The 57,671-nt window shown below is 30.0% G+C and carries 48 protein-coding genes, 1 pseudogene and 1 riboswitch (2 of these 50 cut by a window edge); of the genes and pseudogenes, 36 read left to right on the top strand and 13 right to left on the bottom strand.

Annotated features, from left to right (window positions below; genetic code table 11):
- The 3 genes in view from D2A34_RS00725 to D2A34_RS00715 are tightly spaced (at most 26 nt apart) and all read right to left on the bottom strand, a layout consistent with a single transcriptional unit that may run on beyond the window.
- Positions 1–1,463, bottom strand: the 5' portion of a protein-coding gene (locus D2A34_RS00725; RefSeq protein WP_079440907.1) for an ABC transporter ATP-binding protein. It extends 472 nt beyond the left edge of the window; only the first 1,463 of its 1,935 coding nucleotides appear in the window; it begins with the start codon at positions 1,461–1,463; its stop codon lies off the left edge, out of view.
- The gene (locus D2A34_RS00720) at positions 1,460–3,235 is read right to left on the bottom strand and encodes an ABC transporter ATP-binding protein (protein WP_079440908.1); all 1,776 of its coding nucleotides are present in this window, start codon (positions 3,233–3,235) and stop codon (positions 1,460–1,462) included. The genes D2A34_RS00725 and D2A34_RS00720 overlap by 4 nt, the downstream gene beginning before the upstream one ends.
- Before the next feature lie 26 nt (positions 3,236–3,261).
- Positions 3,262–3,702, bottom strand: a complete 441-nt coding sequence (locus tag D2A34_RS00715; protein WP_079440909.1) for a MarR family winged helix-turn-helix transcriptional regulator — start codon at positions 3,700–3,702, stop codon at positions 3,262–3,264.
- Positions 3,703–4,096: 394 nt separating this feature from the next.
- On the opposite strand from D2A34_RS00715, the gene D2A34_RS00710 reads away from it, so the two are divergent.
- The 5 genes from D2A34_RS00710 to D2A34_RS00690 all read left to right on the top strand — a co-directional run bounded on the left by D2A34_RS00710 (position 4,097) and on the right by D2A34_RS00690 (position 12,875).
- Complete coding sequence (locus D2A34_RS00710; RefSeq protein ID WP_119365424.1) at positions 4,097–6,085, top strand: methyl-accepting chemotaxis protein; 1,989 nt, start codon at positions 4,097–4,099, stop codon at positions 6,083–6,085.
- 188 nt (positions 6,086–6,273) lie between these two features.
- Positions 6,274–7,263, top strand: a complete 990-nt coding sequence (locus tag D2A34_RS00705; protein ID WP_079440911.1) for an aromatic acid exporter family protein — start codon at positions 6,274–6,276, stop codon at positions 7,261–7,263.
- Positions 7,264–7,749: 486 nt separating this feature from the next.
- Entirely contained in the window at positions 7,750–10,002 is a 2,253-nt protein-coding gene (locus D2A34_RS00700) for a PAS domain S-box protein (protein WP_079440912.1), read from the top strand.
- A gap of 277 nt (positions 10,003–10,279) precedes the next feature.
- Positions 10,280–11,146: a radical SAM protein gene (locus D2A34_RS00695; protein WP_079440913.1), complete on the top strand. Its 867-nt coding sequence runs from the start codon at positions 10,280–10,282 to the stop codon at positions 11,144–11,146.
- Positions 11,147–11,226: 80 nt separating this feature from the next.
- A riboswitch (cyclic di-GMP riboswitch) is annotated at positions 11,227–11,313 on the top strand.
- Positions 11,314–11,576: 263 nt separating this feature from the next.
- Positions 11,577–12,875: a phenylacetate--CoA ligase family protein gene (locus tag D2A34_RS00690; protein WP_079440914.1), complete on the top strand. Its 1,299-nt coding sequence runs from the start codon at positions 11,577–11,579 to the stop codon at positions 12,873–12,875.
- A gap of 177 nt (positions 12,876–13,052) precedes the next feature.
- Here the strand turns inward: D2A34_RS00690 and D2A34_RS00685 are convergent, their stop codons facing one another.
- Complete coding sequence (locus D2A34_RS00685) at positions 13,053–14,063, bottom strand: ketoacyl-ACP synthase III (RefSeq protein WP_182629285.1); 1,011 nt, start codon at positions 14,061–14,063, stop codon at positions 13,053–13,055.
- A gap of 192 nt (positions 14,064–14,255) precedes the next feature.
- On the opposite strand from D2A34_RS00685, the gene D2A34_RS00680 reads away from it, so the two are divergent.
- Positions 14,256–15,788, top strand: coding sequence for a methyl-accepting chemotaxis protein (locus D2A34_RS00680; protein ID WP_079440916.1), 1,533 nt, complete (start codon positions 14,256–14,258; stop codon positions 15,786–15,788).
- Positions 15,789–16,003: 215 nt separating this feature from the next.
- On the opposite strand, the gene D2A34_RS00675 is transcribed toward D2A34_RS00680, so the two are convergent.
- From D2A34_RS00675 to D2A34_RS00660, 4 genes are all read right to left on the bottom strand, one after another.
- On the bottom strand, positions 16,004–16,978 hold the full coding sequence (locus D2A34_RS00675; RefSeq protein WP_079440917.1) for an acyl-CoA dehydratase activase: 975 nt from the start codon (positions 16,976–16,978) through the stop codon (positions 16,004–16,006).
- The gene (locus D2A34_RS00670) at positions 16,959–18,056 is read right to left on the bottom strand and encodes an acyl-CoA dehydratase activase-related protein (RefSeq protein ID WP_079440918.1); all 1,098 of its coding nucleotides are present in this window, start codon (positions 18,054–18,056) and stop codon (positions 16,959–16,961) included. The genes D2A34_RS00675 and D2A34_RS00670 overlap by 20 nt, the downstream gene beginning before the upstream one ends.
- A 1-nt stretch (position 18,057) precedes the next feature.
- The gene (locus D2A34_RS00665; protein ID WP_079440919.1) at positions 18,058–18,948 is read right to left on the bottom strand and encodes an acyl-CoA dehydratase activase-related protein; all 891 of its coding nucleotides are present in this window, start codon (positions 18,946–18,948) and stop codon (positions 18,058–18,060) included.
- A gap of 200 nt (positions 18,949–19,148) precedes the next feature.
- Positions 19,149–20,342 (bottom strand): glycosyl hydrolase family 8, encoded by a 1,194-nt coding sequence (locus D2A34_RS00660; protein ID WP_169896830.1) that lies wholly within the window; start codon positions 20,340–20,342, stop codon positions 19,149–19,151.
- A 263-nt stretch (positions 20,343–20,605) separates the two neighbouring features.
- Here D2A34_RS00660 and D2A34_RS00655 point away from each other — a divergent pair, with 263 nt between their 5' ends.
- The 3 genes from D2A34_RS00655 to D2A34_RS00645 all read left to right on the top strand — a co-directional run bounded on the left by D2A34_RS00655 (position 20,606) and on the right by D2A34_RS00645 (position 24,062).
- Positions 20,606–21,514 (top strand): DMT family transporter, encoded by a 909-nt coding sequence (locus tag D2A34_RS00655; RefSeq protein WP_079440921.1) that lies wholly within the window; start codon positions 20,606–20,608, stop codon positions 21,512–21,514.
- 123 nt (positions 21,515–21,637) lie between these two features.
- Positions 21,638–22,423 carry a Cof-type HAD-IIB family hydrolase gene (locus tag D2A34_RS00650; RefSeq protein ID WP_079440922.1) on the top strand — a complete coding sequence of 262 codons (786 nt, stop codon included), beginning with the start codon at positions 21,638–21,640 and terminating at the stop codon, positions 22,421–22,423.
- Between the two features lie 298 nt (positions 22,424–22,721).
- Complete coding sequence (locus D2A34_RS00645) at positions 22,722–24,062, top strand: FAD-dependent oxidoreductase (RefSeq protein WP_119365422.1); 1,341 nt, start codon at positions 22,722–22,724, stop codon at positions 24,060–24,062.
- 133 nt (positions 24,063–24,195) lie between these two features.
- Here the strand turns inward: D2A34_RS00645 and D2A34_RS00640 are convergent, their stop codons facing one another.
- Positions 24,196–25,671, bottom strand: coding sequence for an aminotransferase-like domain-containing protein (locus D2A34_RS00640; RefSeq protein WP_079440924.1), 1,476 nt, complete (start codon positions 25,669–25,671; stop codon positions 24,196–24,198).
- Between the two features lie 259 nt (positions 25,672–25,930).
- Between D2A34_RS00640 and D2A34_RS00635 the strand changes: the two genes are divergently transcribed.
- From D2A34_RS00635 to D2A34_RS00600, 8 genes are all read left to right on the top strand, one after another.
- A complete protein-coding gene (locus tag D2A34_RS00635) occupies positions 25,931–27,730 on the top strand; it encodes a heme NO-binding domain-containing protein (protein ID WP_079440925.1) in 1,800 nt (599 codons plus the stop codon).
- Positions 27,731–27,885: 155 nt separating this feature from the next.
- Positions 27,886–28,692 (top strand): TraX family protein, encoded by an 807-nt coding sequence (locus tag D2A34_RS00630; protein WP_079440926.1) that lies wholly within the window; start codon positions 27,886–27,888, stop codon positions 28,690–28,692.
- Positions 28,693–28,844: 152 nt separating this feature from the next.
- Positions 28,845–29,405 carry a PadR family transcriptional regulator gene (locus tag D2A34_RS00625; protein WP_119365421.1) on the top strand — a complete coding sequence of 187 codons (561 nt, stop codon included), beginning with the start codon at positions 28,845–28,847 and terminating at the stop codon, positions 29,403–29,405.
- A 276-nt stretch (positions 29,406–29,681) separates the two neighbouring features.
- The gene (locus D2A34_RS00620; RefSeq protein WP_079440928.1) at positions 29,682–30,854 is read left to right on the top strand and encodes an NAD(P)-dependent malic enzyme; all 1,173 of its coding nucleotides are present in this window, start codon (positions 29,682–29,684) and stop codon (positions 30,852–30,854) included.
- A 246-nt stretch (positions 30,855–31,100) separates the two neighbouring features.
- Positions 31,101–32,072 carry a 2-keto-3-deoxygluconate permease gene (locus D2A34_RS00615; protein WP_119365420.1) on the top strand — a complete coding sequence of 324 codons (972 nt, stop codon included), beginning with the start codon at positions 31,101–31,103 and terminating at the stop codon, positions 32,070–32,072.
- A 198-nt stretch (positions 32,073–32,270) separates the two neighbouring features.
- On the top strand, positions 32,271–33,845 hold the full coding sequence (locus D2A34_RS00610; protein WP_079440930.1) for an ATP-binding protein: 1,575 nt from the start codon (positions 32,271–32,273) through the stop codon (positions 33,843–33,845).
- 4 nt (positions 33,846–33,849) lie between these two features.
- Positions 33,850–34,542, top strand: coding sequence for a response regulator (locus D2A34_RS00605; protein ID WP_119365419.1), 693 nt, complete (start codon positions 33,850–33,852; stop codon positions 34,540–34,542).
- A 443-nt stretch (positions 34,543–34,985) separates the two neighbouring features.
- Positions 34,986–36,998 carry a 2-isopropylmalate synthase gene (locus D2A34_RS00600; RefSeq protein ID WP_079442407.1) on the top strand — a complete coding sequence of 671 codons (2,013 nt, stop codon included), beginning with the start codon at positions 34,986–34,988 and terminating at the stop codon, positions 36,996–36,998.
- Between the two features lie 201 nt (positions 36,999–37,199).
- Here the strand turns inward: D2A34_RS00600 and D2A34_RS00595 are convergent, their stop codons facing one another.
- Positions 37,200–37,979 carry a 3'-5' exonuclease gene (locus D2A34_RS00595; RefSeq protein WP_119365418.1) on the bottom strand — a complete coding sequence of 260 codons (780 nt, stop codon included), beginning with the start codon at positions 37,977–37,979 and terminating at the stop codon, positions 37,200–37,202.
- Positions 37,980–38,143: 164 nt separating this feature from the next.
- Between D2A34_RS00595 and D2A34_RS00590 the strand changes: the two genes are divergently transcribed.
- From D2A34_RS00590 to D2A34_RS00520, 16 genes and pseudogenes are all read left to right on the top strand, one after another.
- Positions 38,144–39,724, top strand: a complete 1,581-nt coding sequence (locus D2A34_RS00590) for a [Fe-Fe] hydrogenase large subunit C-terminal domain-containing protein (RefSeq protein ID WP_119365417.1) — start codon at positions 38,144–38,146, stop codon at positions 39,722–39,724.
- A gap of 139 nt (positions 39,725–39,863) precedes the next feature.
- A complete protein-coding gene (locus tag D2A34_RS00585) occupies positions 39,864–40,400 on the top strand; it encodes a flavodoxin domain-containing protein (RefSeq protein ID WP_119365416.1) in 537 nt (178 codons plus the stop codon).
- Between the two features lie 321 nt (positions 40,401–40,721).
- A complete protein-coding gene (locus D2A34_RS26530; protein WP_182629284.1) occupies positions 40,722–40,892 on the top strand; it encodes a hypothetical protein in 171 nt (56 codons plus the stop codon).
- 203 nt (positions 40,893–41,095) lie between these two features.
- The gene (locus D2A34_RS00580) at positions 41,096–42,007 is read left to right on the top strand and encodes a DMT family transporter (protein ID WP_119365947.1); all 912 of its coding nucleotides are present in this window, start codon (positions 41,096–41,098) and stop codon (positions 42,005–42,007) included.
- Between the two features lie 26 nt (positions 42,008–42,033).
- Positions 42,034–42,822 (top strand): YdcF family protein, encoded by a 789-nt coding sequence (locus D2A34_RS00575; RefSeq protein ID WP_119365415.1) that lies wholly within the window; start codon positions 42,034–42,036, stop codon positions 42,820–42,822.
- A 169-nt stretch (positions 42,823–42,991) separates the two neighbouring features.
- On the top strand, positions 42,992–43,543 hold the full coding sequence (locus D2A34_RS00570) for a DUF5317 family protein (protein ID WP_119365414.1): 552 nt from the start codon (positions 42,992–42,994) through the stop codon (positions 43,541–43,543).
- 1 nt (position 43,544) lies between these two features.
- Entirely contained in the window at positions 43,545–44,015 is a 471-nt protein-coding gene (locus tag D2A34_RS00565; protein WP_119365413.1) for a hypothetical protein, read from the top strand.
- A complete protein-coding gene (locus D2A34_RS00560; RefSeq protein ID WP_119365412.1) occupies positions 44,002–44,634 on the top strand; it encodes an accessory gene regulator ArgB-like protein in 633 nt (210 codons plus the stop codon). Before D2A34_RS00565 ends, D2A34_RS00560 begins: the two co-directional genes overlap by 14 nt.
- A 28-nt stretch (positions 44,635–44,662) precedes the next feature.
- Positions 44,663–44,788: a cyclic lactone autoinducer peptide gene (locus D2A34_RS00555; RefSeq protein WP_119365411.1), complete on the top strand. Its 126-nt coding sequence runs from the start codon at positions 44,663–44,665 to the stop codon at positions 44,786–44,788.
- A 61-nt stretch (positions 44,789–44,849) separates the two neighbouring features.
- Positions 44,850–46,556, top strand: coding sequence for a bifunctional diguanylate cyclase/phosphohydrolase (locus tag D2A34_RS00550; RefSeq protein WP_119365410.1), 1,707 nt, complete (start codon positions 44,850–44,852; stop codon positions 46,554–46,556).
- 107 nt (positions 46,557–46,663) lie between these two features.
- The gene (locus D2A34_RS00545) at positions 46,664–47,479 is read left to right on the top strand and encodes an alpha/beta fold hydrolase (RefSeq protein WP_079441729.1); all 816 of its coding nucleotides are present in this window, start codon (positions 46,664–46,666) and stop codon (positions 47,477–47,479) included.
- Between the two features lie 208 nt (positions 47,480–47,687).
- Positions 47,688–47,836 (top strand): annotated as a pseudogene (locus D2A34_RS27090) (helix-turn-helix transcriptional regulator); the annotation flags it as partial.
- A 77-nt stretch (positions 47,837–47,913) separates the two neighbouring features.
- On the top strand, positions 47,914–48,456 hold the full coding sequence (gene lepB / locus D2A34_RS00535) for a signal peptidase I (protein WP_119365409.1): 543 nt from the start codon (positions 47,914–47,916) through the stop codon (positions 48,454–48,456).
- Between the two features lie 417 nt (positions 48,457–48,873).
- Positions 48,874–49,305, top strand: a complete 432-nt coding sequence (locus D2A34_RS00530; RefSeq protein ID WP_119365408.1) for a hypothetical protein — start codon at positions 48,874–48,876, stop codon at positions 49,303–49,305.
- 101 nt (positions 49,306–49,406) lie between these two features.
- Positions 49,407–50,084: a helix-turn-helix domain-containing protein gene (locus D2A34_RS00525; protein WP_119365407.1), complete on the top strand. Its 678-nt coding sequence runs from the start codon at positions 49,407–49,409 to the stop codon at positions 50,082–50,084.
- Positions 50,085–50,104: 20 nt separating this feature from the next.
- Positions 50,105–50,983 carry an IS3 family transposase gene (locus D2A34_RS00520; RefSeq protein WP_119365406.1) on the top strand — a complete coding sequence of 293 codons (879 nt, stop codon included), beginning with the start codon at positions 50,105–50,107 and terminating at the stop codon, positions 50,981–50,983.
- Positions 50,984–51,079: 96 nt separating this feature from the next.
- On the opposite strand, the gene D2A34_RS00515 is transcribed toward D2A34_RS00520, so the two are convergent.
- The gene (locus D2A34_RS00515; protein WP_079441732.1) at positions 51,080–52,135 is read right to left on the bottom strand and encodes a galactose ABC transporter substrate-binding protein; all 1,056 of its coding nucleotides are present in this window, start codon (positions 52,133–52,135) and stop codon (positions 51,080–51,082) included.
- A gap of 466 nt (positions 52,136–52,601) precedes the next feature.
- Between D2A34_RS00515 and D2A34_RS00510 the strand changes: the two genes are divergently transcribed.
- A complete protein-coding gene (locus tag D2A34_RS00510) occupies positions 52,602–53,894 on the top strand; it encodes a hemolysin family protein (RefSeq protein WP_079441733.1) in 1,293 nt (430 codons plus the stop codon).
- A 166-nt stretch (positions 53,895–54,060) separates the two neighbouring features.
- Here D2A34_RS00510 and D2A34_RS00505 read toward each other — a convergent pair whose 3' ends face one another.
- Positions 54,061–54,702: a transmembrane-type terpene cyclase gene (locus D2A34_RS00505; RefSeq protein ID WP_079441734.1), complete on the bottom strand. Its 642-nt coding sequence runs from the start codon at positions 54,700–54,702 to the stop codon at positions 54,061–54,063.
- 278 nt (positions 54,703–54,980) lie between these two features.
- On the opposite strand from D2A34_RS00505, the gene D2A34_RS00500 reads away from it, so the two are divergent.
- The gene (locus tag D2A34_RS00500) at positions 54,981–56,477 is read left to right on the top strand and encodes an amino acid permease (protein ID WP_119365405.1); all 1,497 of its coding nucleotides are present in this window, start codon (positions 54,981–54,983) and stop codon (positions 56,475–56,477) included.
- Between the two features lie 88 nt (positions 56,478–56,565).
- On the opposite strand, the gene D2A34_RS00495 is transcribed toward D2A34_RS00500, so the two are convergent.
- Positions 56,566–57,471, bottom strand: coding sequence for an AraC family transcriptional regulator (locus D2A34_RS00495; protein WP_079441736.1), 906 nt, complete (start codon positions 57,469–57,471; stop codon positions 56,566–56,568).
- A 196-nt stretch (positions 57,472–57,667) separates the two neighbouring features.
- Here D2A34_RS00495 and fabF point away from each other — a divergent pair, with 196 nt between their 5' ends.
- On the top strand, positions 57,668–57,671 hold the beginning of the coding sequence (fabF, locus tag D2A34_RS00490; RefSeq protein WP_119365404.1) for a beta-ketoacyl-ACP synthase II. Its footprint extends 1,232 nt past the window's final position; 4 of the gene's 1,236 nt are visible here — the first part of the coding sequence; it begins with the start codon at positions 57,668–57,670; its stop codon lies off the right edge, out of view.

The raw sequence follows: 57,671 nt of genomic DNA, 5'->3' as shown, positions 1-57,671 counted from the left end.
ATAGTTCCATTAAATAACCAAGTATCTTGAAGTACCATACCAAACATATTGTGTAGTTCACCGCGTTTTATATCTCTTATATCAACTCCATCAATTGTAATTGTACCGCCACCTATTTCATAGAAGCGCATAAGTAGGTTGACAAGCGTAGTTTTTCCGGCACCAGTAGGTCCAACAATAGCAATTGTATGACCTTGTTTTACATCAATGTTCATGTTTTTAATAAGAGGTTCTTCAGCTTTATAGTTAAAGTCAACATTTTCGAATTTTACTTCTCCTTTAGGAGATTCTATAACCTTAGCATTTGCACTGTCTGGAATCTCTTCAACTTCATCTAATAGTTCAAATATACGCTCAGCAGAAGCTACTGTTGATTGAATTATATTAGCAATATTTGCAGTTTGAACTATAGGTTGAGTAAATTGGTTAGAATATTGAATAAATGCTTGAATATCACCAATTGTAATTTTGCCTTGTATTGCTAAGTAACCACCAACAACAGATACTATCACATAACCTATGTTACTTACAAATCTCATCATAGGCATTATGATTCCAGAAATAAACTGAGCCTTCCACCCTGAAGTATACAATCTATCGTTAATTTTTTTAAATTGCTCAATAGAGTCATGTTCATGGCCAAAAGATTTAACTATTTTATGGCCGGTATACATTTCTTCAACGTGACCATTAAGTTCACCGATTTCTTTTTGCTGAGCTGCAAAATATTTTTGAGATTGTTTTGCAATAAGTGCAGTCACTAAAATATAAAGAGGTAAAGTTAGTATAACAACCAAAGTCATCAATGGGCTAATTGTTAACATCATTATAATAATTCCAACAATAGTTACAACAGAGGTAATAAGTTGTGTAAGACTTTGTTGAAGTGTTGTTGCAATATTATCAACATCATTTGTTACACGGCTTAAAATCTCACCATGAGTTCTTGAATCAAAGAACTTAAGTGGCAGACGTGAAAGCTTATCTTCAACATCTTTACGAAGGTTGTATACAGTTTTTTGCGCGACACCGGCCATAATGTACTGTTGTAGGAATCCAAAAAGTGTACTTATTAAATATAATCCGAGTAATAATAAAAGTGTATGTGCTATATATGGAAAATCTATATTAGGTATTGGAATAGTAGCTGCTTTACCAGCTTTGAGTAGAGTCTGATTTTGTCCGATAGCTGTAAATTTTGCCATTAAACCTTCAAATAATCTAGTAATTGCCCAGCCTGAAACTTTAGGTCCTACTATGTTAAAAATAGTACTAAAGATTGCAAATATAAAAACTAAAATAAAGTTGACTTTTTGTGGCTTTAAATAACTTATCAGCCTTTTTAAGGTACCTTTGAAGTCTTTTGCTTTTACCACTGGGCCACTTGCAAATGAACTCATTGGTCCACCGCCTCCGTGGCCTCTTCCACCTGTGGGCCTTTTGGGATTTCTATTTTCACTCATGATAATTCCTCCTCTGAAAGCTGTGAAGATACAATTTCACGATATACTTCACAATTATTTAAAAGTTCTTTGTGAGTTCCCATACCTGCAATTTCTCCATCGTCTAAAACTATTATTCTATTTGCATCCATAACTGTTGCGACTCTTTGGGCAATAATAAGCATTGTAGCTTCTTTTGTTTCATCCTTAAGAGCAGCACGAAGTTTTGCATCAGTTTTAAAATCAAGAGCTGAGAAACTATCATCAAATACATATATTTCAGGTTTTCTAACTAGTGCACGTGCAATTGATAAACGTTGCTTCTGACCGCCAGAAATGTTGGCTCCGCCTTGAGCAATAACATGTTCATAGCCTTTTTCCATTTCATTAATAAAATCAGAAGCCTGTGAAACAGTTGCAGCATGTTGTATTTCTTCAATAGTGGCACCATCTTTACCGTATTTAATATTTTCAGCGATAGTACCAGAGAAGAGTACAGTTTTTTGTGGAACAAAACCTATTTTAGCTCTCAAACTATCTTGGCTCATTTCGCGTACATCTACACCATCAACAAGCACAGAACCATCAGTTACATCATAGAAACGTGGTATTAAGTTCACTAGGGTAGATTTACCAGAACCAGTACCTCCTATAATAGCGGTTACTTCACCAGGTTTAGCACTAAAGGTTATATTGCTAATTGCAGGTTGATCCGCACCAGGATATTTAAAACTAACATTTCTAAATTCAACATAACCACTTTCTTTGTCAGCAAGCACAGGAGCTTCCGTATCTACAATTTCTGACTCCATTTCTAAAACTTCATTTATTCTTATAGCAGAAGCTTGTGCTCTTGGTACCATTATAAATACCATAGAAAGCATTAAGAAACCAAATAGAATTTGCATTCCATATTGTATAAATGCAATTAATGAGCCAACCTGCATATTACCTGCATCTATTCTTTCGGCACCAAACCAAATAATAGCAATTGTTGTTACATTCATAATTAGCATCATTATCGGCATTAAAAAGGCCATAATTTTATTTACCTTTATAGCATTATTCATAAGATCAGCATTAGCGTTATCGAATCTATGTTTTTCAGTTTCAATACGATTAAAGGCGCGTATTACTCTTATACCAGTAAGTCCTTCTCGTAATACAAGATTCAATTTATCTATCTTTACCTGCATTAATTTAAATAATGGCATAGCATATTTAAGCGTTGCCGCAATAATGATTGCAAGGAGTGGAATAACTATTGCAAAAATCCAGGTTAAAGATGTATCTTCTTTTAGAGCCATTACAATACCACCTAAAGCAGTTAAAGGAGCAAAAAGTGCTATAGAAAAAATCATTATAGTCACCGATTGAATTTGAGTAACGTCATTTGTTGTTCTTGTAATAAGTGTTGCTGTACCAAGTTTATCAAATTCATGTAATGAGAAGCTTTCAACTTTTGCAAATAGTTTATTTCTAATAATTCTTCCAAAGCCTACAGCTGTTCGTGAAGAAAGTAGTGAGGATAGAACTGAACAGATTGCGCCACCAGCTGAAATTAATAACATTATTCCACCTGTTCTAATAATGTAATCTATGCCTTTATAGGAGCCATCAAAACCTAAAAATGACACAGTTTGAGTAACATCCTTTTGAACAATACCTTTATCAATGATATCAGCCATTAAAGTAGGCAAGTAGAGATTAGCAAGGACTTGAGTAAAAATTAACAAAACTATTACTATTATTTGCAGTGTATATTGCTTAAGAAACCTAAACAATTTAAACATTAATATCATCTCCATTCATTGTTTTTTTACTTTTGTTCATTAATTAGAAGCTTTTTTAAGGTATCTAAGCCCTCGAAAATTTTATTGAGTTCTTCTTCACTTCCTCGATTTATAGTATTTTTAATATTATCTTCAATTTTTTTATGGAAAGTTTTATGCATATCCTTATATTTCGGGGATATAGTTACATAAACGACTCTCTTGTCTTCTTTGCTCCGTTCTCTTACTACCATTTCTTGAGCTTCAAGTCTATCTATAATACCTGAAATTGTGCTATTAGATAGACAGAGGTGGTTGCTAAGTTCAGTTATCTTCATTTTTTTATATTTACCCAAAAGTCCAATAACCATACCTTGAGGTGCAGACATGCCAGTTTCGCTAATCATTTTTTTCATATTATGCCTAAATAAATTCATTACTTCTTGAAAAAGTTGTGCAACTTCGATACTTTTATTTGATTCATCCATTATATTTCATCCTCATACTATAATATATTTCGTTTACGAATATTCCGTATCAGAATATTTCGATTACGAAATAATTTTAATACTATAAGCATTTTGTGTCAAGACCAATTTAAATTATATTCAATCCATACTTAGTTATATATGGAATGTTGAGAGGTTTAAATAGAATCCTAAGATAAATTGTTAGACTTTAATATTGTTATATTATATAAAAACATGTCGAAATAAAATGAAAAAATGCATATTTTTATGTTGATTTACTAAATAGATGAATATATAATTGTATTTGCCAATACACAACAAAATTCAACAAAAAATGCTAGGAAATATAGAAAAAATCATGTCTAAATTATAATTTGTTAAAAAATATATAAATGGTATTAGGGGGAGTTTTATGAAATTTTATCATTCACTTAGATTTAAGCTTACGATAGTTCTTATTTGTGTAGCTCTTATTCCACTCTTAGTCTTATCTGTATTTCAATTAAATCGGTTCAATTCAGCGATTGATAGTAACATTCGGGAAAAAGAAATTGGTATAGCAGAGTCAAATGTTAATCAAATTAATACATGGATTGATAGTAAAATGTCACAGCTTACTGAAATATACAAAGTTCATCCAGAGTTTGCAGATATGGATGTAAATACAATAAACTCAGTTCTTAAACCTATAAGTGATAGTGACTCGGAAGTTGAATCTATGTCTGCTATTAAAAAAGATGGGAAGGTTAACGATACTATTGATGTAAATGATAGAGATTATTTTATCAAGCCAAAAGAAACCAAACAAATGGCTATAACTGATATAATTGTGCGTAAAAATAGTGATGTGATGAATATACCTATTTCTATGCCAGTTTTAGATAAAAATAATAATTTCAATGGGATAATTGTTAGTTACGTTAGTATAGATGCAATGAAAAATTATCTTAAAAACGTAAAGGTAGGGGAAACTGGATATGCATTTATGTTATCTCCTAAAGGGGATTTCGTATATCATCCAGATAAAGAGATGGTTGGAAAAAATTTTGTAGATTCTATAAAGAATCAAGATACTGTAAATATCTTTAAAAATGAAGTGTTAGCTAAAGACAGCGGATATATTGAATATACAGATGATGAAGGTGTTGAAAAAATTGCAGCATTTTCAACTGTATCTAAAACATCATGGAAAGTGGTAGTTACAGTTCCTTCAAAGGAAGTATATAATGAGATTAATAAGTCTACTAGTTTGTCAATTATATTTATATGTATTTCTGTATTAACTGTTATGATAGTATCATTTTTTATGTCAAACGTTACTGCAAAACCTATAAAAGAATGTGTTAATTATCTAAATCAATTAGCAAATGCAGATTTTACGCAAAAGGTGCCGTATAAGATTAAGAGGCGAAAAGATGAGATAGGAATACTTGCAAATTCAATGGAGATAATGAGTGATTCTATAAAATCAGTCGTATCTAATGTTATAAGTGAAGCTAATAGTGTTAAAAATAATATTACTAATTCATCTAAAGATATATATGATTTATCAATGCAAGTTGAAAATGTGTCTTCAACGACGGAAGAAATGTCTGCTGGAATTGAGGAGACTGCAGCAGCTACCAAACTTATGAATTCAACTTCAGTGGAGATAGAAGATTCGGTTAAAAATATTTCAATTAAAGCACAAAATGGTTCTGGAATAGCAGAAGAGATAAGCAAACGTGCTCTTAGTTTAAAGGAAAATGCTGTAGTATCTGAAAAAACTGCACATGATATAAGAGATAATATTGATGTTGATATGCGAAAGGCCATTGAGCAGTCAAACGCTGTTAACAAAATTAATGTGCTTACAGAATCAATTTTACAAATTACGTCTCAAACAAATCTTTTAGCATTAAATGCGGCAATAGAGGCAGCAAGAGCAGGAGAAGCGGGTAAGGGATTTGCTGTAGTAGCAGATGAAATAAGAAAATTAGCTGAGGTTTCAGCAGATACAGTTAATGAAATTCAAGAAATAACAAAATTAGTTATGAGTTCAGTTATTAATTTAAAATCAAGTTCAGAGAGAGCATTAAATTTCATTGACACAACTGTAATTGATGATTATAAGAACATGGTTAATATTGGAGAACAATATTACAAAGATTCAGAATCAGTTGAAAGGTTAGTAAATGATTTTAGTGAAACCTCTAGAGAATTATTAGATTCAATACAAAGTATGGTAAGATCCATAAATGAAATTGCAGCATCTAATGATGAGAGCGCACAGGGGGCCCAAGTTATTTCGGAAAAAACATTGTCTGTTATGGAGAATTCTAACAATATAACAGAGCTTATGAGAACTACAGAACAAAATGCTGAAGAGCTTATGCAAATTGTTGCTAAGTTTAAAATATAACTTAATAAATAATTAGTAAAATGCTCCGTTTTTTATGGAGCATTTTTATATAGTTTCAAATAGGTAAATCTAAAGAAGATATATATTCTAATTAAATATGGTGACTTACCTTTAAAAAAATAGCAAAGAGGTATATAATATGGCTATTGAGCACGTGTGCAAAGAATAGATGAAGGAGATAAATAAAGATGATAAAATATCTGCAGTCAAAAACAGTTAAAATGGCTTTGTCAGCTACAATAGCAATAATTGTATCAAATTATATAGGATTACAGTTCGGAGTAACTTCTGGAATAATAGCGATACTTAGTATTCAAGATACAAAGAAGGAGGCTCTGCAAGTAGGAGGAAGAAGAATAATTACATCGACACTAGCTATATTTCTTTCATTTATAATTTATTTGTTGTTAGGTAGTAATCCAATTGTGTTTGGATTATTTTTGTTAATATTTATTCCAATAGCTCAAATGATAAAAATGAGCGAAGGAATAGCTGTTGGGGCGGTATTATCAACGCATCTTTTAATAAGTAATGATATAAATCTTTTTTGGGTCATTAATGAAGCAAAATTAACTGTTGTAGGCATTGGAGTTGCAATCATGTTTAATTTATATACAGCATCATTAGAAGATGAATTTGAGAAAAATAAACATAGGATTGAAGAATATTATAGGGCAATATTATCGGATATGGCAGTGACTTTAATTACTCAAGCTGTTCCAGTTTATGAACAGGAAATACTAGCAACTGTTGAAAATTTAGTTGAAAAGTCTAAAGCTATGGCGCAATTAATAAATAATAATAATTTATTTAAAAAAAATGGCTATTATATAAATTATATTGAGATGAGAATACTTCAGTTAGATACAATGAAAAGAATGAAGAGACACTTTTCAAGATTTTACATGACTTATGACCAAACAAAAATATTATCAGAGTTTACTAATGACGTTGCAATGAATCTCCATGAAGATAATGATTGCCTTGAGCTAATTGAAAAATTAAATTTTCTCAGAAGAGATTATGCAAGTATGGAACTACCAAAAAATAGAGATGAATTTGAAAATAGGGCATTGCTATTTCAATTTTTGAATGATTTAGAAGATTTTTTGATTATCAAAAAAGAGTTTAAACAGTCTTTTAAAAATATCGTAAGTGATTATAGGGTTCCGCAATGATAATCGAACTTATGTGTGTTCCCACCGAAATCAATGATATTCGTTTGTTTCGGTTTCTAAGGAATTTTGATGGGTAGTTCTAAGATTGGAAGTTGCACCAAAAGTGCTGGCCTCAAAAGAGGAAACTCGACTCACATTCGTTCGCTGAGTAAGTTCGAAGGACCAAATGCAAGATTTGGATTCTCACTTAAGCATTGAACTAGCACTTTTGAACAACTTCCAATCTAAGAACCACAGCCATCAAAATTCCAGATGAAACACTACACAAAAGAATATCATTGATTTCTAGTTAGGGAATATATCACAGTATAAGTTTAATTATCAATGAGGAACCCTTGTATCAGGTATAAAGATATAGTGATATTTATTTTGGGCATTAGAATTAATATATATTAAAACTTTGTATACAGTATGTTTGGAAAATCATTCATAATTTGTGAATAGTGTGTAGAGATAAGACATATATATATACATGTTTAGTATACAATGGGTGAAGGTGTTCTTATGCTCCATGATTTATTTATAAATGTCACTATTTTGATATCCTTTTTACTAATAATAGGACAGATTTTTAAGAATAATAGTTTTGATCACAGACAAGCTTTAAAAGTTCAATTCCTGCTAGGTATAGCGTTTGGGCTATTAGGAATAATTTTAATGATGTTTACAATAAGAATTACGGATAACATTATTATAGACCTAAGAAATATTTCAATTATTTGCGCAGGTATACTTGGCGGACCTATTTCAGCAGTATTTGCTACAATACTCATTGCTTTTTTTAGGCTTATTTATTTTGGTATAAATACTGCATCAATAATAGCACATTTTGTAGCACTTATAATTGGTCTTGGAACAGCGTATATAGCAACTATGAAGCTGTCAAGAAGAAATAAGTTTATATTTATGTTTCTATTTTCAATGCTTATATCTAGTACGGCATTACGGTATTTAATAGAAAATAAAAATGGCTTAGAAGAAACAGTTTTTTTTTATTGGGCGGTATACATTTTAGGAATAGTGTTAGGGTACTATACTACTAAATATATAATTTCTGCAAATTCTAATTATAAGAATATGCTTTATTATAGAATGATGGCTGATAATTTATCTGATACTATATTAACCTATAAAGCCGGAGGGAAAATTATATTCGTCTCTCCTCAGGTAGAACAATTATCTGGATATACTCAGGAAGAATTAGTGGGAACCTCCTTCTATAAATATATATATCATGAAGATATAGAATCACTAAAGAAGGCTTTTTTAAATAACGTGAAAACTAAAGATATTTCAACACAAGTTTTTAGAATCAAATGCAAAGATGATAAGTATGTTTGGGTTGAGTTATCAATGAAAGTGATGAGAAGCAATGATAATTCGATAGAGCAAATTATCTGCGTTATTAGGGATATTTCTGCGAGAAAGGAAATTGAGAATGAGCTGAGGATAAGTAATGCTAGATTTAAGGCAATTTTTGATAATGCAGGTTTAGGAATTGTTGTACGTGATAATAATGAGAAAATTATTGAAGCTAATACCGCATACTTTCATATGCTGGGGTATTCGAAGGATGAAATTAATCACTTATCAGGGATAAATAGATTCAAAGGTGATGAAGAAATTGTAGATATTTTTAATAAACTATATAATGACGAATGTACATTGTGTAAATCAGAAAATTGTTATATTGGTAAAAACAATGAAAGAATATGTGCTGAAGTTACTTCTACCCTGATACCGGGAACAGAACATGACCCTATTTTTATGATTAATATAATTAATGATATAACCGAGAGGAAAAGAATGGAGAAGAAATTAAAAGAGAGTGAAGAGCGATTTAGAGTTGCATTTGATAGTGCGGTGATAGGAATGTGCTTGGCACATATAAATGGAAAATTCTTTAGAGCAAATCAAGCTCTGTGTGATTTATTAGGATATTCTCAAGATGAGTTATTAAATATCAATTTTGAGCAAATTACACATTATGATGACAAGGAGAAAGAAATAGCTTTAGTTGAAAAGTTATTATCAGGTGAAATTCCTCATTTCATTCTTGAAAAACGTTATATTCATAAAAACGGAAAAATAATTTGGGCCATATTAGGAATTTCCATTGTATATGACGCTGGAAATAAGCCACTATATTTGGTGGGACAAATACAAGACATTACTTTAAGGAAATTTGCTGAACATGAACTTTTAAAAGCTAAAGATAAAGCAGAAAAACTTGCAACTGTGGATTTTCTAACAGGAACGTTAAATCGTAGAGCATTTGAAGAGAGATTTAATGTGGAGTTTAGCAGGGCTGAGAGAGAGAAATTAAATATGAGCATTATACTAGCGGATATAGATTTTTTTAAAAAAGTAAATGATACTTATGGACATCAAGTGGGGGATATTGCTTTGCAAAAGTTTGCTCAATGTATTGTGAATATGTGCAGACCATATGATTTTGTAGGGAGGCATGGTGGTGAAGAATTTGTAATTTGTTTACCAGAAGTAACTAGTGAACAAGCAATCATGATTGCTGAACGTATGAGAAAGGCAGTAGAAAATTTGCATATAAATTTTCAGAATAATCAAGAAAAAATTAATATTACTGCAAGTTTTGGAGTATCATCTTATAAAAAAGTAAATGGAGAAAACATTAATAATCTTATATTGAGAGCAGATAGAGCAATGTATAAAGCAAAAAACAAAGGCAGAAATAGGGTTTGTACTGAAGAGGATGATTAAAATAAATGATAAGAAGTTTTATTTTGGGGCCCCTTATAGAATTATTATACTATAAGGGGCTAGCTCTATATGCACATAATTTATTACCCTAATGATTATGTGTAAAATAGTAGGATAGAAAACTTTATTAAATTTAAAACTATAAATTGATATTACAAGAGATATTAATTTATACTATAAACATAGGAAGAAATATAAGTTAATTAAAGTATAAAAATGCGAAGCAGTTTTATAAATATTAGCTTACTAATAATATAAGTGAAGAAAGGAATTAAAGATGTACGATTATCCGTTATACAGGCCTCCTAGTGAAAGCAATAGCCTTATAATACAGGCAACGTTAGGTTGTTCACATAATAAATGTAGTTTTTGTAGTATGTATAAATCGAAGAAATTCTCTATAAAATCCTTGGAAGAAATTAAAAATGATATGAACCACTTTAGAAAGATATATGAACATGTTGAAAAGATATTTCTTGCAGATGGTGATGCTTTGATTATTCCTACTAAGGACCTAAAAGAAATACTAATGTATGCAGGTAAGTTGTTTCCTGAATGTAGTAGGATTACTCTTTATGGTTCACCTAAATCAATACTTCTTAAAACTCATCAGGAGTTAGAAGAGCTTAAGGCTTTAGGGTTATCTATGATATATATGGGAGTTGAAAGTGGAAGTGATGAGGTTTTAAAAGATATAAATAAAGGGGCAAGCAGTGAAGAACTATTAAATGCAGCAGTAATGGTTAAGAATGCAAATATTTTGCTATCAGTAACTGTTATAGCTGGAATTGGAGGAAGAAAAAATAGTAAAATTCATGCAGTTAAAACTGGCGAATTAATAAGTAATATGGCTCCAGATTATTTAGGCGTATTAAGTCTTATGGCTGAGGAAGAAACTGATTTATATAATAAAATAGTGAAAAAAGAATTTCAATTGTTAAGTGATAAAGAAATGTTAATTGAAATTAAGCTTTTAATAGAACACATCAATATTGAGGAAACAATAGTATTTAGATGCAACCATGCATCGAATTACGTTTCGCTAAGAGGAGATTTACCTTGTGACAAAGAGGCTATGATTAATCAGATTGATTATCATATAGAACATAATAAATTAAAATATGAATATGATAGACGACTTTAACTAATATAAATTTATTGGAAAAAAAGTGATATTTTTGTTGAAAAACATGGAAATAAAGTGTAAAATATACCTAATATATACATTGATAATAGCACACTTCTCGAAAGATAAGGTCGCAAAGCTATGGGTCTAAAGAAATTTATTTCAATGACTGCCAGGCTGCCAAAATGTTGTTAAATGCATTGCATACGCATTAGTTTATCTTTTTGGCGCCTATTAATTAATAGGCGCCTTCTATTTTATGGAAATAGTTTGGATATAGATATGTATATATTAACTACACTTTATAAGGAGGAAGTATTTATAATATGTACGACTATCAAGAATACAAGCTATCTAGTTAAATTATAATCTTGTTAAAATCTAAATGAAAATCATAAATTTAAAAATGAATTCGATTTATTGGGAGTAATAAAAGGAGAAGAGTTTTATGAATAATTTAGAAAAAAAACTAACAAGAGAAGAGATTAATGAAGTTAAGATACAAAGGTTAAAAAACATTGTTAAATATGTTTATGATAGTGTTCCGTTTTACAAAAATAAATTTGATATGATGGGCATAACTCCTGAAGATATTAAAACATTAGGGGATATTGAATTACTGCCATTTACAACAAAGGAAGATTTAAGGAGAAATTATCCTTATGGTATGTTTGCAGTTCCTATGAATAAAATTGTAAGAATTCATGCATCATCAGGGACAAGTGGTACGCAAACAATAGTAGGTTATACAAAAAACGATATAGATAATTGGTCAAATTTAATAGCTGATGTCTTGGGTAGATATGGTGTTACTTCAGATGATGTGGTGCAAGTGGCTTATGGATATGGTCTATTTACAGGAGGATTAGGACTTCACTATGGTATCGAGCGTGTAGGTGCATCAGTTATACCTATGTCAGGAGGAAATACTGAAAAGCAAGTACTTACTATGAAAAATTTTGGAGTTACTGTACTTGCTTGTACCCCATCATATGCTCTTCATATATATGATACTATGGTAAAAATGGGAATACACCCTGAAGAATTAAAATTAAGAATGGGGGTTTTTGGAGCAGAACCTTGGTCTAATGAAATAAGAGAAAATATCGAAAGTAAGTTTAAAATCAAGGCATATGATATATATGGATTAAGTGAAGTAATGGGGCCAGGAGTAGCAGGTGAATGTAATATGCAGGATGGTTTGCATATTAATGAAGAAGACTTTTTTCCAGAAATCATAGACCCAATTACTCAAGAAAGTGTTGAGCCTGGAGAAAAGGGAGAATTGGTTTTAACTACTTTGACAAAGGAAGGAATTCCATTGATAAGATATAGAACAAGAGACATATCATCACTTAGCTATGATAAATGTGAATGTGGATGCCTATATGTTAAGATGAACCGTATATATGGAAGAAACGATGATATGATGATTATTAGAGGAGTAAATGTATATCCAATACAGATTGAAAAAATATTACTTGGTTTTGAGGAATTATCACCGAACTATACATTAACTTTAGAGAAAAAAGGTAATCTAGATCAATTAACAATTACAGTCGAAACGAACAGAGATCTAAAGTATTACTATACACATGAATTAAATGAACTACAAAAAAATATTAAAAATAGATTGCATAATTTACTACAAGTTGGGTGTAATATAGAATTTGTTAATCCAGATACACTTGTAAAAAGTGAAGGGAAGGCTAAAAGAATATTCGATAAAAGGGAAATATGTATTTAATTAAGGATTTAATTATAAAAACAAAGATATGATTTAATAAGGATAGATTTTGTGAAAACTTGATAAAGTATTAAAGTTATTTGGAAAAATTATAAAAAGTAGATAATTAATTATTTATCTACTTTTTATAAAATCATCAATGCCAATTAATGACTATATGATAAATAATATAGTTATTTAAAACTTATATAGCAATGAGCACATGGCAACGCCAGCACCAACTGAACAAAATACTGCTTTAGCACCAGGAGTTATTGGTTTATTTTGAAGGGTTTCATGTAACGCAAATATTGGACTAGTGGTACCGGTATATGCATATTTATCACCAATGTATGCAAATTTTTCTTCATAATTATCGATATTTAATATTCTTGCTGTTTCAATTAAGAATTGCTTAGAATATTGTGATAAAAAGAAATATTGAATTTCATCAAGTGAGAAATCATATTCACACATGAATTCATCTATAGCTTTACTCCATTCAGGGGCAAAGAAATTAAGAGGAAATGGGGTCCATTGTTGTTTTTTATCATATTCACTGGTTGTATTTAAACGCGCTTTAGTAAGTCCACAACAAGGAGAGATAATTGTACTGTAGTATTCAGATCTTGTGCAGTATTTAGAATCTAGTATTCCTCTTTGTGTATCTTCCTCAGTGCATTTTAAAATTACTGCAGCGGCACCATCACCAGAGGCTGGATATGTATATTTACAATCTTCCCTAGCAATAGAAGATACTAATATACCGCCTACCACAAGTGCATATTTTATGTTTTTTGATGTTTTCATAAAGCGGCTCATTTGATCGAGAGCAACAACCATACCGACACAGTTGGAGTTTAAATCATATACAGTATGTGCATTTGATGCTTGTAACTCATGATTTATGATAAGTGCATTAGATGGACATAAATATTCAGGTGTGTCAGAAGAAAATACTATAGCATCAAGTTTATCAGCTGATATACCAGCGATCTTTAAAGCGTTTTTTGAGGCTTCTATTGCCATAGTTAAAGCGTTTTCGGTGGTATTATTTACAATATATCGTTCTTTTCTTCCTAGATTATCAAGAAAAGGTGCGATATCTTTACCTAAGTTTTTGAAATGCTCTATATAGTAATCATTATCTACTTTGTTTGAAGGGTGGTATATACCTGTCCCTACAATATTTACGTTTTTGTATTTCATGAACATTAAGTCTCCTTTTAATTTATTTGTGAAGAAAATTCTATATGAATACTGTTTGTAGAAAAGCAATACTTTTTGTGGAATGTATTTGAAAAAAAGATATATTATGTATATTATATCATATTGTGTAAAGGAATCAATATGATATAAGTTATAACATTTAAATTTATTCAACATATTTGGAGGGATAATATGGAAAAGAAAGAAAGTTTTATAATAGAATTTAATAAAAAATCACTAAAATTAGTATTAATAATTTATTTATTAAGTTGCTCATTATCATTAATATTTTTTAGCGCACTAAAGTTTTTAGGTTACAATGATGACATAAGTATAAGCTCTTTAGCTATGATAGGAGTATTTGTTGTCATTTATGCTGTGTTATTTAGAATATGTTATAGGTCTACAATAACGAAAGATGGTTTTAACATAAAAGCTTTTAACATAACAAAAGGTGTAATTTTATTTATCACTTATTTTCACTACATATTTTTAAACTTTACAATGCATTTAAACTCTTTATGGCTTGTGATTTTCTTTTTTGTTATGCTTGGAGCATTATTTTTTGATGTGAAAATGATTATTGTATCAATAGTGTTGAGCATATTGTGCCAAATAATAGTTTTTGTTCATGATCCTTCGATTTTTCAAGATAGACAGCTGTTTATGGCAGAATCACTCATGAGGATTATTACTATTTTATTAACGTTAACGGCAATTCTTTTAATTGTATATTTTTCATCGAGATTATTAAAATCTATTGAGGAGAAGGAAATAGAAATAGGAGAAGAAAATCAAAAGCTCATAAGTTTATTTGAAAATATGTCTAAATTTTCTTCTAGTATTTTAGAGTCAAGTGAGAATTTGAGCGCCGCAATCGAAGAACAGACAAGCTCTCTTTTAGAAGTATCAGGAACAAGTCAAGCTTTATCTGATGATTCAAATGAAATGCTTATTAAATCAGATGGTAATAAAGATAATTTAAATGCGTTACTCAACGCTAATGAGGTAGTGGTAAGTAAAACTAAGGATAGTGAAGATAAGATAAAAGATCTTATTAATATTACGAATAATAACCAGAAGTCTTTAGATGAAACTATTACAATTATTAGAGATATAAAAAATAGTATAGAAGATACTTTTCAATCAACAAAAGATTTAGAACATAAATCAAGACAAGTAGATGAGATATTAACACTTATTGGTGATATATCAGAACAAACAAATCTTCTTGCATTGAATGCGTCAATTGAGGCTGCTAGAGCAGGGGAATATGGTAAAGGTTTTGCTGTAGTGGCAGAAGAGATAAGAAAACTGGCTGAAGGAACAAAGGAATCACTTAATCAAGTGAGTTCAATAGTTAATGAATTGAAATATAAAATTAATACCGTTCAAGAGCAAATGAATGATAATAATGAAAAATCGCAAAAAGGGGATAGTATTCTCAATGAAACAGTTAAAGGGTTAACGATGATGAATACTAATTTAAAATCATTTACGAATAATATTATGGATATAGGTAATGCATCTGAAACCTTATTGACTAAAGCTAAAGGCTTAGTTGAATCAAATGAAGAAATATTTAATATAACAAAAGATACAATACCAAAATACGGAATAGTTACAGAGCAGATAGCTCAAAGTGCATCTACAAGTGAGGAAATCGAGGCTAATATAAATGAGCTTAGGAATATCGCCGAGAGTATGAATAGGCTTACTGAGTAGAGTTATGTAGACTTATAAAATATCTGGAGTAACTTCTAGTTCTAAGCTAGAAGTTACTCCTTTAATATTAGGTGGATATTTGAAGAGGCATATTAAAGTTAAAATTAGATTATAAGATCAAGACGCAAAAGATTCTGGTAAAGAATCTAAAGAGAAATGGTTTCCTAATTATCACAAGTGTTGGAGATCATTTCTCTTTTTAATTCCATACTCAATTATGCGCCTCTACCTACATTTTCAGTCATAGTTGAAGTCCATTTTCCGCATCTATCACCGAAACAACCTATTATTGAATCTCCATTTTTTATTCTTACCACTTCGCATCTATTAGAGCAGCCTTCACATTCAAAGCTATTGGAGATAAATTTAGACTCAGCTATATCAAAACCTCTAAAATTAGTTGCACCAGTTTTGGCAACAGTTTCCTTAGCAATAATGGCAGCACCTATTGCTCCCATGACATTATAATGCTCAGGAACATATACTTCACAGCCTAGAGCTTTTTCAAAGCATGCCTTCATTCCTTTATTAGCAGCTACACCACCTTGAAAAAATATCTTAGGACAGATTTCTTTCCCTTTTCCTATATCATTTAAGTAATTTCTAACGAGAGCTTCACACAATCCATTTATTATGTCACATTCGTTGTAGCCAAGCTGTTGTTTATGAATCATGTCTGATTCAGCGAAAACCGCACATCTTCCAGCAATTCTTAAGGGCGTAGTTGATTTTAGTGCATAATCGCCAAAGTCTTCTATAGGTATACCTAAACGTTCTGCCTGCCTATCTAGAAAAGATCCGGTTCCTGCTGCACATACATTATTCATTGCAAAATCTATAGCAACACCATTTTTTAAGATTATAATTTTTGAATCCTGTCCGCCTATTTCTAAAATTGTTCGAACGTCTTCATCAATTGCTAGCGCAGCACACGCATGAGCTGTTATTTCATTTTTTACAGCATCGGCACCCAGTACAGATGAGGAAATATGTCTTCCACTTCCAGTGGTTCCAACTGCTTCTATTTGTTCATCATGATATTTTTCCTTTAAAATTTTAAAACCTTCTTGAATAGCATTTATTGGTTTACCTTTTGTTCTTAAATATAATTTTTCAACAACATCAAAAGTTCTGTTTAATACAACAATATCAGTACTTACTGAGCCAACGTCAACACCTAGATAATACATTTTGTTTTCTCCTTTCTAATAAATCTAAAAATGCTTCTATTCTAGTAACATATCCAGTTTCTCCAGTCATTTCATCAACAACAAGCGTAAGAATGGGAAAGTCCTTATCTCTGGATATTGTAGGAAGGAGAGCTTTGCATACAATTTCAGGCATACATCCCATTGGGAATATTTGAATAGCGCCATCAAATCCTTCTTCAGTAGCCATTACCGTTTCTCCAATACATTCTCTAGCGTGACCGCCAATATACAATGGGAGATATTCTTTAGAAGCTTTCCTCATGTCCAGCGAATTTAATCCAAACACTGACATAAATGAATCCTTTGCCCACCAACTTGGAGTGAGTCTTCTCTTTGTAGAAACACCATAATCCATAAGTTTATCTTCAATATAAAGATTTGAAAAAGGTTCAATTATAGTATATATCTCACCAATTATAGCTATTTTTATAGGTTCTTTATCTTTGCATAATTCTATTGAATTAAACTTTCTATAATAATAATTTAATATTTTTATCATTTCATCAGGACTGGTACTTTTTATCGCATCGGATTTACATTTATTTAATAGTTTTTTACATTCACTCTTATTTCTCTCATATCCAGCTAGGTAGTGTGCCTTTGCTTCTATTTTATCTATTAGGTTTAAAACTTTAAAGCCTACACGTAACGAGTTTAATTTTTGAACAGTAGATTTTTTGCTGTTTGATGAAATTAACGATATTCTGTTTAGGAACTCTTTTGTTCCAATTGCTGAGGGCTTATCTAGCACAACAAAATTCAAGTTATGTCCTAGCTTTTTCAGGGTATTTATTTGTAATTCACAATATTCACCATATCGACAAGGTCCACAACTGCCAGTAATTATTATTGTATCAGCGCCTTGCTCAATTCCTTGAATGTAATTTCCCATCATAAGTTTGAAAGGCAAACACATATCTTCGGGAGAATGCATTGAACCTATTTCTAAAGATCTTTTACTATTAAATTCTGGGATTATGTAGTCTATACCAAGCGAATCGAAAATGGCTTTGGTAACAAGGTATGTATTTCCTAAATGCGGAGTCATAATTTTCATGTCAGTACTTCCTTTCCAGCATATCAACAAAGGCTTCTATTCTTGTATCGAATCCGGACTCACCAGTATGTTCATCAACTTTAAGAATTAGAAATGGGAAATCTTTAATCCTCTCTTTTATAAGATCTATAACAACAGAATCTATACCACAAGCAAAAGAAGATATATATATTACACCATCAATTTTTTTATTTTCAACTAAGTATGTTGAAGCGCCATATGCAGTTCGTGCGAAAGTCCAAAAAGGCCTTTTAAATAATTCTTTTGTTTTGTCGGAAATAGAGTTTTCGTCTATGAATTCTTCAGTTATTATTCCAATTCCTAACTTATTTAACTTTTTTACTATATTCATATTTACGAAATTATCGTAAACATTATAAGGATGACCAATTAAAACGATATTTAGTTTATATCCTTCGTTTTTAATTCCTGTTTTAATTTTACTTTGTTCAGCTAAAGCCTCGTAATATGCTTCTTTAATTTTTTTCTTATTGTTTGTTATCATGCTTCCTGTAGATATAATCCAGTTATATAATTTTTCTTTTGAAGTCGCATAAATAGGAGCCATGGTAACCTTAGGCATATTAGGGACGGTGTTTATAATCATTTCTGGCAATCCACAAAATTTTGGACAAATGAATTCATTTTCGGTTATCTGCATAATTCGCGGGATGACCATTAAATCGCATTTATCCTTGATGGAAGCTACATGACCATGGAATATTTTAATTGGTAAACATGCTTCGTTTACACAGTGTTTAACGCCTTCATCTAATATCTGTTTGTTTGTGTTAGGGGAGGTTATAATTTCAGCACCAAGCTCACTAAAAAATTTTTCAAGAAAGATAGAATATTTGTAATTTAATAATCCTTTGGGAATTCCAACCTTCATATACATTTCACTCCTATAATATTTAGCTCGTTTTTCTATTTTTCTCATAATTTCTTAAAATATTCATATTTTTAATAAAAAATATAGGAATATAGTATAAATGTAGTAAGGTGGAATTAATTTAGCGCGAATTTGATTATCTATTGTAAGATAAATCATGGAGTAACAAAAGTTACTCCATGTTAAAAACAATGTTTAGATTAACTAATGTACCAATTTCCTGTTGCAACTATCATAGAAATAAGTTTTAGCGTATTTTCATAGAAAGTACATTTTGTTATTGGTTTATTTATTAAAGTTTCCCAAAGAGCAATGGTCCAATTATCATGTCCTTTTTCAATGAGGGAACTCACTAAAAAAGGTGCTATAAATGATAGATCGTTAGATGAACCAAAGGAATGGCCAGGAGGGCCATTAGCTATATAATATCCTGATTTTATATTTTTAGGATTATATGAGGTCTCTTTTTTTATCCAATAATTAAGGGTATGAAGCTCATGAGTTATTGGAGTTTTATTTATAATTATATCCATAGAATATCGCCAAGGAGTCCTACAACTGTTAAAATAATAATCTCCATCATGAATAGTTTCTAGGACTTTGAATTTAGGAGCTATATAATTATTTATATTATTGATATCCTTTATAAAGAAATCAGGCATTAGCCCGTTAGCCTTGCTTTCATTCTTCATTTGTTCTGAAATAATAAAGTCGATTTTATCAAGTACCATTTGCCACTCTGTGCTATTTTTGAAATCGAATTTAATAAATTCTCTTATATGATACTTTAGAAAATCTGAACTTCTAGTCACGTACTTGAAATTATTAACTTTTATTCCTTTGACCCAATCACCTAAAGTTAGAATATAATCATTTTTATTTACGCAACTATCCATTAAGGCATTAATCCTTTTAACAGCTTCACTTTTATAGTTGATTTTATCATTCTCTCCCCAAATTTTATGTGCGAGAAGGAGTCCATAACTGATATCCATATCTCCATCGGTTGCAGAGGACGTTTCAGGCGAAGAGTTAACAATATTACCAGTAGAATTTTTAACTTGCTGCCATGCCATTAAATTATTGTTATAAAAACTAGGAAACGACTTTATATAATTGTATATTGATGTAAAATGAATTTTAGCTGTAAGATCAAATTTACTCATAATTGGGAATATAATCATTCCATAGCCCATTGCTTCGGAGACAGTGACTGCATTATTAGTAGTAGGTTGGTCTAATGCGTAAAAAAGATATTCTTTCATAGTATTAGAGTCATTTACAAGTCTTAAGTAACGCATTTTCCAATCATTATAAAAAGATAACAATTCTAGATTTAAGTTAGTTTGTGAATAATAACTAACTAATGAATCATTGTAAATTATAATCACCACCTTTTTTATTAATATATTTTTATTGTTAAAAAGGATGCTAATTTTATAAGACTGTGTGTAAATAGTTATTTTAGAGCTAGTAACTAGATATTATGGTTTGAAGAATTGAATCACTATAAAATCATTGTAAATAGAATGATTTTATAGTATACTTACTTCTTGTGATAATTAAATTAATAAATTGGGGCGCTATTTTTAGCGCCTTTTATAGTTTTTATAATAACTTTTTATATTCCAAATGAACAGAGAGGGAATGACATAAAATGAAAGACAAATTACACATAATACCATATATTACCGCTATAATAACTAACTTTATTTTTGGTTTGAGTTTTCTATTTTCCAAACAAGCATTGAGAGTTGCTGCCCCTATGGAGTTACTTTCATTTAGATTTTTAGCCGCTTTTTTTGTGATGACAATTCTAATATGGATAAAAGTAATAAAAGTGGATTATAAAAATAAACCTATGAAATGGCTTATTATCTTAGCGTTAGTAGAGCCAATAATTTACTTTATTTTTGAAACATATGGGATTCAAAGAACGTCATCATCTTTAGGCGGCCTTATGATAGCACTTATACCCATATTAGTAACAATTCTTGCAATATACATATTGAATGAGAAACCTTCTATAAGACAGGCTTTAAGTATAATATTATCTGTATCAGGTGTAGCTTTAATAATTTTGATGGAGAATTCAAACGATCCGGGAGGAAGTACTTTACTTGGCATACTTCTTCTTGGAGGAGCAGTATTTTCAGCAGCATTATTTAACATAATAGCTAGAAAAATATCTAAGGATTTTACTGCAATAGAAGTAACATACTTCATGATGATAATAGGAGCAATATTTTTCAATTTAATTTCAATTATTGATCATATGTTAAATAGAGAATTACCCAAATACTTTTTGCCGTTAAGTAGTCCAAGTTTTGTATCATCAGTATTATATCTTGGCATATTATCGTCTGTGGTAGCATACTTTCTGACTAATTATACATTGTCAAAAATGGAAGCTTCTAGATGTTCAGTATTCGCCAATATATCAACAATAGTATCTATAGCTGCTGGGGTATTAGTTTTAAATGAAAATTTTTACTTATATCATTTTATAGGGTCCGTTATGATTTTAGTAGGGGTATGGGGGACAAACTATTATAAGAGCCGATAACATTTCGTTTTGAGCTAATTTCGTTAAGAGTCAACATAAGTTTTCGTTTAGTTAATGATATTTTCCTTTTTTGCTGAGTTGTTGTATCATTAATAAAAAAGCATTGTTTTTATGGGGGGCAGAATGGAAAGAAAAATAGTTTTTTTTGATATTGATGGAACTTTATATAATAATAAAATAGGGGTGCCAGAAAGCACAGTACAAGGAATAAAGGAATTAAAGGATAAAGGACATCTTGCGTTTATATCAACAGGTAGAGCGAGGGCGATGATACCTCAGGATTTAATAGATTTAGGATTTGATGGTGTATTAGCTGCTTGTGGTGCATATGTAGAGTGTAGCGGTAACGTAATATATAACATTGATTTAGAAAAAGAAATAGCTGATTATGCAGTAAATGTTCTAAGGAAATATAATGTGTTTTGCGTTTTAGAAGGACAAGATTATTTATATATGGATGAAGATAATTTTTTGGATGGAGGGTTATTTTCCGTAACTAAATTTAAGAGCCAATATAGTGAAAAAATAAAGCCAATTAATGGAGAGGAGTATCGCATAAATAAGATTACATGCAGAACTAATAAAAATAGCAATTTTGAAGAAGCATTTAAATCTTTAGAGAATAATTTTGATTGTATATACCATAACACTGAATTTATCGAATTAGTTCCGAAAGGATTTACGAAAGTAAAAGGCATTGAGGCTATCATTAAACATTTAGGAATATTTATTGAAGATACATATGCATTTGGAGATAGCTTAAATGACATAGATATGCTTCAATATGTTAGGTATGGAATTGCTATGGGAAATAGCAATCCAGAAATTCTTGAAAAAGTTAGGTATAAGACAGACAATATTGAAAATGACGGTATTTATAAAGGATTAAAGCAATTTAAACTTATATAATAAGAAAGTGACTTAGAATTATTATAACAATTTTAAGTCGCTTCTTTTTTAGTAAAGATTAAATTATAGATATAAAGTTCATATTGATAGAGATAATATAATTTAGAGTATATTATGACGAATAACTGTAAAAAACTATATCATATTAATATAAATGCATTAATATTAATTACGTAGTAAAATATTTTACAAGAAAAAAGGAGAAAATCTTTCTTTCTTTTCTAAAAAGATATATAATGTTATTAATAGATAATTATTATTTATGAAAAGTAATTATTAAATAATTAGGAGGTATTATATGAAAGTTATTGTGATTGGATGTACTCATGCAGGAACAGCTGCTATAGTCAATTTAAGAGAATTACATCCTGATAGTGAAGTTGTTGTATATGAAAGAAATGACAATATATCATTTTTATCTTGTGGAATTGCATTAAGCATTGGAGGAATAGTTACTGAAACAGAAAAATTATTTTATAATTCACCACAGAATTTAAGTTCAATGGGTGTTGTAACAAAGATGAAACATGATGTCTTAGATATTGATTTTGATAATAAAAAAATTAAGGTAAAGAATTTAGATAATGATGAAATATTAGAGGATAATTATGACAAACTGGTCTTAACTCTAGGTTCTTGGCCAATAATCCCTAAATTTGAAGGTGGAGACTTAGAAAATATCCTTTTGTGTAAAAATTATAATCATGCAAAAGAAATAGAAGCTAGACGTAATAATGCAAAAAATGTGATTGTAATTGGTGGAGGGTACATTGGTGTAGAACTTGCTGAAGCATTTAAGATGAAAGATAAAAATGTTACATTAATAGATGCTGAAGATAGGATAATGTCAAAGTACTTAGATAAGGAATTTACCGATATTGCAGAAAAAGAATTTAAGGATCATGGAATTAACTTGGTATTAGGTGAAAAGGTTAAGCTATTTAAAGGGGAAAATAATAAAGTATCACATGTGGTTACTGAAAATAAAGAATATGAGGCGGATTTAGTTATTTTATGTATAGGTTTTGCACCAAGTACTTCTCTTATAAAGGGAAAACTGGAAACTTTAGAAAATGGTGCAATCATGATTGATGAATATATGAGAACAAGCAGAGAAGATGTATTTGCAGCAGGTGACTGTTGTGTTGTCAAATTTAATCCAGGGAATGATACAAGATATATCCCGTTAGCTACAAATGCAGTTAGAATGGGAACATTAATTGCACATAATATTACTGGGACTAAATTGAAATATATGGGAACACAAGGCACTTCAGGAATTAAAATATATGAAAAATGTATTGCGTCGACAGGATTAACTGAAGATGTAGCAAGAGCTACAACATCATTTAATGTAGGTGCAGTATCAGTAATGGATAGTTATAGACCAGAATTCATGCCTACTTATGAAGAAGCATTATTAAAATTAGTATATGACAAAGATAGTAGGAGAATACTAGGCGGGCAAATTATATCAAAATTAGATTTGACACAGTTTATGAATACATTGTCAGTGGTAATTCAAAATAAAATGACCGTTGAGGAGCTAGCCATGACGGATTTCTTCTTCCAACCACACTTTAATAAACCATGGAGCTTATTAAATATAGCCGCACTTCAAGCATTAAAGAACTTATAAAGTGAAACTTTCAGGTAGAGTTTCATATGTAGATGGAGTGTTAAGGATGATAGCTATCTTATAAGCTAGATATTTAAAGTTAAAATCAACTGACCACGATTTTTTGGTCAGTTGATTTTATATAAATAATATTTTAAGAGGATTCTTCTAAGATCTTAATGTTCTTTCCAATTATTTTTATACCTTTTCGTATATCTTCATCGCTTACTCTACCAAAACCAATTCTGAAGGTATCATCTCCGTTAATAATGCTAGATTCTAGATGATAATTTTCATAAAATATATCACCGGGCATAAATAATACATTATCGGAATAACAGAGTTCTAAAAGTTTCCTAGAGTTTATTTTATTTTTCAATTTAATAAATACATGTAGGCCACCTTCACCGGTTATATATTCGTAAGGGATGTATTTTTCAACTAAATCAACTACAAGATTATATTTATCTCTATAATATTTTCGTACGTTTTTAACGTATCTACTAAAGGCACCACTTTTCAAATAATAATAGAAGGCACTTTGATCTAAGAAAGAAGTGTGAATATTTTTGCCTCTCTTGACACTCTCTAGAACATCAATAAGATTTTTATCCGCAAATATCCATCCGATTCTAAGTCCGGGAAATAATATTTTAGAAAGACTTCCTATATATATAACTCCATTTCCACCTCCACATAAAGAAGCAATAGGATCAATAGGAGAACTGGAATAAAGTAATTCCTCATTAAAGCCATCCTCAATTATAGGAACAGAATATTTCCTGAAAAGTTTATATATTTCTCTTCTTCTTTCAGTTTTTGTAACAATTCCTGTTGGATTGTTATATGAAGGTATTAGATATCCAAACTTAGGAGAATACTTGCTTAACGCATTTTCAAGGGATTTTAAATCAAGACCTTCTTTATCCATCTTCACTTGAACGATTTGCAGACCATAAGATTTCATTATTTTTAATGCTGTATTATGAGTAGGCTCCTCGCATAAAATAATATCTCCTTTATTGGTCAATGAACTAATAATTATGTCAAAGGCTTCAGTAAAACCATTTGTTATTAAAATATCTTTATTTTCAGTGTTTACACGTTTTTCGGCCATATAATCAAAAAAGTAATCTATCAAAGGCTTATAACCTTTAGCATAACCATAATTCAACAAATTTGTTCCTTCAAAAGTCCAAGCATCCAAAAGAGAACGTTTAAAATCGTCAAGGTTAAATAGATGACTTTCTGGAGAAATAGATTTAAAGGATATTATCCCTTTTTTGTAAGGTAATTCATTCTTTACGATATCAAATTTTTTTAAGGTACTTCCGTAATCATTAATTATCTTTGAATAATTTATATTGTATTCATAACTTTCATTTTTGCCTTCAATTAAAATAAAGGAACCCACACCTTTTCTAGTAATAATTATTCCCATACTCTCTAACTCTTCATAAGCTGAGATAACGGAATTTCTGCTTATACTTAAAAATTTACTTACTTCTCTGGTAGATGGGAGTTTGCTATCCTTTTTTAATTCACCATTTTTAATTCCTTGTTTAATATGTTTTTCTAATTGAAGATATATAGGCTCATCTTTATTTAAAATAAGATTGGAGAATATCAATTTTAAATCACCTCATTTCATTGATATTAATATGGCATTAATTATTTATGATACTTTTTACAATTATCATACAACTTATTGAATGTCAACTTAATTGTGCATTCGCACTTTATAGGACAATGTCTTACTTTTTTATTAACTAACATTTATTGTTAAATAATATTAATTAACAATATATTTTTTATGTTGTATAATTGATTTATAAGAAAAGATTAGCGTAAATATAAAATTATTAAAAAGAAATAAGGAGGTATTACCTATGAAGGGTACAGTTGTTTCAACTTGGATGAGAACCAACAGAAAACTGTTTGGAGATTCAGTAGTTGATGAGGCGATGGATTATATTGGCTGGACAAGTAAAAAAATATTTTCACCCATCGAAAATGTGGATGACAATGAAGTGAAAAGAATAATATCATACATAGCAAAAAAACAAAATATTGGTGTAGGTGATCTGTGGAGACAAATTGGGCAAGATAATATAAGGACTTTTAGTCACGATTATCCAGCTTTTTTTAAACATGATAATGTATATTCATTTTTAAAATCAATGTTTGATGTACATGTTGTGATGACAAAAAAATTTGCTGGGGCGAAACCGCCTTTGGTATTAATAGAACCTATATCAAGTAGGGAAGCAATATTTAGCTATAATTCATCAAGAGGTATGTTTGATTATTTTCTGGGAATGTTAGATGGGTCATGTGAATATTTTAATGAAAAAGTAAGCGTGGAAGAGATGTCAAGAACCGATAGTGAACTAAAGCTGAAGCTTACTTTTGATAAGGATATATATTACAATAAAAAATATTTTGTTAATAGATTATTTTCATTAGGTTTTATTAGAAATTTTGGAGTTAAGGTAGGAATTTTTACATTCTTAATATCGACACTGGTATTAATAGCTTTGTTGGGATTTGATAACGCTGTTAAGAGCATAATCGGAGGAGCTGCATCGGGAATCGGAGCATTTATAGCAGTCAATTTAATGATGTCTCCTTTAAGTCAAATAAAAGAGGAGCTAGGAAGAATTATAAATAATCAATATAACATTGATGGAAGTATTACAACATATGACTTCTTAGAAGACATTTATAAACTTTTGAAAAAACACAAAAAAGTTGTACAAGCTGATTTCGTAGGATTTAAGGGTGTTACAGATGAAATGGGTGCTTTTGTAAACACAATAAATAAAATTTCTGATACGATGAATCACACATCCAATGAAATAAGTGGTGTTGTTGAACAAGTAGCCGAAGGTGCTATTACCCAAGCACAAAGTACAGATAGTGCCGTACAAGCACTAAACGAAAATATTCAAGCGCTTAGAAATATAGTTAGGAATGAAAATTCTAATAAACTTGAACTTGAAAATGCAGTTGATAAAATAAATAACAGTTATGAAAATGTTGATAATGCTAGTAAGAATATTTTAACGTCACTAGGAAAGTTTGAAGATGTTAAAATAAAGGGAACACATTTAGAAGAAAGAGCCAAAGGTATAACGCAAATCGTTTCAATAGTTTCAGGAATATCCGAACAAACAAATTTATTAGCATTAAATGCTTCTATTGAAGCTGCTAGAGCAGGGGAACATGGCAGGGGATTTGCTGTAGTAGCCGATTCTATAAGAAAATTGGCTGAGCAATCAAAGGATGCAGTTTTGGAAATTAACTCTAATTTGGAGCAATTTGTAAATGAAATAAAATTATTAGTAGGACAAATCGATAATCAATATGATGTACTGGCTAATGAGACTGATAGTTTAAAAACTGTTAGAAATATAAGCTTCGAAGCTAATCAATCCGTTCAAAATGTAGCTACATCAATGATTGAAACTATAAATAGGCTAAATACTGAGGCTGATGCCATTTCAAATGTTTATGACAGCATAGAATCTCTAGCAGCCATAGCTGAAGAGAATTCAGCATCATCTGAAGAGGTAAGTGCTAGTGTAATAAATTATACAAATGAAATAAAAAAACTTATAGAAAATATATATGATTTTAAAGGTATAACTGAGACTTTCAAAAAAGACTTGGAAAGTTATAAAATATAATTATATTAGAGAGAGAGCAATCTAAGTAACAGATTGCTCTCTTTAAATTGAGAAATAAAATGTGCAAACTAAAACATAAAGTGATTTAGACAATGTTAATAATATGGAATATAATTAGAGAAGATACTTTAGTAAAAAATTAGGAGACATATTCTATGAACATAGCAAATAATCAAATTACAAAAGGTATGGATAGATTCAATTTAAAAATGCTTGCACTAGCATTAATGACTATGGATCATATTCACCAGTTTTTTTCATCAAATGGAATTCCGATTTGGTTTACATGGCTTGGAAGGTTATCAGCTCCACTTTTTTTCTTTACAATGGCAGAAGGATTTTTTTATACTAGAAATAGAATCACTTATGTAAAGAGATTATACTTATTTTCCGTAATAATGTCTTTAGGTAAATTTATAGCTTGGAAGATTTCAATGAATAATTCATCTTATCCAACTGTAACAAATAATATATTTGAAACTTTCTTTCTAATAGGATTTAATATATTAATCTTTGAATACCTGAATAGAGAGGGAAGTGGAGTTAGTAAGAAAATTATTATTTTATCTCTTGTTATAATGCTTGAAATTGTTTTACCTATGAGCGTAGTCTTGTTACCAAATAGAAGTATATCAAGAATTATATTATCCTTTCTTCCTTGTCCATTACTATGCGAAGGTAGCTTTGCTTTTGTTTCTCTCGGAATTGCATTTTTTTATTTAAGAAATGATCGTAAGAAAATGATGGTTGTATATGCATTATTCTCATTAACATTTTTTCCATACTCGATACTTTCCTTAGAAAATGCATTTTATCATAATTATCAGTGGATGATGATTTTTTCAATTCCTTTAATGATGCTTTATAATGGGAAAAAAGGGCATGGATTAAAGTATTTATTCTATCTTTATTATCCAGCACATATTTTTTTATTCTTTTATATATCAGGAATTATAAATTGATTATTGTTTAATTTCCGAATCCAACTAGATATTTAACATAATCAGAGTTTTCTTTAGAGGTCAATGATTCAAGTAAAATGTTGACTTAATATATCAGATTGATATAATTTTAGTATTATATACCGCAGAAAAATATGTTAGAGGTGAATCAAATGGCAAAGGTAAATAAAACAAAATATGCCCTTTTAGGAATATTAAATCACATGTCAGGGTCAGGCTATGATATTAAAAAAGTGTGTGACTCTTCTATAGGACACTTTTGGAATGAAAATTATGGACATATATATCCTGTACTTCAAAGGTTGGAGGAAGAAGGATTAATAACAAAAGAAGTTAAACAAAATGATGGAAGACCAGCTAAAAATATATTTTCAATTACGGAGAAAGGAAAAGAGGAATTAGATAAATGGCTGCTGCTTCCGATAGAAAAAGAACCTATTAGATCTGAACTGTTATTAAAACTATTTTTATCTAAAGATATACCCGTAAAGAATATTATTGAACTAATTAATGGTATCAGGGAAGATTCAGAAAAGGATTTAATTAAATATGCGGAAATAGATGCACTTCTAAGGTCAGGTAAAGTTCAAGTAGACAAAAAGAGTTTAGTCTTATGGCTTACAACAATTAGTTATGGAAAACAAAGTGAAGATGCTAAGATAAAATGGTGCGATGAGACGATAAAGTCCTTAGAAGAAATAAAAGATTTATAATGCATGTTAGGTTTTTGATAAGAGAAGAAAGTATAAACTTTTACAGTTAATACTTTCTTCTTTTATTGTGTAAATAAAGGTAAAATGCCAGTTCTAAATTGATTATCATATTTGTTAAAAAAAACACAAAGTATTCTAAATTAATTAAATGTTATTTAAAGTTACTTAATATTTTAAATTTTCAGACAAGATGATATTATCTAGTTACACCAAACAACAACAAGAAAATATTAAATATCAAATGTAAATGTTTAAATATAGAGGAGAGGTTTCAATATGAATTATTATGAAGAAAGTCTAAAATTACATGAAGAAAAACAAGGTAAAATTTCAGTAACATCTAAAGTTAAAGTTGAAACAAGAGATGATCTAAGCCTTGCATATACACCAGGAGTTGCAGAACCTTGCAGAAAGATTCATGAAGATCAAGAAAACGTCTACAAGTATACATCGAAAGGAAATTTGGTAGCAGTAGTTACAGATGGATCAGCAGTGTTAGGATTAGGAGATATAGGACCAATGGCAGGAATGCCAGTAATGGAAGGAAAGTCAATTTTATTTAAAGAGTTTGCAGATGTTGATGCATTCCCTATATTGGTGGATTCAAAAGATGTTGATGAAATCGTTAATGCGGTTAGACTGATAGCTCCGACCTTTGGTGGAATAAATCTAGAAGATATTGGAGCTCCAAGATGTTTTGAAGTTGAAGAAAAACTTAAGAAGGTAGTTGATATTCCAGTATTTCATGATGATCAACATGGTACAGCAATAGTAGTACTTGCGGGTGTTATAAATGCACTTAAAGTAGTAGATAAGAAACTTGAAGATGTAAAAGTTGTAATTAATGGGGCAGGCGCAGCTGGAACTGCAATATCAAAATTATTACTATCATCAGGAGTTAAAAATTTAATTGCTTGTGATAAAGTAGGTATCTTATATAGAGGAATGGAAAAAATTGATGATGCTAAGGATGCTTTAGCAGAGATAACAAATCCAGAAAATATAACAGGAAGCCTTGCAGATGCTTTAGCTAATGCAGATGTATTTGTTGGAGTATCGGCTCCAGGAATATTAAAACCTGAAATGGTCAAATCAATGAATAGAGATGCAGTAATATTTGCAATGGCAAATCCAACACCAGAGATAATGCCTGATGAAGCAAAAGCAGCAGGGGCACGAGTTATAGGAACAGGACGTTCAGATTTTCCAAACCAAGTTAATAACGTTTTAGCATTCCCAGGAATATTTAGAGGAGCTTTAGATGTTAGAGCAAAAGAAATAAATGAAGAAATGAAACTTGCAGCAGCATATGCAATTGCTAATTATATAAAAGATGAAGATTTAAATGAAAATAATGTAATCCCAAGTGCATTAGATAAAAATGTTGCTACTAAAGTTGCATATGCAATTGCTGAGGCTGCAAGAGCAAGTGGAGTTGCAAGAAAATAGTTAAATTAATGATCTTATTAAAAGTATTATCAATATAGAAATAGAGTTTATACATGTTACTAAATAACTAGTATTGCCTGATATACATGTATAAACTCAGGTAAAAATTCAGGAAATATTAAATAAGCTTATAGTTAATGGAGTCCCACAAAATTATAAATGAGAGATTTTGAAGAATACTGATTCATAATGCAAAATATGTAAAGGTTTAAATTGTGAGAAAATAAAATTTTAGGAGGTATAAACATGCAAATTCCAATTAAAAAGACACTTGATAAAATCCCGGGAGGTATGATGGTTGTTCCACTTTTCTTAGGGGTGTTAGTTAATACATTTTGTCCACAAGTTCTAAAAATAGGTGGTTTTACAACTGCATTATTTAGTTCAACTGCATCGTCAACAATTTTGGCTTGTTTTATGTTTTTGATTGGTTCTCAGATTAATTTTAAATTAGCACCAAGAGCAATAAAAAAGGGTGCACTATTGATAACTGGTAAATTTATAGTAGGTGCTGGTATTGGTATATTTGTAGGTAAAGTTTTTGGTCCTGCTGGAGTATTAGGTTTGTCACCACTTGCAATCCTTGCGGCTTTAACAAATTGTAATGGTGGATTATATGCATCTCTTGCTTCACAATATGGTGATGAAACTGATGTAGGTGCATACGCTTTATTATCTTTAAAAGATGGTCCGTTTTTCACATTAGTTGCACTAGGCGCTTCAGGCTTAGCTCAAGTTCCTTTCATGGCACTAGTAGCAGTAATGGTTCCAATAGTAATAGGAATGATACTCGGGAATCTTGACCCAGATATGAGAAAATTCCTTGGAAGCAGTAAAATGTTATTAATTCCATTCTTCTCTTTCCCATTAGGTGCAGGAATGAATCTTTCAACTATTATCACAGCTGGAGGACCTGGAATATTATTAGGAGTAATAGCTGCATTTACTGGAATAGGCGCTTATATATTATTAAGAATATTTAAAGAAGAGCCAATTATTGGACTCGGGACTGGCTCAACAGCAGGGAATGCTGTAGCTACACCAGCAGCAGTTGCAGCTGCAGATCCATCATTAGCAGTTATAGCAACAGTGGCAACAGCACAAGTTGCAGCAGCATGTGTAGTATCAGCTATACTTTGCCCATTCATTGTTAGTTTTGCATTTAAGATGCTTCAAAAAAGTAAAGCAAGAAAACTCAATAATGAAGTTGTTGCATAATATTGAATAAATTTCATATTTAAGGGCGGATTCTTTGGAGTACGCTCTTAATCTTTTGCAAAAAGTAATTTTAAAAATAGCATTTGAATTTAACGCTAAAGGGAGTTTTCTTTATTTTGTAATAATCAGTTCTTTGGATATAATTAAAGTAAGTTGTGTAAATTAAAATATGTTATGAAGTTTTAAAAGGGTGATAAAATGAAATTAAAAGGAAAAATAATATCTTTTGTAATAATAATTCTTGTAATTTCCATTGGAAGCATAACTATACTTTCCTTTATTGAAATGAAAAGATTATTAAGAGATCAGATAGATAAAAATATGTTAAATATAGCTGATTCTTTTGCATCAACATATGAAGTAAAGGAATATTTAAAGGGAAATAAAAGTATTTCAAGTGATATATTAAATGATGAAATTGAGAGGGCTCGTATAAAAACGAATGTGGAATTCATAGTGGTTATGGATATGAGCGGTACTAGGTATTCACATCCTGTAAAAAGTAAAATAGGTGAAAAATTTATTGGTGGTGATGAACAAAGAGTTTTGAAAACTGGAGAGCAGTATGTCTCAACAGGAAGTGGAACTCTTGGAATTTCGGTAAGAGCTTTTGCTCCCATTTATGATGAAAATAATAAGCAAATAGGTGCAGTAGCAGTAGGAATGCTATATAATAAATTTGACAATGAAGTGTATACAAAAATGTATAAATTCATACCTATTATAGTAATGGGATTAATCTTAGGTATTTCAGGTGCTATAGCTCTTTCCTATAATATAAAAAAGGCTATATTTGGTCTTGAACCAGAAGAAATAGCTTTGGCTTTAAAGCAAAAGGAAACAGTAATCGAAAATATAAAAGAAGGAATAATAGCTTTAGATAAGAATGGTTGCATAACGTTATTTAATGAACAAGCAAGTAAAATTTTAAGGCTAAAGGAAAGTGATATAGGAAAACCAATTACTGACTTTACATATGAAAGTATGGCACTAAATGTTTTAAATAGTGCAAAGTCCATGACTAATGTAGAAATAAAGGTACGTCCAGGAGTAAATATAATGTGTAAATACAGCATTATAAGAGGGTTTAAGAATCAAGTTCTAGGCTTAGTAGTAACGTTTGAGGATTTAACTGAAGTACGTAAAATGGCAGAAGAATTAACTGGAATAAGAAAAATGGCATGGTCACTTAGAGCTCAAAATCATGAATTTATGAATAAGTTACATACAATTTCAGGACTTATTCAGCTAGAGGAATATGATGAAGTAACTAAATTTATTAATGTTATTGTTGAAAATAAAAAAAGTATAACTACCATAATATCCGATAAAATTAAGAATGTATCCCTGGCTGCCTTAATCTTGTCTAAATATAGTAAGTGCGAAGAATCAAGAATTAGTTTAATTATAGATGATGATTCAAAGATAACAAAGTTACCGGAGTATATGACATCAGAAGAACTTGTGTCTGTTATTGGGAATTTAATAGAAAATTCTATTGACGCTGTTAAAAATGACGGAACAGGTGAAATTTATATGAAAATATTCGAAGAGGATGAACAGATGAAAATTAAGATAAAAGATAATGGAGCGGGAATACCAAGAAAAATGGTAGATTCTTTATATGACATGGGTACTACAAGTAAGGAAGGCGAACGGGGCTTTGGAATGTATATAGTTAAAAAAATTATTGATGAGGCTCAGGGAACTATTAGTTTTATAATAAATAATGGTACTGAATGGGATATATCTATTCCTATGGAAAGGAGTTAAATGCATGATAAAAACTATGATTGTTGAAGATGATCCAATGGTTAGGCTAATAAACTCAAAATTTTTAAATAAAGTAGATGGTTTTATATTAGAAAAAGCCGTTGCAAATCTTTCAGAAGCAAAAGAATTTTTATCTAGTAATTCTGTTGATTTAATTCTTCTAGATGTTTTTCTTCCAAATGAAAATGGAATAGATTTATTAAAATGGCTAAGAAAAAATGAAATATCGTCTGATGTAATATTAATTACGGCAGATAAAAGCATAGATAGAGTAAAAGATGCATTTAGATATGGAGTTGTAGATTACTTAATAAAACCATTCACCTTTGAGAGATTTAATGAATCACTAAGTATTTTCAAAGAAAGAATAAATAGTTTTAAGAATAATGAAACCATAGAACAAGGAGAACTGGATAAGCTTATTTTAAGCAATAAAAGCAAGGAAACAAATAACGAAGAAGTAAAGCTTAATCTGGAAAAAGGATTTAATAAATATACCTATAATTCAATAGTTAATGAACTTGAAAGCATAAAAGAAGATTACTTTACAACAGAAGAGTTATCTGAAAAACTAGGTATAGCTAAAGTCACTGTAAGGAAATATCTTGATTATATGAGTAAACAAGGCCAAATAGAAAAAATTATTGAATATGGAAAGATTGGAAGACCTCTATATAAATATAAGCTTAAATCATAGATATCCAATGCGAAACTTAGCATTATGGGATAGCTAGCCAAAAGAGAAGGTACTCATGTTATTCAGTTGCTAGAAGAAATACTTATAGATATTTCTTCTAGCAACTGAATAAAAGAGTATTTTCTTTTTCTGACATTGTGTATGTTTAAAATTATAAAGTATATTTCTAGGCAAGAAATTTATAATGCTTTAAAGTCTCTTTGGAGGCTTTAATTTATTTACTTAACTTAAATAAATATTAAATGTTAAAATACATCAATAAAAATGATTAAATTTATCACTAAAATTTATGTTTAGGATGTGTTATTCTATATTACATACAATAGGAGAGGGAGAAATTTCACAAATTGAACAAATTGAGAGTGTTGTTTGATTAATATAGCGTTAAGGACTTGTTTTACTAAGTGCTATTTTCAAGTATTTATATTAGGAGGGTGAAGTAAATGGAAAATTTTCAAAAGTATAAAAGAATGTATTTTATGCCACCAGTGGTCACATACGACTGGGTGAAGAAGGATTATATAGATAAGGTACCTAGATGGTGCAGCGTGGATTTACGTGATGGAAATCAATCACTAATTGAGCCCATGAGTTTAGAAGAAAAATTAGAATTCTTTAATATGTTAGTAGAGATCGGTTTTAAGGAAATTGAGGTGGGATTTCCAGCAGCTTCAGAAACAGAATTTGATTTTATAAGAACACTAATTGAGAAAGAAATGATTCCAGAAGATGTTTCAATTCAAGTGTTAACTCAGGCTAGAGATCATATTATTAGGAGAACTTTCGAGGCGGTTAAAGGGGCACCACATGCTATAATTCACTTATATAACTCGACATCAGTTGCTCAAAGAGAGCAGGTATTTGAGAAATCTAAAGAGGAAATTAAACAGCTCGCTGTAGATGGGGCCAAGCTTTTAAAAGAACTAGCAGAAAAAGAAGAAGGGAATTTCTCCTTTCAATATAGCCCGGAAAGCTTTCCAGGAACAGAAGTTGATTATGCATTAGAAGTATGTAATGCAGTTTTAGATATTTGGAGGCCAACTAAGGAAAATAAGGCAATTATCAACATTCCAACAACAGTTGAAAATGCAATGCCTCACGTATTTGCCTGCCAAGTAGAATATATTCATAAAAACTTAAAGTATAGAGAAGCTGTATCGTTATGTTTACATCCACACAATGATAGGGGATCTGGAGTAAGTGATGCGGAGCTTGGGATACTTGCGGGAGCGGATAGAATAGAAGGAACCTTGTTTGGAAATGGTGAGAGAACAGGTAATTTAGATATTATTACAGTTGCTATGAACCTTTATTCACATGGAGTAGATCCTAAGTTAAATTTTAGAAATATGTCTGAAATATGCGAAACTTATGAAAGATTAACTAGAATGCAAGTGGGTATGCGTCAGCCATATGCTGGCGAATTAGTGTTTACAGCTTTTTCGGGTTCACATCAAGATGCAATTTCAAAGGGAATGAAGTGGCGTGAAAATAGAGACAGTGAGTACTGGGACGTTCCTTATTTACCTATTGATCCGATGGATGTTGGTCGTCAGTATGATTCTGATGTTATTCGAATTAACAGCCAATCAGGCAAGGGGGGCGTTGCTTATATATTACAAAAGAATTATGGAATTTCACTTCCAAAACAGATGCAAGAAGCTTTTGGATACACCGTTAAGGATATATCAGATAAAGCCCATAAAGAATTAACTCCAGAATGGATTTATAGCATTTTAGAAGAGAAATACATTCGTAATTCACATGTGTTTCAAATCCCAGAATGCCATTTTAGACAAGGTGCAGAGATGACAGCAGAAGCTACAATCTGCCACGGCGGGAAAACACAATGTGTAACTGCACAAGGAAATGGAAGATTAGATGCAGTTAGTAATGCAATTAAAGAATATTTTGGAATTGAATATGAATTAGATGTGTATGAAGAACATTCATTATCTAGCGGCTCTCATTCAAAAGCAGTGACTTATGTGGGGATAAAATGTCACGATAAGCTTTATTGGGGAGTTGGAATAGAAACAGACATTATTAATTCATCGATTGCCGCTTTAGCAGTAGCAGTAAACCAATTAGAAGAAATAAAAAATATGAAAAGATCAGATGAAAGAATGACTGAAGTACTAAATTATATTCAATCTAATTATAAGACCGTTACATTAGACAAACTTTCAGAAACATTCTTCTTATCTAAGCCATATCTATCAAAATATATTAAAGAAAGTACAAATACTACATTTGGAGATATAGTGAAGCAAATTAGAATGGATAAAGCAAAGAACTTATTAAAGGGAAGTGGTATGACGGTAGAAAATATTTCAGAGCAGGTAGGATACCAAAATGTCGAGCACTTCATAAGATTGTTTAGAAAAGCATATGGAATAACACCTGTTGAATTTAGGAATAATGTACCAAAGTCGAAAAATGAACAATACATTTAGGCTTATGCACAGGTCAAATTATTAATACAAATATAGAAAGGATAGCTTGAATTAAAAGGTTATCCTTTTTTGAAAATAATAAAGTAAATAATTCTAGAGAGATATATGAGTCATTTCTAAAATAAATTAATACAAAGAAATGGCTCATCTGTTCTTGTTAGACTTTTGTAATTAGCAGAATACATTACTATAAGCCAATCTTTATTTATGGGGTGTTTCTCCAAATACAAATTGTTTAGTTCGTCCCATCATATAAGCAAGCTTTATTATAGATTTTTCTTCTTGTGTCATTTCTCTATCATATACTTTTTCAAATTGAATAATTAATGCGGCTATATCAATTATTTCTTTAGGTTTTGATACCCTTTTTGAGGGTTCAGGAGTATATACTGAAGCTTTAATATTATTATTATAGATAAGTTTAAAGACTTCCGAAGTATAAAATGCATCGTTATAGGCATCATGAAATTCGCCTTCTATTGGGAGATTTAAAAATTCAATAGTATTTCTGAGTCCTATTCTAGACTTATTTGGTGCATTAAAATATTTAGAGGCATATTTTTGTACATCAATGTATTTGTATGTTTTTAAACCAGGTAGGTTATAGTATTTTATATTTCGTATAAGTTCTTTAATATCAGCCATGCCCCAAATGCACAGTATAATTTCTTCATCACCAATAAATTTTTGGAAATCTTTATAAACATGAATAAAATTTTGACTTGAAATAATTTTGTCGTTGGTTATCTTGGTTAGGTTTTCTATATAAGGATGAATTGATGTATATAAAGTTGGCTTTACTAAAGCATCAAAGGTAGAGGTGGTTTCAAAGTTTTCGTTAAGCTTTATTGCACCAATCTGAATAATCTCAAAGGGCATATCACTTACGTTTATACCTTTTTTATTTTCAATAGAATCGTCAGGAACTGTAACATTATTCATTTTTTGATTAAATTCTAGGTCATATATAATATAGTGCATTTTCTCACCTACTCTTATCTAATAATTAAATTTAACTGGGGTAATATATTAATTATAGTATTTCCAAGTGAAAAAGTAATTATATTTATTAATATATAATTTAGTAATAATAACGTTATGAAAAAAGTAATTATAAGTATAGAATAAATAATTTGGAGAAGTATATGGGAAAGTCGAAAAAAAATAGTAGGATTAATGAAGATAATCTTATACAAATAGATAAGAAAAAATGTATTGGATGCACAGCCTGTGCATTTACATGCGCTCAAGAAACTAAAGTGGCTATATTAAAAGAAGTAAACAATGGAAAAAAAACAGTAGAACCTAAACAGGGAACTTTTGGAGATACAGGATGTATATATTGTGGAATGTGTGCTGCTGCTTGCCATAATAAGGCTATGAATATTAGAAATGATTTGGATCTGGCAAAACAATACTTAAATAGCGGAAAATATACGGTTTTGATTTCTTCACCATCTGTAAAAGCAACTTTAGGAGAAGAGTTTGATCTTCCCATAGGAACTTATGTAGGTGGGAAAATAGCACCATCTGCTAAAAAATTGGGATTTCAAAATGTATTTGATTCAGATTTTGGAGCGGATATTTCTGTTGTAGAGTCGGGAACTGAGCTTGTTAAAAGAATTTCAAACAAAGAAAAACTCCCTATGTTTACATCGTCTTGCCCTGCTTGGGTACGTTATGTTGAATTCTTTTATCCGGAAATATTACAATATATTTGCACTTCAAAGTCTCCACAGCAAATGATAGGTGCAGGTATAAAAACTTATTTTGCAGATACCTATAATATTCTACCAACTAATATAGTTACAATATCTATAAATTCATGTGCGGCAAAAAAATATGAAGCTGAAAGAGACGAGATGGGAAGAAATAATTATAGAGATATAGATCTAGTTTTAACAACTCAAGAATATGCAGAGCTTTTGAAAGAAAATGAAATTGATATTACAGCTATTCCTGATGAAAAAACGAGCCATTTTATGAGTGGGTATACAGGTGCAGGAACTATTTTAGGAATAAGCGGAGGCATTATGCAGTCTATTCTTAGAGCAGTAAGAAATTATTTGGGCAGTGATATATCACAAGTTCAAAATATTAAATTTAGCAGTCTGCCTGAATATGAGTATATAAAAGAAGCTAATATTACTTTAGGAGGACAAAAGTATAAAGTGGCAATAATTAATGGACTGAAGGAAATCGAAAAGTTCTTAAAAAGTGAGAAATGGAAAGAGTATTTATTAATTGAAGTTTTGAGCTGTTTTGGTGGTTGCATAAATGGTAGTGGAACACCTAAAATAGAAAGAAAATCAGAAATAATTGAAAATTTATGTATAGCCTGTGGAACATGTATAGAAAGCTGTCCTGTTAATGCAATAGAATACAATGGGGAGGGAAGAGCAGAAGTTCAGAAAGAAAGATGTATTGGATGTAAATTGTGCAGTAATATTTGTAGAGCGAATGCAGTAAAAATGGAGTGCTATGACAAAGTAACTAATAATTTGTTAGAAAAAGATTATATAAGATCTAGAACTGATTGTTTAATAAATATTGATAAAAAATCAATAAGAAGGATATCTGACGAGAATGAAATGCTTCAGAACATGTATAAGAATTATATTGGAGAACCAGACGGAGTGAAGGCAAATAAATTACTTCATACAAGCTATTGCAATAGATCTTCGCAGCTTCAAAATAAAATTTCTAAAAAGCGAAAAAAACATTAGAAGAAAACTTTATAATGCTATTTTCAAAACAAATAATTATCACTGTGCGTTATAGGGTTTATTGCTAAAGTACTTTAGAATATAATTAAAAAAATACACAATTATCTCCATTTTATAGGGTAAATTATAAGGGGGAAAAATGAAAACTATAGTTATATACAAATCAAAAACCAATTTTTCAAAAAGGTATGCAGAATGGATAGCAGAGGAGCTATCCGCCGATATTTTTAGTGTTTCGAAAATTTCAATTGAGAAAGTTAAAGAATATGATATTGTAATATTTGGTGGAAGTCTTCACGCAGTCGGAATTAATGGTATAAAATTTATAACAAAAAATTTTAATGAGTTTCAAAATAAAAAAATTATTATTTTCGCTACAGGAGCATCACCATTGAAAGAAACGATATTAAATGAAATAAAAAATATTAATTTTACAAAAGAACAACAAAAATATATAAAATTATTTTATTTACGTGGTGGTTTTGATTATAGTAAGCTTAATTTTTGTGATAAATTTCTTATGACACTTTTAAAATGGAAGTTAAAAAGTAAAAAAGAATTAACACCTGATGAAAAAGGTATGCTTTTAGCTTATGATAATCCAGTAGATTTCATGAGAAAAGAAAATATTCGGCAATTAATAAGATACGTGAATTCTATGAATAAAGATTATTAATTACCATAGGTTTTTATTTAGATTTATGTTAATATAAGCATACAAATATTACACATAAAACTTTCTATAATATTAAGAGGCAGCTATAATAGCTACCTCTTTCTGATATAAAATAGAAACTATAAAAAAATTTATATATTTAATATAATTAACATGATTTTAAGTTATATATAACATACTAATTAATAAATATTATTAATTAGTATGGATTATTTTGAAAATGTATGATAGAATGATAGTATAAAGATAGGAATAATATAAAACTAAAATTATTATAATTTTAATGAAAAAGATGATATATATAGAAAGGAGAGTTCAGAGATGGGAAATATAATAAAAATTAATATGTATGCAGAAAAGAGAAAAGAGATTAGTAAGCAAATAAATATAAAAAAAATTGAAGAAAATATTTTACATTATAATGAGTGGTTAAAAAATAACCATAGAGAGGATCAAATTGAAAGCTATGAAAATTTCTTGCGAGCTAAATAATTATTTTTAAGAGGTAGATTATACTTTAGTGTTTAATCTACCTTTTTTATTTTACTTAAAATATTTAAGTAAAATAAAAAAATATCTTTAACTGTCTATTAGCATAGATTATATTTAAAGATAAAATGAGTAAATATACATAAAACATGGTATAATTTATTAATTGATGCAAAATAGGAAAAGAAAAGAGAGTGACAATAATAGTGAAGACTAAAGGAAGAGGAACGGGAATAATATTGATTTTAATAGGATCTATGCTTTGGGGGATTTCTGGTACAGTTGCGCAATACTTGTTCCAGAAAAGTGGATTTAGTCCAGAATGGCTAGTGGATATTAGATTGCTGATATCTGGAATAATACTATTAATTTATGCATTTATAAAGAGCAATAGAGCAGTGCTAGAAGTTTGGAAATCAAAATATGACTGCTTAAACATTTTGATGTTTGGAATTCTGGGAATGCTAAGCGTTCAATACACATATTTTGCTGCTATTAAATATGGAAATGCGGCAACTGCGACCATTCTGCAGTATCTATCTCCTGTAATAATCACTATATATATTTCAATTAAAACTAGGAAACGTCCAAGTATTCAAGAAATTTGGGGAATTATTTTGGCTATGCTGGGCACGTTTTTGATAATAACCAAAGGAAATGTTAGTAGTATTTCAATATCTAAATTAGCATTATTTTGGGGGATAAGTTCAGCATTTGCAGCAGCTTTTTATACAGTTCAACCTAAATACCTACTTAATAAATTTGGTTCCACAATTACTGTAGCATGGGGGATGCTAATCGGAGGAATAGCGTTTAGTTTTATACATAAACCATGGGATTTTATCGGTGAATGGTCCATAGAATCGGTATTAGCTGTTATTTTTGTTGTGCTATTTGGAACGTTAATTGCCTTTTATTGTTATTTAGAAAGCCTAAAGTACGTTAAACCAACAGAGGCAAGTGTATTATCATCTGCTGAGCCTTTATCAGCAGCTTTTTTATCGGTCATATGGCTTAACGTACCGCTTGGAATATCACAATGGATAGGAACATTATGTATTATAGTTACAATTATAATTTTATCTTTCATAAATAAATCCAATGGAGAACAAAATTAATATAACTTAAACAGGAGTGACTAGTAATGGAAAATGTGAAAATTCAATATTGTATAAACCAAATATCAGAATTTCTTGCTGCTAGAGATATTGGTAGATTAGATATTAATGAGCTAGAAAATAAATTTGGTATTAATAAGGTCGATATATTAGTTCTGCTTGGAAACTCAATTCCGTATACAATCAAATGCGCTGTTAAAGCATATGAAGATAAATTATGTGATAAAATTTTAATAAACGGTGGTATAGGACATTCAACTGAAATTTTAAGAAATGAAATAAGAAAAGATGATATATATAAATTTATTAGTGTAGAGAATAAAGCTGAAGCGGATATAATTTTTGAAATCATGACTAAGGTTTATAAAATTGATTCAGAGAAAATAATTGTGGAAAATAAATCAATAAATTGTGGTGATAATGCTAAAAAAGCTGTGGAATTATTAGAAGAATTAAATATTGAATATAGTTCGCTACTTTTAGTTCAAGATCCAACTATGCAGCTTAGAACTTATGCGTCATTTTTAAAGTATGTTAATCCAGAGAAAGTGAAATTAATAAATTACGCGCCGTTCATTCCAAGTATTGATGAAAATTTTAAATTAAGAAATGTCGATATAAATGGGATATGGGATGAACAAAGATATTTTCAACTTATAATGGGAGAAATACCAAGACTAAAAGATGATGAAAATGGATATGGTCCTAACGGTAAAAGTTTTATTGCACATGTGGATATTCCAAGTGAAATCGAAGAGAGTTATTATTTACTAAAATCAATGATTTCAAATGAGGATTTTTATAGTAGGTGCTAATTTAATTCAATTAGCACTAATTAACTATAAGAATAATGTGGAAAAGTAGGAAAATTAATATTATAATGTATATTATGTGATATTATAAGACTTAATTATCAAAAAGTTAAGAGTATAACTTGATTTTTTATTATTATCATACACTTGTGCATTTAAAATAGGAGGGAATATGCCAGAAACAGTACTATTTGCGTTTATATTTGCAAAGATAAAGGGATATAAAGTAAGTCCAGTGTTTAAATCTTGGACTATTTATCCACTAATTATATTTGAAGTAATATATTTAATTGGACAAGTTGTTATTTTCACAGGGAATTATAAGTTTATTGGATTCATGCAAAGCTTAAAACCATTTTATTTATGTAGCTATTTATTGTTAGTATTTAAATATGAGATTTATATAAGCTCAATAATAGGTTCTGGTTTTGTACTTTTAGGTGGAGTGTTAAATGATATTGCGATAAAAGTTAATGGAGGCTTTATGCCAGCTTACCCAACTTTATCTTATTTAACTGGATATGTAAAATTAGATTCGTTTAAGGTAATAAATGATTTTCATATATTGGGAGATTCACAAACAAAGTTAAGAATATTGACTGATTTTATAGATCTTGGTTACAGCATTATTAGTATAGGAGATGCATGCATGAGAGCTTTTGCGTTTATTGTAATATATAGTTCTATAAAGAAGATCGGAACTCTAGAATTAAAGGAGGAATAGAATGTTAAGATTAACGGCATTGGAGTTTATAGTAAGAACAATTCCAGAGGCACTAGTATATATTTTTGCTGGTTATATATTTTCAAATAAAGAAATTAAAGTTGTTAGATATTTGACTTCTAGCTTATTATTAGCGGTAATTACGTTTTTTATTAGGATGTTGCCAATAAACTATGGGGTACATACAATATTGATTATTATTACTCAAATTATTGTTTTAGTCTGTGTGAGTAAGATTGATACTATTTTATCTATAAGATCATCAATAATAACTACTATTTGTTTATTTGTTACAGAGGTTTTAAATATGTTAGTACTTAATGTTATATTTAAAGAACAGTTGGAATCTATAATGTCAGATACATGGTTAAAAACAATATATGGATTGCCATCATTGGGGAGTTTTGCGCTTATTGTATTAGGTTATTATTATGTGAGAACAAAAGGGAAATCTAAAAATGTTAAGGATTGAAAGTATATGTGAAAATATTTCAAATTATATAGCCAATGAATTAAAATTTGATAATAATAAGCGAGATATAATAAATTATGGAATATTTGCTTTAATGCAGATGGGAATCTGTATAGGACTTGTTATAATATTTGGCATTATTTTGAATGTTTTAATTGAAGCTTTAATAATATCTTTCACAATCAGCATATTAAGAAAAAGTTCTGGAGGAGTTCACGCTAGTTCGCCAAGGAGATGTGCTATTATTGGAACAGTGAGCAGTATAGGAATGGGGTTAATAGCGAAATATATGAATTTAAACCTTAACTTAACCATTATGAGTGGAGGTTGTATATTTATATGGTCATATTATATTATATATAAATTAGCACCTGTTGATAGTAAATCTAAACCCATTAAAAGTTCTAAAAAAAGAGGGAGATTAAAAAAAAATTCTATAGTGATTTTAAGTGTTTATTTAATTATTATTTTGGTTGAAATTACATATTTTTATTTTACAGAGGAGTCTAAAATTCTTGTTTACTCGCTATGTATTTATATGGGTGTGCTATGGCAAGTTTGTTCCTTAACTAAATATGGACATCAAGTAATGGCAAAATTAAATAAACTCTTTAAATAATAACTAAATTAAGGATGGGGGGAGATAAATGAAAAATAAAATTTTAATGACTATAGCAACATTAGCAACGGTTTTTGCTTCTATAGTTGCTACGTCTGCATGTATTTGGTCATCATATCAACCAGAAGAACCAAAGTGTTTAAGAGATGAATAGTCTATAATAAAAATGAGGCTGATATATCAGTCTCATTGTGATTATAATGAGGTTATGTTATATGAAAAATGTAAGAAACAATAGAGAGAAACAAATAAACGAAATAGTATCAATAGTAAAATTAGCATCACTTTTGTTAATTGGAGTGATTCTTTGTAAGGAATTTGTTAAGAATGATAGTCTAGTGATATTTGCGCCAAAATCATTTTATACTCTTGTAGGTTTATTTGTGCCATTACTTTTACTAATTTTAATTTATCTTGGGTGGATTTTTTCAATTAAGAATAAATTTAATCTGTCAAACTATGTAGAAGTAATATCATTTATAGCTATATTTTCAGTAGTCATATTTATTTGTGGTGCGAACCAAAGTGAATATAAATTGTTATTCCTATTTATTATTATAACAACAACCATTCAATCTGGAATGAAACAAGGGTTTATAGTTTCAGGTGTTTCATCAATAATTGTTTTATCTATGGATATACTTATGCAACCTAATGCAGTTATAAATGTTAATTTTGAAAATGATTTAATTTTAGTAGGAGTTTTTATTTTAACAGCTTGGCCTTTAGGGTTCTATGTAAAAGTCGAAGGAGAACACATTAAAAAGCTTGAAGAATTAATTAATGTTGATGGTCTTACTGAATTGTATAACCACAGATATTTTTATGATACGTTACTAGAGAAAATTAAGATTGGAAAAAGGGATGATAAACCAGTATCCATGATTTTTATAGATATAGATTATTTTAAGCAGTATAATGATACTCACGGACATCAAAAAGGTGATTACATTCTTAAAAAGATAGGTGGGATTATTAAGTCTGCTGTAAGAAAAGATGATATCGCTGCAAGGTATGGCGGTGAGGAATTTGCAATAGTATTGCCTAATACTGACGAAGGACAGGCAATGGACATAGCAGAAAAATTAAGGAAAGAAATAGAAGTTACATATTTTGAAGGTGAAGAAAATCAACCTGGAGGTAAGATTACAGCATCAATTGGGGTATCTATTTATCCAGATAAAGCAAAAAATGATATAGAGTTAATAAAAAGTGCAGATGATGCATTATACAGAGCAAAGTTTTTTAATAAAAATAGAGTTGAAGCTTACACATCAATTTTAGATGAAATTAAGAAAAATATAGATGAAAAAGATATTGAGCTTGTAGCATCAATAAAAACATTAATTAGCGTTATAAATGCAAAGGATAAATATACCTATGGACATATAGAAAGAGTAGTTGTGTATAGCAGAATGATGGTTGAAAAGCTTAAATTAAATGAAAAGGATAGTAAGATTTTAATTTATGGTGCTTATATGCATGATATTGGGAAAATTAATATTAGTAAAGATATATTACTGAAAAAGATGAAGCTCACAGATTTGGAATGGGAAGAATTAAAGCAGCATCCAGAGAATGGAGTGGAAATTATAAAATCAGTAGAATCGCTCCAAGATATTATTCCTCTTATATTAAGTCACCACGAGAGATATGATGGGAACGGATATCCAAATAATTTAAAAGGTGAAGAGATACCATATCTTGCTAGAGTTCTTACGGTAATAGATAGTTTTGATGCCATGACTTCAAATAGGCCATATAACAATAGGAAGACTTATGAAGAAGGTATACTAGAAATTGAACAATGCATTGGAACACAATTTGATCCGGAAATTGCAAGGATTTTTATTGAAGTAATTAAGAGTAATGAAGGCGTTTCCTTTTATGAAAGTATTAAAATGAATGAAATGAAAATATAATTGGAGCCAAATATTCGCAAAAACCATAGAAAGTGTAAAACTGATTCACTTATTGCATCTGAAAGAATAAGCTATTAAGGAAAAGTTTATTATTTGGAGGAATTTTTATGGGTTACTACGTTAAAGTGGAACCAGATGTGAAAATCTATGTAGAGGATCTTAATGAAGAGGGCGAGAAGACCATTGTATTTTTACATGGATGGCCAGGCAGTCATAAATTGTTTGAATATCAATTTAATGTGTTGCCTAAGATGGGCTTTCGATGTATTGGCATAGATCAAAGGGGATTTGGAGATTCAGATAAACCTTTCAATGGATATGACTACGATAGATTATCCGATGATGTGAGAAAAGTTATTGAGGTACTTAATCTAGATGAATTTACATTGGTAGGGCATTCAACAGGTGGCGCAATTGCTGTAAGGTATATGGCTAGGCATAAAGAACACGGAGTTTCAAAGCTAGTCCTTTGTGCAGCTGCAGCACCAAGTCTTATTCGGCGGCCAAACTTTCCTTACGGATTACCAAAAGAATCAGTAATAGATATTATTAAAGGGACCTACTCGGATAGACCTAAAATGCTTAAGGGATTTGGTGATATCTTTTTCTATAAACATATAAGCGAAGCATTTTCAGAATGGTTCTTTCAATTAGGATTACAGGCAGCAGGTTGGTCTACTGCTGAAACTGCAAATACTTGGTTAGGTGAGGAAATGTTATTTTCGGATCTTGAAAAAATAACTGTACCGACATTAATCCTTCATGGCATTCATGATCAAGTTTGCCTTTTTCAGTTAGCCGAGGCTCAAAAACAAAGAATAAGTAATTCAAAACTTATACCATTTAATGAGAGTGGACATGGATTATTTTATGATGAAAAAGAAAAGTTTAATAAGGTTCTTGCGCAATTTGTTAATTTATAGGTCATATATTCATATGGAGAGAGACGATAATGAAATATATTGCAATAAGAGAATGAGGCGAATTAGATAAAAAGATAAAGCAGGCTACAGGATAGTCTGCTTTATTATTTTGACAAGTATATTTGACAAAGTTGAAATTTTTTACTACCATTATCTATATGATAGGAGTTGGAAAAATGAATAAAGAGGAGATATTAGAAAGGAATAAAACCAGGGGGAATTGGCAGAAATGGTTAATGCATCTCGTCAAACCATAAGCTCCATCGAAACATGACAATTTTGCCTAGTGAAAAGTTAGCATTACTACGTTGCATAGCCTTGGATAAAAAATATGAGGAACTTTTTTATTTTGAATAAGCTTTAAGTGTAAATTTTATTTTTGGATTAAGGAAAAAATATTGAAATATAAGTTGAAGATTGAGGAGTGATTTTTTTTGGAAGAAAATATTGAATTTAAAGAAAATGAAACAAAGAGGAGTAATTTTTTTAAAGAGTGGGTAGTTCCTATATTTACTGCTTTAGTAATAGTATATTTATTAAGGCAATTTGTATTTTTTAATGTATATGTTCCTACTGGTTCAATGACTCCAACTATAAATAAAGATGATAAAGTAGTAGTTACTAGGATACATAATATGGCTAACCTTCAAAGGGGAGATATAATTGTATTTTATTCTGATGAATTAGCTGAAACATTGGTAAAGCGATTAATAGGATTGCCAGGGGATAAGATAGAAATAAAAAATGGTGAAGTATATGTAAATGGTGAAAAGGTTCAAGAGGATTATGTTAAAAACAAAGATAAATACAATGGTAAATTTGAGGTGCCGGAAGGAAAATACTTTTTCCTAGGTGATAATAGACCAGTATCTAAAGATGCAAGATACTGGGAAGATCATTATATAGACAGTTCTAAAATAGAGGGAAAAGCACAATTTGTATTTTATCCTTTTAAAGATTTTGGAAAACTGAAATAGTAAAGAACTGTACTAGAGAAATTAATTTATTAGACGTAGCTTTTAAATGAAGCTACGTCTTTATTTAAAAGAAATTAGAGGAATAGAGATTAATGCCGATTCTTTAATATGTTTTACTAATGTCAGAGTAATTATTCCAATACAAAGTATATTTTGAATAATTAAATAAATAATATAAAATATATAGATTATTTTGTCGTATTATGTTATTATTTATTCATACAAAATAACAAATCCCAAGTATCTTAAGACTCATAATCTCATATCATAGTACAGCCATTTAGTTGGCTGTATTTTTTTGTTGATGCAAAAAAGTTTCAAATATTATTTATCAAAATAAATAATTATTAAGGAGTAGCTTTTAAGGTTATTGTTTCATATTATTTAATATAAATTAAGAAGGAAAGGTATTCTATAATGCTAGATACAATTTTAAAGCCTATACAAAAGGTGATATCAACTAGATTAGAGAAAACTAAATTAAAAAAAGAATTATTAAAACATCCGAATTATACTGCAAAAGCTAAAGAAATCTGGGATATGATTGATGAAGATTTTGGAATTACTAATACAATAGAAAATGTATTAAAACTAAAGGTTGATAAATTTGATAAAACATTAAAGGAAAAATTCCCTGAGTTAACACAGAAGGATATTTCCGAATTGAAAGAAAGCATAATCGGAGAGCTAAGCGCAGGAAAAGATGCAGTTATGGGTCAAGTATATGGTATTAAAAAATTACAAGATATAAATTCAATTCTGAAAGAAGAAAATGAAAAACTTAAGGAACAGCTATCAAAACTAAAAGAAGCACTTCCTTTAAGTAACAATAGTAATGAGAAACAATAGAGCTTATAAAAAAATCATTTAAGAGCAGCTATTATGATATGCTCCCTTCTAGGTAGACAGTTGAAATAATAAAACTGTTTTACTTAGAAGGGAGTAATTTTATGTCTAGAAATATCTTACCTAAAGAAAAACTTCAGGCAGTAAAAGAACATTTAGATGGAAAAGGTAGCTATGATTCTATTGCAAAGAAATATGGGGTGACCAGCGCACCTTTTAGAAAGTGGATTGCTAAATATCGGACTTTCGGAGAAAGCGCATTTATCCGAACTGGACATAATGCATGCTATAGCTCAGCCTTTAAACATAAGGTTGTTAATGCTTATATTTGTGGAGAAGGTTCATTGCAAGAATTAGCCGTAAAATACAAAATTCCATCAAATGATACTATATCTAAATGGGTTTTGAAGTATAATGGTCATGAGAAGCTGAAAGCTTATGGAGCAGGAGGGAAAACGATCATGATCAAAGGAAGAAAAACCACATTTGAAGAACGAGTTGAAATTGTACAATACTGCATTGCACATGAACATAATTATAAAGAAACATCAGAAAAATACCAGATTTCATATCAACAGGCTAGAGGCTATACTGTGAAATATGAAAAGGTTGGAATAGATGGCCTTCAAGACAGGCGCGGGAAGTGTAAACCCGAAGCTGAGATGAATGAATTGGAAAAATTGCGAGCAGAGAACAAGATTTTACGTGCTGAAAAGGAACGAGCTGAAATGGAGGTTTCCTTCTTAAAAAAACTCGAGGAGATAGAAAGGAGGCGGGGCTAAGCCGAGTTCGCCATGAATATATTTATCAGGCAATCAAAGAAGAAAATGCAAAATATAATTATCCTGTGCAAGCCTTATGCAAACTTGGTCGGGTTTCAAGAGCTGGTTACTATAAGTGGCTAAAAAGAGATGTTACCTTGAATGAAAGTGAAAATAGGCTCATTGCTGACAAGATTGAAAAGATTCACGAGAAGAGTCCAGACAAAGGGTATCGACGAATTCGAGATGACCTAGAACGCTATCATGATATCAAAGTGAATGATAAGCGTGTATTGCGTATTTGTCGTAAACTAGATATTCAATCTACCATAAAATATAAGAATAACGGTTGTACTAGACAGGCTAAGAATCCTCAATATATTGCGGAGAACCTTTTAAATCGAGAATTCAGTGCTTCCGCTCCGAATGAAAAATGGCTTACTGATGTAACAGAATTCAAGTATTATGTTCATGGTGAGAAGCGTAAAGTTTACTTAAGTGCTATTTTGGATCTTTATGATCGCCGAATCGTATCTTATGTTATTCGAGATACTAACAATAACTCATTGGTATTTGATACTATAGATGATGCTATTGCGAAAGAACCGAAGGCTCATCCCCTTTTTCATAGTGACAGGGGTTTTCAATATACCAACCGTGTATTTCATCAAAAGCTTACAGATGCAGGAATGACACAAAGTATGTCAAGAGTTGGAAAATGTATTGATAACGGACCGATGGAAGGTTTTTGGGGAATTATCAAGAGAGAGCGATACTACGGAAAACAATTTACAGATAAGATGTCTTTAGTAAAGATGATTGAAGAATATATCGATTATTACAACAATATACGCTTGCAGAGAAATCTTGGTGTATTAACACCGATGGAAAAGCATGAAATATATTTACATGCAGCATAAAAACTGCCAGCAGGTTAGACCCACTGGCAGAAAATTTTTTTATTTTTTTAATTGTCTACTTGACGGGAAGCAGTTCATTATGGCTGCTCTTTCATATTATTTTGATGAATATTCATAATAAGGCATTTCGATTACAACTCCTGTGTCATTAAAGGTGTAGTTTGTGTTAGCAAGTGGATTATTATTGTTAACTAAATTTACACCAATCTTGTAAAGAGCTTCAGCCATAGCAGGTGCATCTTGAACAACAGTGCCTAGCATAATTCCTCTTTTAATTAAATCTTTAGCTCCAGGTATAGCGTTGGCGCCAACAACAGGAATTGTCTTGGAGGGATCTCCTAGGTTATAGCCGTATTTCTGTAGAGCTTCAATAGCGCCAATAGCCATTGTATCATCATTTGCAATAATTGATTCTATTTGATTACTATATCGCAAGAATATTTGTTCAAAATCATTTTTTGTAGAATCCTTACTCCCTGTTGAGTTTACTATAGCGACTTCACGGGTTTTTATACCGGCTTCATTGAGCGCTGAAATGGAATATTGAGTACGTGCATTTGTTAATGTATTATTGTTTCTATTTTTTATCATTACATATTGAAGGATATTATCTTTGTTTTTATCTATACTTGCTTTGTTATTATTCCAATCATTTACTAGAATCTTTCCTTGTAAAATACCAGATTGTGCTGCATTAGTTGCAATTACAAGTGCTTTTGGATAGGATTTAATTGATTCAGTAGATAGTGGCGATATATTAAATAAAATTACTGGAATATTTTTTTGTTTAACTTTATTAATAAGTGAATCAACATTATTTGCGCTAATATCAACCAAGTTTGCTAAAAGTAAATCAAAATCAGTTTCAAATATTGAACTCATAGTCTCATTTTGAATATCTTGGTCTCCTTTACCATCAAAGAAAATGAAATCAATAGTACCTTTGTTTTCATCTTGAATTTTTTTTAAATTTTGCTGGACTATAGATATATAATCATCATTAAAGGAAGAGAGAAGGACGACTACTCTAATCGTTCTTCCAGGAACATTTTGTGCACTTGTACATATACTGTTTTTAGTACTACCTATAAATGTGATTAATAACAAGATTAAAATAATAATTAGTGTTAAGTTTTTCTTCAATGTTTTCATTGTAATCCTCCACTGAACCTGTACTATAATTTTAATGATTATTTTTATATTGTCTTTTCATATGAATTTTATTCTAATAAATTTATATGAAGAGCTGAAAGTAATTTGAAAAATTAAGATTATTAAGGTAATGTACAGAAAGTTAACATAAAATTTTTTTGTTCAAGTTAAAATTCAGGTTAATTTATTTAATAAACCTATATTACATATATTTACAAAGGAAATTGCGTGTAATATATAGAATATTTTAATGATTAAGATAAGTATTTTAAGAAATATTAAAACCTTAATTTTTAGTAATATATATGGAAAGATGTAAATTAATTAAGGTCTGTAAAATAAAATATAATTATTTATGTTTTATTTTAAAGTTTAGTAAATAATATGTGGTATAATAGTATTTATTATTTAAGATGGTATTAAGTAGTACATACTTACAACAACTTAGGAGGGAAACTATCAATATATGATTATTATAATAAATATTATCATTGTAATTTTATTAGTATTTATGAATGGTTTTTTTGTAGCAACAGAATTTGCAATGGTAAAAGTAAGAAAATCGAGGATAGAAACATTAGCTCTTGAAGGAAATAAAAACGCAAGACATGCTTTAAGAGTTGTTAAAGATTTAAATTCATATTTGTCAGCGTGTCAGTTAGGAATAACATTAGCATCTTTAGGCTTAGGTTGGGTAGGAGAGCCGGCAATTTCTAAAATGTTAATGCCATTATTTAATTTACTTAATTTATCCGATAGCACAATTCATTCGATTTCATTTGTTTTAGGATTTTCAATTATAACAGGATTACATATAGTTCTTGGTGAATTAGTACCTAAATCACTGGCGATAATAAGTTCTGAGAAAATAGCTCTTTATACAGCTTTTCCGCTTATAGCATTTTATAAAATTACTTACCCGATAATGTGGACTTTTAACCATAGCACGGAAGTTGTATTAAAATTATTTGGTTTTTCTCAAGTTGATGAACATGATGCAGCCCATACGGATGAAGAAATAAAGCTTTTAGTAGAAGATAGCTATAAACATGGATTAATAGACCAAACTGAGTTAACTTTTGTTGATAATATATTTGATTTTTCGGAGAAAACCGTAAGAGAAATAATGATTCCACGTACTGATATGGCATGTGTTTTTATTGAGGATTCTTTCGATGAAATTATTAAATTTGTCTTAGAAGAACAATTAACTAGATATCCAGTATGCCGAGACAGTAAAGATAATGTTATTGGTTTTATCCATATCAAGGACTTATTTAAACTTAAGATTGAAGGTAGTGAAAATATAGAAGGAATTATTAGAGAGATAAAGTTTGTTCCGGAATCATTATCAATTAGTGAATTATTTAAGACTTTTAAAGAAGAAAAATCACAAATGGCAATAATTATTGATGAATTTGGAGGCACATCAGGACTTGCGACTTCTGAGGATATATTAGAAGAAATTGTTGGAGAGATTCAAGATGAATTTGATGACGATGGAGAAGAAGATATAAGAGAAAATGAAAATGGAAGCTTTGTTGTTGATGGAAAAGTTCAAATTGGAGATGTTAATGAATTGCTAGAGACAGATATTGAAGATGAAAACATAGATACCATTGGAGGTTGGGTTTATTTTCAATTAGGATCATATCCTAAAGTAAAAGAGAAAGTTACTTATAAGGAGTTTGATTTTATCATATTAAAATGTGATAGAAAAAGAATAAGCAAGATATTGATAAAAAAAGCAAATGAGTAATAATTCTTATAAAAAGTAAATAATACTATGAAATCCCTTTATTTGGTATGTTACCGCTAATAAAGGGATTTTTTTATGAAATTAAGACAATGTTAATTGTAAAAAGTGAATATATTGTGTACTTGGGTAAGAAATGATGAAAATAGCTTAGTTATTTCAAATTCTCTTAATACCTTATTATATTTTGTTTCGATATATTTGCAGATTTTTTTACACTACTTAAGAAGTACATATATATGAGATCAAAGAGTGAACAGAATATACCAAGTGCTAGTACTAGTTTACTTCCGTAAATAATACCGTACAATACTGTTGGAGCTAAGGTACCAATCCATTTGTTTATAGCAATAATTAAATTTTGGCCTTTTGAATCTGTTCTATGAACAAGCATATTTATAAACAAAATGGACATTATAAGGTTTTGAATGAAAACGGAATAAACTTCTCCTAAAGATTTAAATTCTATTATGAAGAAATATTGAATAACAAACGCCATTATAAACATAATTATAGTCCAAGGCATAAAATACTCTGTACTAGTTTGTTTGGGAAAATATCTTTTACCATATAATAAATAAGTGCAAAGAATAAAGAAATCTAGAAATAACCACACAAATACAACTAATGTCTCAGTATTTATGGTATTAGTTTTTAGAGCAATATAAGACTGAATTGATTCCCAAGAAAAATTCAGAGCTAATGCAATAAATGGCATTCCATAAGTTTTTTCCTTAAAACCCAAATAGATTAATTCGAGGTAAGCTATTGTCCAACAAATTCCGGTTATTAGTAGAAGAGAGAATACCATGAGAAATTTCCTCCTTATGATTTTTTGTTACAATTTCAAAAGTTCTGTAATTGTGAGACTTTAATATACAATATTCATGATCAATAAAAACTAGACTTATAATTGATTAAATTGAGAACTTATTATTGTTCTAAATATAAGAAGGTGTATTGTTATAATTGCATACGGGGAGATTCTTGTATGTATTTCTAAATTTGAGGAATAATATTCTAGAAGTTATTCTAGACATTACAGTAAAGAATTTATATTATGTATGTCTTGAAACGGAGGAGAATATTATGGATAAAGAACATAAGGGATTATCTGCGTGGCAGCTTACAATGATGGCACTAGGAACTGTAATAGGGGGATCATTTTTCTTGGGAGCAGCAGTAGCAATTCATGCTGCAGGACCGTCTATTTTGATTTCATATATACTGGGAGGAGTGTTAGTTTATTTTATACTTTACGCTTTATCAGAAATGACTGTTGCAAACCCAGATTCTGGATCGTTTAGAACTTTTGCAGCACAAAGTTTTGGTCCAGGAGCTGGCTTTGTTGTTGGCTGGGTGTATTGGACTGGAATGGTCTTAGCAATGTCTAGTGAAGCTACAGCTGTATCAATATTAGTCAGGGAATTCGTTCCCAATGTATCTATATCATTACTTGGTGGTAGCGTTATAATTGGCGTTACTCTTCTTAACTTATTAGGAGCTGATAAGCTAAGTAAGCTAGAAAGCGGTCTTGCCGCAGTAAAATTGCTTGCAATAATATCATTCATGATTATAGCAATATGTTTGATTGTAGGGCTGATTCCAGGAACATCTGCTATAGGTGTAGGGGAACTTAGCAGAGAACCTTTCATTTCAGGAGGTATAAGAAGTATTGCAGGTAGTATGTTAATAGTAATATTTTCATATGCAGGGTTTGAAATAATTGGGTTGGCAGCTTCGGAAGCTAAGAATCCAAAAGAAACAATACCTAAAGCGATTAATTATACAGTGGTATGTCTTGTAGGGTTTTATATTCTGTCAGTTTTTCTTCTACTTCCGCTGATACCTACAGCTATGCTCAGCGAAGAAGTAAGTCCTATGGTAGCTGCCCTTAATAGATGGGGAATGGGATGGGCCAGTACAGCAATTAACTTAGTGCTTATTACGGCTATACTGTCTACTATGCTTGCAGCAATGTTTGGACTTGGAAGAATGATACGATCACTTACAGATGAAGGGCATGCCCCTAAATGGTTGAAGGATACTAGCGATGTGCCTTATAAAGGTATATTATTTTCTGGATTTTGTATGTTGGTTGGATTAGGAACAGGTTTATTATTTCCAAGAATTTATTTGTTTCTATTAAGTTCTGGTGGATTCGCGTTACTTTTTACTTATGCAGCAATAATGGCAACCCATATAAGGTTCAGAAAAAGAAATGGATGCCCTCCAGAGGGGAAGTGTCAAATGCCTGGGTACCCATATACGTCATGGATTGGGCTTATCAGCATGATTGTTGTTATTTTCAGTATGCCATTTATTTCTGGGCAGTCATCTGGGCTTATAGCAGGATTAATAATGGTTGCTGTATACTCGTTAATTTATATGGGATTTGGACTAGTAAAGGATCCTAAAAGGAGTAATGTAGTTACAAGTAGAGCACGTAATAAAATTTATAAATCAAGATTGTCAACGGAATTTTCTAATGAATTGACTCCAACGGCAAATGAAGAGAAAAAAGATTCTAGGAGTTGTAGTCAAAATTTAAAATGCAATACTAGTAAAAAATCAATGAAGAAATGATAAATAAGAAAAAGACTATCACTTTATAAGAGAGTAATAGTCCTTTTCTTATTTGCAGACACAATTGTTGTTTGAAATTTCTTGAAATTTAATAATGTTTATTAGCACAAATTTGAATATCTTTTATGGGTTGATATACATAAAGTTCGCAATAATTATCTTTTGATACAGAGCTGTCAATATATTCAAATCTAAAAGTATCAGCAAACTCATATCCTGAATTAAAAATCCATTTTCTATATAATTGAACAAGTAAACGGCCTAAATGTCTTCCATTAAGGTCATCTGGACGAAAGAAGCCGACAAAGCGAAATACTACATACTTATGAGCAGGGATAGAAATACTTGTCATTCCTTCAGGAATATTAGTTAAGTCCGAGACTTGGGAACTAGGAATATAGTATATAAATCTATCACTGTTCCAGTCTGTAAAACCAAAATACTCATTAGGATTAATTATATTTTTGATTTTGTTTTTATAATTGTAAAAGAAATCTCGACCATAGGCATTGGCGCTTTTATCGCCAGATTTACTAAGTATTTTATGTTTAATACCGATTAGATTAAATTTTTGCTTAAAAACAAAGTGTGGTGTATAAGTAACAGAATCACCAACAGATAAAATATCATTTGTATTGATTTTCTCTTTAAGAATTAGGCTTAATGAGGTCTTATCAGATCTTATTTTTAAAGGTGTACATCCAAAACACTTTTTAAAAGCCCTTATATAAGATTGCTCATAATCAAAGCCATAATTTAAAGCAATATCTATAATTCTCATATTAGTGTTTATAAGTTCACTAATACTAGAAGTTAACTTTCGACCTTGTACATATTCGATTATAGACTCTCCAGTCAAAGATTTGAAAATTCTATGCAAATAATATTTCGATAGACCGGTATAAAGAGATATATCATCTAAAGATAGTTTATTATAAAGATTTTCCTCAATGTATTCCACAGTTTCAATAATAGTTTCTTTTAAGTCTTTCATAATTTAACACCTTTTCTCACAAATAGTTATCATATTAAAAAGCAATATCTGTTCATTTTAATAAAAAGTTTCCATTAAAATTATATTGAAAGGCGATATTTATTCATTTCAATATATTATATCTATTATGACAATCAAAGTAAATACTATGAAAAAATTTAAAAAATATACTATTATGTAAAATAGGAGGATTTAAATGA

This window comes from Clostridium chromiireducens, assembly GCF_003575225.1.
In the GTDB taxonomy this organism is placed as follows: domain Bacteria; phylum Bacillota; class Clostridia; order Clostridiales; family Clostridiaceae; genus Clostridium; species Clostridium chromiireducens.
Note: the sequence above shows the minus strand (reverse complement) of the source record. Positions and strands in the feature narration are given on the sequence as shown.

Bases quoted from the DNA above. Each gene is read 5' to 3' on its own strand.
- D2A34_RS00720 (WP_079440908.1), bottom strand. From the start codon at position 3,235: ATGTTTAAATTGTTTAGGTTTCTTAAGCAATATACACTGCAAATAATA.
- D2A34_RS00715 (WP_079440909.1), bottom strand. From the start codon at position 3,702: ATGGATGAATCAAATAAAAGTATCGAAGTTGCACAACTTTTTCAAGAA.
- D2A34_RS00710 (WP_119365424.1), top strand. From the start codon at position 4,097: ATGAAATTTTATCATTCACTTAGATTTAAGCTTACGATAGTTCTTATT.
- D2A34_RS00705 (WP_079440911.1), top strand. From the start codon at position 6,274: ATGATAAAATATCTGCAGTCAAAAACAGTTAAAATGGCTTTGTCAGCT.
- D2A34_RS00700 (WP_079440912.1), top strand. From the start codon at position 7,750: ATGGGTGAAGGTGTTCTTATGCTCCATGATTTATTTATAAATGTCACT.
- D2A34_RS00695 (WP_079440913.1), top strand. From the start codon at position 10,280: ATGTACGATTATCCGTTATACAGGCCTCCTAGTGAAAGCAATAGCCTT.
- D2A34_RS00690 (WP_079440914.1), top strand. From the start codon at position 11,577: ATGAATAATTTAGAAAAAAAACTAACAAGAGAAGAGATTAATGAAGTT.
- D2A34_RS00685 (WP_182629285.1), bottom strand. From the start codon at position 14,063: ATGAAATACAAAAACGTAAATATTGTAGGGACAGGTATATACCACCCT.
- D2A34_RS00680 (WP_079440916.1), top strand. From the start codon at position 14,256: ATGGAAAAGAAAGAAAGTTTTATAATAGAATTTAATAAAAAATCACTA.
- D2A34_RS00675 (WP_079440917.1), bottom strand. From the start codon at position 16,978: ATGTATTATCTAGGTGTTGACGTTGGCTCAGTAAGTACTGATATTGTT.
- D2A34_RS00670 (WP_079440918.1), bottom strand. From the start codon at position 18,056: ATGAAAATTATGACTCCGCATTTAGGAAATACATACCTTGTTACCAAA.
- D2A34_RS00665 (WP_079440919.1), bottom strand. From the start codon at position 18,948: ATGAAGGTTGGAATTCCCAAAGGATTATTAAATTACAAATATTCTATC.
- D2A34_RS00655 (WP_079440921.1), top strand. From the start codon at position 20,606: ATGAAAGACAAATTACACATAATACCATATATTACCGCTATAATAACT.
- D2A34_RS00650 (WP_079440922.1), top strand. From the start codon at position 21,638: ATGGAAAGAAAAATAGTTTTTTTTGATATTGATGGAACTTTATATAAT.
- D2A34_RS00645 (WP_119365422.1), top strand. From the start codon at position 22,722: ATGAAAGTTATTGTGATTGGATGTACTCATGCAGGAACAGCTGCTATA.
- D2A34_RS00635 (WP_079440925.1), top strand. From the start codon at position 25,931: ATGAAGGGTACAGTTGTTTCAACTTGGATGAGAACCAACAGAAAACTG.
- D2A34_RS00630 (WP_079440926.1), top strand. From the start codon at position 27,886: ATGAACATAGCAAATAATCAAATTACAAAAGGTATGGATAGATTCAAT.
- D2A34_RS00625 (WP_119365421.1), top strand. From the start codon at position 28,845: ATGGCAAAGGTAAATAAAACAAAATATGCCCTTTTAGGAATATTAAAT.
- D2A34_RS00620 (WP_079440928.1), top strand. From the start codon at position 29,682: ATGAATTATTATGAAGAAAGTCTAAAATTACATGAAGAAAAACAAGGT.
- D2A34_RS00615 (WP_119365420.1), top strand. From the start codon at position 31,101: ATGCAAATTCCAATTAAAAAGACACTTGATAAAATCCCGGGAGGTATG.
- D2A34_RS00610 (WP_079440930.1), top strand. From the start codon at position 32,271: ATGAAATTAAAAGGAAAAATAATATCTTTTGTAATAATAATTCTTGTA.
- D2A34_RS00605 (WP_119365419.1), top strand. From the start codon at position 33,850: ATGATAAAAACTATGATTGTTGAAGATGATCCAATGGTTAGGCTAATA.
- D2A34_RS00600 (WP_079442407.1), top strand. From the start codon at position 34,986: ATGGAAAATTTTCAAAAGTATAAAAGAATGTATTTTATGCCACCAGTG.
- D2A34_RS00595 (WP_119365418.1), bottom strand. From the start codon at position 37,979: ATGCACTATATTATATATGACCTAGAATTTAATCAAAAAATGAATAAT.
- D2A34_RS00590 (WP_119365417.1), top strand. From the start codon at position 38,144: ATGGGAAAGTCGAAAAAAAATAGTAGGATTAATGAAGATAATCTTATA.
- D2A34_RS00585 (WP_119365416.1), top strand. From the start codon at position 39,864: ATGAAAACTATAGTTATATACAAATCAAAAACCAATTTTTCAAAAAGG.
- D2A34_RS26530 (WP_182629284.1), top strand. From the start codon at position 40,722: ATGGGAAATATAATAAAAATTAATATGTATGCAGAAAAGAGAAAAGAG.
- D2A34_RS00575 (WP_119365415.1), top strand. From the start codon at position 42,034: ATGGAAAATGTGAAAATTCAATATTGTATAAACCAAATATCAGAATTT.
- D2A34_RS00570 (WP_119365414.1), top strand. From the start codon at position 42,992: ATGCCAGAAACAGTACTATTTGCGTTTATATTTGCAAAGATAAAGGGA.
- D2A34_RS00565 (WP_119365413.1), top strand. From the start codon at position 43,545: ATGTTAAGATTAACGGCATTGGAGTTTATAGTAAGAACAATTCCAGAG.
- D2A34_RS00560 (WP_119365412.1), top strand. From the start codon at position 44,002: ATGTTAAGGATTGAAAGTATATGTGAAAATATTTCAAATTATATAGCC.
- D2A34_RS00555 (WP_119365411.1), top strand. From the start codon at position 44,663: ATGAAAAATAAAATTTTAATGACTATAGCAACATTAGCAACGGTTTTT.
- D2A34_RS00550 (WP_119365410.1), top strand. From the start codon at position 44,850: ATGAAAAATGTAAGAAACAATAGAGAGAAACAAATAAACGAAATAGTA.
- D2A34_RS00545 (WP_079441729.1), top strand. From the start codon at position 46,664: ATGGGTTACTACGTTAAAGTGGAACCAGATGTGAAAATCTATGTAGAG.
- D2A34_RS00530 (WP_119365408.1), top strand. From the start codon at position 48,874: ATGCTAGATACAATTTTAAAGCCTATACAAAAGGTGATATCAACTAGA.
- D2A34_RS00525 (WP_119365407.1), top strand. From the start codon at position 49,407: ATGTCTAGAAATATCTTACCTAAAGAAAAACTTCAGGCAGTAAAAGAA.
- D2A34_RS00515 (WP_079441732.1), bottom strand. From the start codon at position 52,135: ATGAAAACATTGAAGAAAAACTTAACACTAATTATTATTTTAATCTTG.
- D2A34_RS00510 (WP_079441733.1), top strand. From the start codon at position 52,602: ATGATTATTATAATAAATATTATCATTGTAATTTTATTAGTATTTATG.
- D2A34_RS00505 (WP_079441734.1), bottom strand. From the start codon at position 54,702: ATGGTATTCTCTCTTCTACTAATAACCGGAATTTGTTGGACAATAGCT.
- D2A34_RS00500 (WP_119365405.1), top strand. From the start codon at position 54,981: ATGGATAAAGAACATAAGGGATTATCTGCGTGGCAGCTTACAATGATG.
- D2A34_RS00495 (WP_079441736.1), bottom strand. From the start codon at position 57,471: ATGAAAGACTTAAAAGAAACTATTATTGAAACTGTGGAATACATTGAG.